This window comes from Pseudoteredinibacter isoporae (assembly GCF_011602085.1).
Classification (GTDB): domain Bacteria; phylum Pseudomonadota; class Gammaproteobacteria; order Pseudomonadales; family Cellvibrionaceae; genus Pseudoteredinibacter; species Pseudoteredinibacter isoporae.
In genome coordinates this window covers 173,015-230,685 of sequence record NZ_JAAONY010000002.1, presented here as the reverse complement: position 1 = coordinate 230,685, position 57,671 = coordinate 173,015, and the positions used below count along the sequence as shown (strand labels likewise).

At 49.3% G+C, this 57,671-nt stretch carries 44 protein-coding genes, 2 tRNA genes and 1 riboswitch (2 of these 47 running past the window's edge); of the genes, 31 read left to right on the top strand and 15 right to left on the bottom strand.

The window, feature by feature from the left end; genetic code table 11:
• Positions 1–26, bottom strand: partial view of a DEAD/DEAH box helicase gene (locus G8768_RS09630; RefSeq protein WP_166844775.1) — the 5' portion only. It extends 1,453 nt beyond the left edge of the window; 26 of the gene's 1,479 nt are visible here — the first part of the coding sequence; its start codon is at positions 24–26; its stop codon lies beyond the left edge, outside the window.
• 133 nt (positions 27–159) lie between these two features.
• Between G8768_RS09630 and G8768_RS09625 the strand changes: the two genes are divergently transcribed.
• The 3 genes from G8768_RS09625 to G8768_RS09620 all read left to right on the top strand — a co-directional run bounded on the left by G8768_RS09625 (position 160) and on the right by G8768_RS09620 (position 4,461).
• Positions 160–1,668: a CoA transferase gene (locus G8768_RS09625; protein WP_166844777.1), complete on the top strand. Its 1,509-nt coding sequence runs from the start codon at positions 160–162 to the stop codon at positions 1,666–1,668.
• A 1,827-nt stretch (positions 1,669–3,495) separates the two neighbouring features.
• On the top strand, positions 3,496–3,621 hold the full coding sequence (locus G8768_RS21345) for a DUF6972 family protein (protein ID WP_371315438.1): 126 nt from the start codon (positions 3,496–3,498) through the stop codon (positions 3,619–3,621).
• 210 nt (positions 3,622–3,831) lie between these two features.
• Complete coding sequence (locus G8768_RS09620) at positions 3,832–4,461, top strand: hypothetical protein (protein ID WP_166844781.1); 630 nt, start codon at positions 3,832–3,834, stop codon at positions 4,459–4,461.
• Positions 4,462–4,633: 172 nt separating this feature from the next.
• Here G8768_RS09620 and G8768_RS09615 read toward each other — a convergent pair whose 3' ends face one another.
• From G8768_RS09615 to G8768_RS09595, 5 genes are all read right to left on the bottom strand, one after another.
• Positions 4,634–5,608, bottom strand: a complete 975-nt coding sequence (locus G8768_RS09615) for an alpha/beta hydrolase family protein (RefSeq protein ID WP_166844783.1) — start codon at positions 5,606–5,608, stop codon at positions 4,634–4,636.
• A gap of 226 nt (positions 5,609–5,834) precedes the next feature.
• The gene (locus tag G8768_RS09610) at positions 5,835–6,893 is read right to left on the bottom strand and encodes an efflux RND transporter periplasmic adaptor subunit (protein ID WP_166844785.1); all 1,059 of its coding nucleotides are present in this window, start codon (positions 6,891–6,893) and stop codon (positions 5,835–5,837) included.
• A gap of 71 nt (positions 6,894–6,964) precedes the next feature.
• On the bottom strand, positions 6,965–10,087 hold the full coding sequence (locus tag G8768_RS09605; RefSeq protein WP_166844787.1) for an efflux RND transporter permease subunit: 3,123 nt from the start codon (positions 10,085–10,087) through the stop codon (positions 6,965–6,967).
• 296 nt (positions 10,088–10,383) lie between these two features.
• Positions 10,384–11,181 carry a LytR/AlgR family response regulator transcription factor gene (locus G8768_RS09600; protein ID WP_166844789.1) on the bottom strand — a complete coding sequence of 266 codons (798 nt, stop codon included), beginning with the start codon at positions 11,179–11,181 and terminating at the stop codon, positions 10,384–10,386.
• Between the two features lie 51 nt (positions 11,182–11,232).
• Positions 11,233–12,339, bottom strand: coding sequence for a sensor histidine kinase (locus tag G8768_RS09595; protein WP_166844792.1), 1,107 nt, complete (start codon positions 12,337–12,339; stop codon positions 11,233–11,235).
• A gap of 228 nt (positions 12,340–12,567) precedes the next feature.
• Here G8768_RS09595 and G8768_RS09590 point away from each other — a divergent pair, with 228 nt between their 5' ends.
• The 11 genes from G8768_RS09590 to G8768_RS09540 all read left to right on the top strand — a co-directional run bounded on the left by G8768_RS09590 (position 12,568) and on the right by G8768_RS09540 (position 20,278).
• Entirely contained in the window at positions 12,568–13,053 is a 486-nt protein-coding gene (locus tag G8768_RS09590) for a flavin reductase family protein (RefSeq protein ID WP_166844794.1), read from the top strand.
• An 83-nt stretch (positions 13,054–13,136) separates the two neighbouring features.
• Positions 13,137–13,212 (top strand) — tRNA-Val (locus G8768_RS09585).
• 46 nt (positions 13,213–13,258) lie between these two features.
• Positions 13,259–13,335 (top strand) — tRNA-Asp (locus tag G8768_RS09580).
• A gap of 64 nt (positions 13,336–13,399) precedes the next feature.
• Entirely contained in the window at positions 13,400–13,888 is a 489-nt protein-coding gene (locus G8768_RS09575) for a hypothetical protein (RefSeq protein WP_167202757.1), read from the top strand.
• A gap of 422 nt (positions 13,889–14,310) precedes the next feature.
• Positions 14,311–14,601: a BufA1 family periplasmic bufferin-type metallophore gene (locus tag G8768_RS09570; protein WP_166844522.1), complete on the top strand. Its 291-nt coding sequence runs from the start codon at positions 14,311–14,313 to the stop codon at positions 14,599–14,601.
• 5 nt (positions 14,602–14,606) lie between these two features.
• Complete coding sequence (locus tag G8768_RS09565) at positions 14,607–15,461, top strand: MbnB/TglH/ChrH family RiPP precursor modification enzyme (RefSeq protein ID WP_341800995.1); 855 nt, start codon at positions 14,607–14,609, stop codon at positions 15,459–15,461.
• A complete protein-coding gene (locus G8768_RS09560; RefSeq protein ID WP_306667750.1) occupies positions 15,462–16,475 on the top strand; it encodes an HvfC/BufC family peptide modification chaperone in 1,014 nt (337 codons plus the stop codon).
• Positions 16,465–16,962 carry a sigma-70 family RNA polymerase sigma factor gene (locus tag G8768_RS09555; protein WP_166844516.1) on the top strand — a complete coding sequence of 166 codons (498 nt, stop codon included), beginning with the start codon at positions 16,465–16,467 and terminating at the stop codon, positions 16,960–16,962. Before G8768_RS09560 ends, G8768_RS09555 begins: the two co-directional genes overlap by 11 nt.
• A complete protein-coding gene (locus G8768_RS09550) occupies positions 16,955–17,644 on the top strand; it encodes a hypothetical protein (RefSeq protein WP_166844514.1) in 690 nt (229 codons plus the stop codon). The genes G8768_RS09555 and G8768_RS09550 overlap by 8 nt, the downstream gene beginning before the upstream one ends.
• A 252-nt stretch (positions 17,645–17,896) precedes the next feature.
• The gene (locus G8768_RS09545; protein ID WP_166844512.1) at positions 17,897–19,150 is read left to right on the top strand and encodes a hypothetical protein; all 1,254 of its coding nucleotides are present in this window, start codon (positions 17,897–17,899) and stop codon (positions 19,148–19,150) included.
• Between the two features lie 45 nt (positions 19,151–19,195).
• Positions 19,196–20,278, top strand: a complete 1,083-nt coding sequence (locus G8768_RS09540) for a 1-aminocyclopropane-1-carboxylate deaminase/D-cysteine desulfhydrase (RefSeq protein ID WP_166844510.1) — start codon at positions 19,196–19,198, stop codon at positions 20,276–20,278.
• Here G8768_RS09540 and G8768_RS09535 read toward each other — a convergent pair.
• Positions 20,225–21,403: a DUF1853 family protein gene (locus G8768_RS09535; RefSeq protein WP_166844508.1), complete on the bottom strand. Its 1,179-nt coding sequence runs from the start codon at positions 21,401–21,403 to the stop codon at positions 20,225–20,227. The two genes, G8768_RS09540 and G8768_RS09535, sit on opposite strands and share 54 nt — an antisense overlap.
• Before the next feature lie 301 nt (positions 21,404–21,704).
• Here G8768_RS09535 and G8768_RS09530 point away from each other — a divergent pair, with 301 nt between their 5' ends.
• The 4 genes from G8768_RS09530 to pepN all read left to right on the top strand — a co-directional run bounded on the left by G8768_RS09530 (position 21,705) and on the right by pepN (position 27,133).
• Positions 21,705–22,574 carry an NAD(+) kinase gene (locus G8768_RS09530; RefSeq protein ID WP_166844506.1) on the top strand — a complete coding sequence of 290 codons (870 nt, stop codon included), beginning with the start codon at positions 21,705–21,707 and terminating at the stop codon, positions 22,572–22,574.
• A gap of 272 nt (positions 22,575–22,846) precedes the next feature.
• A complete protein-coding gene (locus tag G8768_RS09525; RefSeq protein WP_243749472.1) occupies positions 22,847–23,830 on the top strand; it encodes a metallophosphoesterase in 984 nt (327 codons plus the stop codon).
• A 238-nt stretch (positions 23,831–24,068) separates the two neighbouring features.
• On the top strand, positions 24,069–24,338 hold the full coding sequence (locus G8768_RS09520) for a YeaC family protein (protein ID WP_166844504.1): 270 nt from the start codon (positions 24,069–24,071) through the stop codon (positions 24,336–24,338).
• A gap of 68 nt (positions 24,339–24,406) precedes the next feature.
• On the top strand, positions 24,407–27,133 hold the full coding sequence (gene pepN, locus G8768_RS09515; RefSeq protein ID WP_166844502.1) for an aminopeptidase N: 2,727 nt from the start codon (positions 24,407–24,409) through the stop codon (positions 27,131–27,133).
• Between the two features lie 97 nt (positions 27,134–27,230).
• Here pepN and G8768_RS09510 read toward each other — a convergent pair whose 3' ends face one another.
• Genes G8768_RS09510 through G8768_RS09485 form a run of 6 tightly spaced genes read right to left on the bottom strand, consistent with a single transcriptional unit; the run spans position 27,231 to position 34,592 of the window.
• Positions 27,231–29,027 (bottom strand): BatD family protein, encoded by a 1,797-nt coding sequence (locus G8768_RS09510; RefSeq protein WP_166844500.1) that lies wholly within the window; start codon positions 29,025–29,027, stop codon positions 27,231–27,233.
• Positions 29,028–29,075: 48 nt separating this feature from the next.
• Positions 29,076–31,049 (bottom strand): VWA domain-containing protein, encoded by a 1,974-nt coding sequence (locus G8768_RS09505; RefSeq protein ID WP_166844498.1) that lies wholly within the window; start codon positions 31,047–31,049, stop codon positions 29,076–29,078.
• Positions 31,049–32,074, bottom strand: a complete 1,026-nt coding sequence (locus G8768_RS09500; RefSeq protein WP_166844496.1) for a vWA domain-containing protein — start codon at positions 32,072–32,074, stop codon at positions 31,049–31,051. The genes G8768_RS09505 and G8768_RS09500 overlap by 1 nt, the downstream gene beginning before the upstream one ends.
• Positions 32,067–32,681, bottom strand: coding sequence for a DUF4381 domain-containing protein (locus tag G8768_RS09495; RefSeq protein WP_166844494.1), 615 nt, complete (start codon positions 32,679–32,681; stop codon positions 32,067–32,069). Before G8768_RS09495 ends, G8768_RS09500 begins: the two co-directional genes overlap by 8 nt.
• A 4-nt stretch (positions 32,682–32,685) precedes the next feature.
• Positions 32,686–33,624: a DUF58 domain-containing protein gene (locus tag G8768_RS09490; RefSeq protein WP_166844492.1), complete on the bottom strand. Its 939-nt coding sequence runs from the start codon at positions 33,622–33,624 to the stop codon at positions 32,686–32,688.
• A gap of 8 nt (positions 33,625–33,632) precedes the next feature.
• Positions 33,633–34,592 carry an AAA family ATPase gene (locus G8768_RS09485; RefSeq protein ID WP_166844490.1) on the bottom strand — a complete coding sequence of 320 codons (960 nt, stop codon included), beginning with the start codon at positions 34,590–34,592 and terminating at the stop codon, positions 33,633–33,635.
• Positions 34,593–35,177: 585 nt separating this feature from the next.
• On the opposite strand from G8768_RS09485, the gene G8768_RS09480 reads away from it, so the two are divergent.
• The 3 genes from G8768_RS09480 to G8768_RS09470 all read left to right on the top strand — a co-directional run bounded on the left by G8768_RS09480 (position 35,178) and on the right by G8768_RS09470 (position 41,441).
• Entirely contained in the window at positions 35,178–40,046 is a 4,869-nt protein-coding gene (locus G8768_RS09480) for an NAD-glutamate dehydrogenase (protein WP_166844488.1), read from the top strand.
• Positions 40,047–40,097: 51 nt separating this feature from the next.
• Positions 40,098–40,325 carry a DUF2835 domain-containing protein gene (locus G8768_RS09475; RefSeq protein WP_166844485.1) on the top strand — a complete coding sequence of 76 codons (228 nt, stop codon included), beginning with the start codon at positions 40,098–40,100 and terminating at the stop codon, positions 40,323–40,325.
• 84 nt (positions 40,326–40,409) lie between these two features.
• Positions 40,410–41,441 (top strand): quinone-dependent dihydroorotate dehydrogenase, encoded by a 1,032-nt coding sequence (locus tag G8768_RS09470; protein ID WP_166844483.1) that lies wholly within the window; start codon positions 40,410–40,412, stop codon positions 41,439–41,441.
• Between the two features lie 128 nt (positions 41,442–41,569).
• Here the strand turns inward: G8768_RS09470 and rmf are convergent, their stop codons facing one another.
• On the bottom strand, positions 41,570–41,773 hold the full coding sequence (rmf, locus tag G8768_RS09465) for a ribosome modulation factor (RefSeq protein WP_166844480.1): 204 nt from the start codon (positions 41,771–41,773) through the stop codon (positions 41,570–41,572).
• A gap of 677 nt (positions 41,774–42,450) precedes the next feature.
• On the opposite strand from rmf, the gene rlmKL reads away from it, so the two are divergent.
• The 10 genes from rlmKL (at position 42,451) to G8768_RS09415 (ending at position 56,837) form a co-directional block, all read left to right on the top strand.
• Entirely contained in the window at positions 42,451–44,772 is a 2,322-nt protein-coding gene (rlmKL, locus tag G8768_RS09460; protein WP_166844477.1) for a bifunctional 23S rRNA (guanine(2069)-N(7))-methyltransferase RlmK/23S rRNA (guanine(2445)-N(2))-methyltransferase RlmL, read from the top strand.
• Between the two features lie 38 nt (positions 44,773–44,810).
• Positions 44,811–46,802 (top strand): excinuclease ABC subunit UvrB, encoded by a 1,992-nt coding sequence (gene uvrB / locus G8768_RS09455; RefSeq protein ID WP_166844467.1) that lies wholly within the window; start codon positions 44,811–44,813, stop codon positions 46,800–46,802.
• A gap of 98 nt (positions 46,803–46,900) precedes the next feature.
• Positions 46,901–47,052, top strand: a riboswitch (TPP riboswitch).
• A gap of 85 nt (positions 47,053–47,137) precedes the next feature.
• Positions 47,138–49,195, top strand: coding sequence for a TonB-dependent receptor (locus G8768_RS09450; RefSeq protein WP_166844464.1), 2,058 nt, complete (start codon positions 47,138–47,140; stop codon positions 49,193–49,195).
• A 61-nt stretch (positions 49,196–49,256) separates the two neighbouring features.
• Positions 49,257–49,532, top strand: a complete 276-nt coding sequence (locus G8768_RS09445; protein WP_166844461.1) for a YkoF family thiamine/hydroxymethylpyrimidine-binding protein — start codon at positions 49,257–49,259, stop codon at positions 49,530–49,532.
• A gap of 55 nt (positions 49,533–49,587) precedes the next feature.
• Entirely contained in the window at positions 49,588–50,217 is a 630-nt protein-coding gene (gene pnuC, locus G8768_RS09440) for a nicotinamide riboside transporter PnuC (RefSeq protein ID WP_166844457.1), read from the top strand.
• Positions 50,218–51,135, top strand: coding sequence for a phosphotransferase (locus tag G8768_RS09435; protein WP_166844455.1), 918 nt, complete (start codon positions 50,218–50,220; stop codon positions 51,133–51,135).
• Positions 51,136–51,437: 302 nt separating this feature from the next.
• Complete coding sequence (locus tag G8768_RS09430; RefSeq protein WP_166844453.1) at positions 51,438–52,154, top strand: response regulator transcription factor; 717 nt, start codon at positions 51,438–51,440, stop codon at positions 52,152–52,154.
• A 54-nt stretch (positions 52,155–52,208) separates the two neighbouring features.
• Positions 52,209–53,744, top strand: a complete 1,536-nt coding sequence (locus G8768_RS09425; protein WP_166844451.1) for a sensor histidine kinase — start codon at positions 52,209–52,211, stop codon at positions 53,742–53,744.
• Positions 53,745–53,890: 146 nt separating this feature from the next.
• A complete protein-coding gene (locus G8768_RS09420; protein ID WP_166844449.1) occupies positions 53,891–56,077 on the top strand; it encodes a malate synthase G in 2,187 nt (728 codons plus the stop codon).
• A gap of 328 nt (positions 56,078–56,405) precedes the next feature.
• Complete coding sequence (locus tag G8768_RS09415; protein WP_166844447.1) at positions 56,406–56,837, top strand: MAPEG family protein; 432 nt, start codon at positions 56,406–56,408, stop codon at positions 56,835–56,837.
• A 135-nt stretch (positions 56,838–56,972) separates the two neighbouring features.
• Here G8768_RS09415 and G8768_RS09410 read toward each other — a convergent pair whose 3' ends face one another.
• A protein-coding gene (locus tag G8768_RS09410; protein WP_166844445.1) for a TonB-dependent receptor crosses the window boundary here: on the bottom strand, positions 56,973–57,671 show its final stretch. 2,430 nt of this gene lie beyond the right edge of the window; only the last 699 of its 3,129 coding nucleotides appear in the window; its start codon lies beyond the right edge, outside the window; the stop codon is at positions 56,973–56,975.

Genomic DNA, 57,671 nt, shown 5'->3' with positions numbered 1-57,671 from the left:
CTTAAGCCCAACTGGTCAAAACTCATATAAGGTGAAACTCAATCATTGGTGCCAAATTTGGCAAGCGCGCAGCTTACAGCAAATGAAAGGATGCGACTACGAATAAATTGCCCGAAATCCAGTCGTAAAGCCTATAAAAGAAGGGGAAAGGGAGAGATCATGCCGGTTTTCAGTAAAAGTCGCGGAGGCGGCGGAAAAAACAACCCGGAATGCAGCCAATACGCTAGTTTTCAGGCTCTTGAACGTCTATGGCAGCAATTTGGATTGGAGCCTGATCGCTTACAACAACTCAAGCTGGGCAACGATTCAGCCTTGTTGAACAGCTCATTCAAGGTAAGCAGTGCTGCGCAGGCGAGTATTTCTGCTTGCGCGCTTATGGCTGAAGAGCTGTATTTTCGACGAATACAGGACGGCGCTTATCATTCTCAGGATGAGCGACAGTCGGTCCATGTTCCACTTAATGCGGCTGAGGCGGAATGCACCGCTCTGTTTACCGTTGATGGAGAGACGCCCGAATCCTGGGCCAAGTATTCCGGGGTGTATGCCTGTCGTGATGGCTATATTCGAGTCCATGCCAACTTTGATCACCACCGGGATGCCTTTCTGAGAATGATTCGGTGTAAAGAAGGTGAGGAGCTTTCCAGGGAATATGTGGCACAACGCGTTCTGGAATATTCAGCTTCCGAGTTGGAAGACCGTGCTGTCGAAGCGGGAGCCATCATCGCTCGAATGCGTAGCCCGGAAGAGTGGAAGGCGCATCCCCAAGCCAGGGCGATGAATGAGCAGCCCGTTCTTGAGATCGAAAAAATTAATGATTGTAATCCGATTCCTTTGCCTGCTTTGGAGACAGCTTCCAATACAAGGCCTCTAGATAATATCCGAGTTCTGGATCTTACCCGAATACTGGCCGGGCCCGTATGCACTCGGTCGCTGGCGGCCTACGGCGCGAAAGTACTGACGGTTAACAGCCCGAATCTTCCGAATATTGAGCATATTATTGATACCGGCCGCGGGAAACGTTCATGCCATCTGGATTTTTATCAAGACCACGATCGAAAAGCACTGGCGGGCTTGATCAACGATGCGGATATCTTTGTTCAAAGCTATCGTCCCGGAAGCCTGGCCAAGTTGGGATTAGATGCGGAAACCTTGAGCGAGATGAGGCCTGGATTGATCTACAGCGAACTCTCAGCTTTTGGTCACCTGGGACCCTGGGCAAATAAAAGAGGTTTCGACTCAATAGTGCAGACCGCAAGCGGATTCAATTCTGCGGAAGCTCAGGCGTATGCTGATATCCAGAACGCAAACGGGCAGGATAAAGGCATTCAACTTGTGCCCAAGGCATTTCCCATACAGATCCTGGATTTCGCGACAGGCTTTTTAATGGCCTTCGGAAGTCAGCTGGCCCTATTAAAACGAGCAGAGGAGGGGGGCAGTTGGCGAGTCCGTTGTTCCCTTTTGCAGACCGCCAACTGGCTGCAAGGATTTGGAAGGCAGTTGCCCTTAGCGAATGCGCCTGAGTTTGACACTTCCGCCTGGCTAAAACCGTTCCCCTCAGAATATGGAGAGCTGATGGCGATGCCCCATGCCGCTCAGTTTTCGGATATTCCTGTGATGTTCAAGCAAGCGTCTGTGAAACCTGGTAGAAACAATCCTGAATGGTGGTAAGGGCTCAGAAGCAGGAAGTCTCATCAAGGTCATGGTTTTAATTTCTGGAAAAGTCAAGGAAGCGTGGCGTCAAAGTATGTAAAAGTAAGTAACTCATGCGTAGTGTTACCTTCAGTCTAGCGGTCATTATTTATGGTTGTGTGATCAACTGAGCGTGCAATGTTAAAATCTGGTCATCGAGCCTTAAACAAGGCTAAAAGGGAGTGGGCACAATAGCGATGTATATCTGGAAATTTGATAGCTGTGTTGAAGATGATCAAATAGCTGAATATTCCCGTGATGAAAGTCCTGATAGATTTTTATTTCGGGAAGGAAAGAGATTTGATAGTGATCTAGGAGTTCCTAAGTTTGAATTTGAGAGGTCATCGGCAGAGTTAAGTAAGCTTGACTCAGTCCCTAATACAGCCATGGTACCCTTGGTGTCGTCTAAGTTTGCTATTGCACTTAGGTCGAATTATCCAAAATTTTTGGGAATTGATTAATGCGGAAGTAACATGCAGTGATGTTGTTTCGCATAATTTCTATTTAGTCAATGTTATAGCCGTAGGAAGCGCAATTGATTTATCTTTATCAGACTATAATGCAATTCCTGGCACTACAGTCCCCTTTAGCTTTAATACAATGGTTTTAAGGAAAAATCCTGACAACCTAGATGTTTATAGGGATATAAGCAGCATGGGGGTTGTTTTTGCTTCCAATCGTTTTAGAGAGTTTTGTGTTAATTTGGGTTTTGACTGTGGAATGTTCTCTGCTCCCTAGAGAGGGTATGCGTGTGAGTTCCAGAACAACCAAAATTCTGAGCATATAGGCTTTAGTGGGAAGAGATTAAAAATTATTTAGAAAAATATAAAGGTAATTCAAGTGATTACCGTAATATAGATTCCGCTGAGTCAGTATTAATGCTTTGATGATCACTGGGAAGGCGCGTCTATGTTTCGAAAATATTCAAATATGTAGGTCTGAAGTTGGTGAGTAAAGTAAAAATAAGCCTGCTACAGATAAAGGTAGATAGGGGTGATATTTCTTCGCAATTTATACTCATTATTATGTCCAGGAAATTTAAGTCATTTAGGCAGTGTGATCGGTTTGCTTCGGTTTTGTGTGTGGGTAGGTTGGTGTGCGTGCTCTTGAAAGTACTGTATGTTTTAAGTATTGATACGGATAAGATTGGCCCTATATAAGGTGGTTAGATTTAAAGGCTTGTCAGGTTGAAGTATAATCAAAAGTAACAAGTCGAGATATGAGCCCTAATACTGTATTTGGTTTAGATAACGGAAGGTTGTATGCAGCTTGATTCGAAGGCGTTAGAGTTAGGAATTTCGTTCTGAAATTGGAGGGCTTGCTACAGTGATAAAATTAGACTCGAATAATAAGGATCGTATGCTGGTGTACAAATAATGAGAGATATAAAAACAAAGTACGGTTATATCGTTGGTAGAGATGCATTTCATCTCAAACAAGCATTACATGATGTTGTCGAGGGTAGGTTGGTGCTTACGGGTGAACTGTGTACGTCCATGGCTTCATTGTATGAGGGAGGCGTAGATTTTTTGGCATATAAGATGGAATTTTTCAATGTGAGCCATTTTGAATGTCTAGATCAGGAGAAGCTAAGATTAGATTCGGACTCTAGTTTTCTAGAAGAGGCATTGGGCTGTGGGGTTAAAAAGGTTGTTTTCCTGACATACGACTATGCTTATATTGCTTTGTGTAGAGGATATTCACTAACATTTGGTGATTAGCTTGTATAAGTACCCATGCTCTTTTGGGTTTATTAAGCATGTTGAATGAAAATTCTGACACTGGTATCTGTGAAGATGTCGAGGAATGTTTAAAGAGCCGATTGGCTATAAAGTTGCATCGGATGGTTCTAAAATCCTTTTACACTATGTCGAAATGAAAATTAGAAATAGGTTTTATTACATAATTGCAGGAACCACATCAAGTGAATAGATGTGAAATGGTATGAAGTATGGGCAGATGAAGGCATTGCTGTCGTCAGAGGTGCTGAATTAAAATTTTCTGGATAGTTACGTATCAGTTATTGGTAAGCTTGACTCTAAATCATATTACTTGAATGTAGGCGAAGTTCTTACTACACCATAGGGAGTCAAGCCGGCTAAAATGAAATAGGTGACACAGGGAGTTGGGTGGAATTTTACGATGAATAGACTACTTGTAGGCCTAATACGAAGAGTTCTGAGTTTTATTTTTGTTACCATTGCAATAGGCACAAATGCTAATGAGCTTTGTGATCAACCTAAGTTGGATAATTTTAGTTCAGATAATTATTCAATGCAATTTAACCAGCACATGGAACAAATTGGAAGTCAAGAGTCAAATGACAAAGCTAGATTATGGCTGGAAGCAACTGCATGTTTGGGGTACGAAAAATCAATACAAGAATATCTAGAAAGATATTCAGATAGCGAACAATACCGGGGCCGAGCCACGTCAATCTGGAAAAGGTATTTGTTATCCGAGCAAGGGCAATTAAATGCATATATTGTAATGTCTGGAGTACCGCTTGTTAGGGAGCAGGCGCCCTACGTGGCACTGGATTTATATCAGTACTCATTTGTAAACATAGAGGACGAAGTTTCAAAAAGAGTGGCGTTGTATGGAATTCTCATGGTTTTAGAGCAGCTTGGTTTTCCATGTGGCATGTCACTTTATTGGTATGCCGAATTAAAAAAAGGTCTTGTGGATGGAGGGCCGGTCGCATCATATTATGAAGGTGAAATTCAAGGGTGTGAGTTAAAAATTCAAAATAAAATACGGGAATTACTTTAATCTCCCATGCCGCATAGAGACGAATTGGACTGCAATAGAACAGAACAAAGTTAGATTGGGTACTCACCGTTAGCCAATTTTTGTGCTCTCTAACAGCGGGACGTGCAGCTGATACTGGAGTGATTGTTCAGTTTACTCCGGTAAACAGCGCACGTCGGGCCGGTGCATGCACCTACTGATTCTTCGCAAGAAAGCCCATTATTCTTCCAATACTTCTCGCATGAGTTGAGTCCCGGTTAACACCGCTTTTGTCTTCACAAAGCGGAATGCCATGCACTTTGATGTCTAGCTGACATTTGTCTTGGAAGACGAAGTGGCCTTCATTGCCTTTCAAGGTTTCCAGCTGTGAGCCAGGAATGTGTTCTTGGTAGAAAGCGGCGTGATGTTCAATTGGTAGGAAGTCGCCATTCTCTAAGCCAAATACCAGTACCTTGCTGTCGATGCTTTTTAGACTTTCCGGTTTTGTGATGTGGCCTGCGGCTGGGTCCAATGCAATAAGCTGTGTGATTCGATGGTCTTTAAAGGAACCGTAGGCTTCTTGAGGTAACTCGGGTAAATGACTTTCCTGGGTATAGCGACAGCTTAAATCCGTGCTGGCGTTTTCCTCGCAGTGCTTTTGAGCTAGTTCGTACTGATATTCAGCACCGGCCAATGCGAGAACGGTTGAACCACCGGAAGAAAAACCGACGGCCAGAATGTTCTCCAGATCCAGTGTTTGATCAAAGGGGGATTGTTGAGCCAGCTTATCCAAAGCAATGCTGATATCTTTGGGGCGTTCCCAGAGCTTCAGTGCGGCTGCTGGGTTGATGTTTTCACGGCCATACACCCAGGATTCGCCAAAGTGATTCACGCCAACAACAACGTAACCTTGTGCGGCCAGGGGGTAGGCAAGCCAATTCATGGACTGAACGGAGCCCATGGCTCCGTGGCTCATAACGGCGACCTTTGGTTTTTCCGTTTTGCTGTTAATGCACTTGAGTTCACTATTGCAGTCGGCCTTTGCGGCATACCAGATATTTAATTTGATGGGGCGTTCACGCTCGGAATCGTAAAGATCCATTTCGAATTTTGCGATGGATCTTGCGAATCCCGTGCTGCTGAGGATGACGCCGAGAATCAACAATATGGCTACGGAAAGGTTTTTCATAACAAGGCCTATAACTTCTGATTGATTGGATGGTGTATAGACTAAAGGGAATGAGAGGGTTTGGGAGCTGTGGAATGTCAGCAATCAGGGGTGACAAATGTCAGGAGTTTATTGGGCCTGATTTGGATAGCTGAGGTAGAAAATGGATGTCTTTGGGAAGGGGTAAAAGAAGGCAGCTACAGAGTGAAATGGGGCTGTAGCTGCCTTAGGGGGAATGTGAGGCCGATTAGCCTGCGGATGCCGTCAAGATTTTCAGGGTTTGACCGTCTTTGAGGTTTTCAGCACCGCGCACAATTACGGTGTCACCGGATTGAAGTTCTCCTGTTACGCTGATCTGATTACCTTGTCCGGCACCAGGCTTTACTTCCACGCGCTGGGCTTTTCCGTCCGCATCGACCCGGAACACATAAACCGCTTGCTCACGGAGCACCAGGGCGTCTCGGGGAACACTGAGCTGCTGCTGGCTGGCCGCTTGAGCCAGTTCCACGGTAACCGCTTCACCAATCAGCCATTCCTTATCGTCCAGCTCAAGACGAAGTTCCATCATGCGGGAACGTTCGTCGCCAACGGGAACCGCACCACGAATCTCGGTGCTGATCTCCTGATTATCGCGATGCACGGCGACCATCGTACCGGGCTGGTTAAAACGGGCTACGCGTAAGGGGGCATTAACACTGATTTCCAAGCGTTGGGTGTCAACGAGTCGCAGTAATGGGCTGCCGACTTGGGTGAGTTCGCCCAGATTCATTTCACGGCGGGCAATCACACCGCTGAACGGGGCGATGACCTGACTGCGTTCCAGCTGGTATTGGGCTCGCTCGGCATTAATCTTTGCAATGGCGAGGTCCTGTTGGAGAATGCCGATGCGTGATTCCACTTGATCCAGTTCGTTTTTGGCAACGCTGTTATTTTGCAACAATTTGCTCAAACGCTGCTGCTGGCGGCGTTGATAATCCATATCGGCCTGAATACGCTTAATCTGAGCTTGATCATTACGCAGCTGCAGCTTCAGCAGGTGATCGTCAATCCGGGCGATGGTTTGACCTTTTTCAACGTGCTCACCAACTTCGGCCAGCCATTCCAGGCGTCCACTGATCTCGGCGGAAAGCAGCGCGTCCCTCAGGCTGATAACCGTTCCCGGCAGGCGGGCAAGGTTATCGTTTTGACTGAGAGTCACCTGGGCGGTTTCAACGGCGGGTGTCGGACCCTGGGCGAAACCGCTTTGAACACTCAAGGCGGAACTCAATACCAGACCGGCACAAATTATCTGTTTTAACTGTTTCATCGCACTGTCTCTTGTACGTGTGTTCATAAATCCGTTTCTCTGGCGCTATCGTTGCGCCTTTTGGGCGTCATTTACGAGGCTATTGTTTTGGGTTCTGAGGTTTTCACTTCATTGCTAGTACGGTGCTCAAGCGGAATATCGCTCTGTTGTTTTTTGCCCATGCGTAAAAAGCAGGGCAGGAGTATCAGGGTAAACAGGGTACTCACACACATGCCGCCCACGATGACCGCCGCCAGGCCGCGATAGATCACGCTGCTGGCGCCGGGCATCAAAAGCAATGGCAGCATGCCAAATACGCTGGTGGCTGTACTCATAAAGATGGGGCGCAAGCGTGTCATCAGAGCAGACTTTACAGCCTCGTCTCGGCTCATACCTTCACGCTCGGCGCTGCGGGTCTGGTGAACCAAAAGAATGGCATTGTTAACCACCAGGCCAAGCAGGATGACGAAACCGATCATCGTGAGCAGATCGAGAGGCTGGAAGGTAAATAAGTTTAAAATTTGTAGGGCGAAGATCCCACCGGCCATTGCCAGCGGCATGGCCAATACCACCAGCAAGCTGTCTTTTGCTGAACGGAAGAGGGCCGCCATCAACAGGAACAAGACCAGAAGGGCAATGGCAAAGTTGCTGGCCATGGAGTTCACTGCGCGTTCCAGAGCATTGGCACTGCCGCCATAGAGAATGCTGGCGTCTGCAGGCAGTTCCGCGCGTAATAGAGGTTCAACATCGCTTTTGATCACCTCCATAATATGCTCCAGAGACATGCCTTCCGGTGGGCGAATAAAAATACTGATGGTGCGGCGGCGATCAATACGGCGCAATTGCTGCGGGCCAACGGTACGATCAATGGAGACCAGTTCACCCAGTGGAACGATATTCCCTGCGGGTGTAGCCATTGGTGTGGTGGCCAGGGCTTCGGGGGATGTCCAGGGTTGAGCGCGCAGGATAATATCCAGACGCTTCTCACCATTGAAATGTTCGCCAACGTATAAACCATTACCCATGGAGCGAACAATTTGTGCGACGTCGCTGCGGCTCCAGCCGGCTTCGGCAATTTTACGGTCGTCCGGTTGTAAGCGCAGTTCAGGCTCAGTTTGTTCCAGGCTTGGATTCACGCGAACATCGTCAATCTTCAAGATCTCACGGAGCTTTTTCTGACCCAATGCAGCGGCTTTGGCCAGGGCTTCACGGTCTTTGGCCTGCAAGTGAATGTTGACACTGCGATCACCACCAAAGCCGCCAAAGAGATTTCCCTGTGCCGGGTAGGCACGCAGATCGGGCAGGTCGACGAAGATTTCTTCGCGCATAATCTTTTCGAGTGCTTTGACCTGGGATTGATCTTTAACCCGCGCTCCCATGGTGCCACCAAAGCTACCGAAGGTCAGAATGTAGTAATTTTTCAGTGCGGGTTCGCGCTCACCTTTCATAAAGGGTTTCATGCGCTCATCCAGTACCTGAATGTATTCTTTGGCCACCGTGTCTTTATTAATGCCTGGGGGGAGGCGGAAAAAGGCATCAACTGCATCTCGTTTTACCGGCGGCAGGTAATCCATTTCTGGCAATAACACATAACTGCTGGCGACAGGAACGCAGATTAAGGTTGCTGCAACGATAGCGCGTTTTTTGGCCGTGCTGGTCAATGCCATAATCGCACCGCTGATTTTTTGCCAAAGCCCCAGATTGTGATCGCTAAGTTGTAAATCTTTCAGCCAGTATTTCGCGGCGAGGGGTAAAATACTTACGGCGATAAACAAAGACATAACAACCGCAATGGCGATGGTAATGGCGAGGTCGGAAAATAATTGACCTTCCACTTCCTTCATAAACATCACGGGAAGGAAAATGGCAACGGTAGTTGCGGTTGAAGCGAGCAGGGCGCCCCAAACCTGTCCGGCACCTTCGAGGGAGGCATCGTTATCGCTCAGACCCCGTTCCCTAAGCCGCACAATATTTTCAAGCACAACGATGGCGGCATCCAATACCATGCCAACAGCGAAGGCCAGGCCGGCTAGCGAGATAATATTCAAGCTGCGCCCGGTCAGTTTGAGCATGATAAACGTTGCCAACAGCGATGTTGGAATGGCGATGGCGACAATCAGGGTTGCTCGCAAGCGACGCAAGAACCACCACAAAATACCGACCGCCAACATAATACCCAGCACAATATTGCTGGTAACCAGGGTGATAGCACGGTAGATGAAAACACTCGCATCAAAAGACTGAACCATTACCAGACCTTTTTCAGTCAGGCGTTCCTCATTGAGTTTTTGTACGGTGTCTTTTACGGCGACCAGCGTTTGCAGGGCATTGGCACTGTTCTCTTTGTCGATGCGAATGGAGATTGCCGGATTGCCGTTTTGAGTATTGTGCAGCAGGGTCTCTTCGCGTGTCACACTAACGTCAGCGATGTCGCCCAGTTTAATTGGGCGGCCATCACGCCATTCCAATACCAACTCTTTCAGTTCCCAAGGTTCGTAGCGACCGGTAAAACGCAATGTGTATTGGCGGCGACCAACATCCACAAAACCACCACTGACATCATTTGCTCGGCCTAAACGTGCGGCAGCAGTACTGAGGGGAATACCAAGCTCAGCGGCACGATAAGGGTCGAAGGATATCACCAGTTCTTCCGGGGTTGCGGAAGAGTCCTGGGCGGTTACGCGGGCAACACCGGGCACCGCTTCAATGGCAGGGCGGATGACGTCCTCAGCGAAAGACTGATAATCCTGAATGTTGCCAGCGGTTCCGGGCAGTTGTTGCAAAAAAAAGTAGGTCAATGCCGGCGTATCGCCGCCGCGGCCACGGCCCAGGGTGACAACCGGTTGTGAGGCATCTCGTGGTAATGGATCCAGGCGATTCATGCGCGCAATCACTTCCATCAGGCTGCGCTGCATATCGGTTTCCAGGCCAAATTCCATTTCAATAAAGGCATTGCCTTTGTTTGCGAAGGCTCGCATTTCTTTCATGCCAGGGAGGCCGCGCAGTACGGATTCGATCGGTTCAACAATTTCAGATTCGACTTCCCGTGGTGAGGCTGCTCGCCAACTGGTTTGCACGGTAATGGCCGGGTTTTGAATGTCAGGAAACAGTTGCACCGGCAATTTGCTCAGGCTGTAAATCCCGAAGAGCAAAACCATGGCCAAAATGACGAGGACCGCGGCTGGGTTTTTCAAGGCGTTGGAAGTCAGCTTCACAAGCGTCTCCAGAGAATAAATTGATAAATGCTGCTTTATTAATTGTTACTTTAGCAGCACAAATTACGTGGATTAAGCGTACTTCGGTAAGGCGGTTAGGCCCTGCGGTAATTGACAAAACAGCCGTTTTTTAACGTTTAGAGGTGAGACGAAAGGAAACTTAAAAGCGTTATAAATACTTGCTGTTGGAAAATTGTGGATTTGGAAGTCTGGTTGACTTTATGGGCGGGTTTCTGCAGGTAAGCGACAAAAAAATGGCGCCAGAGGCGCCATAAGTGATTTCCATTGTGGGGTATTCAGTTTCCAAACAACTGTTTTATTTTGTCGCGGTAACTGCGGCTGACTTTCAGTTGGCTGCCATTTTCCAAACTCAACATGTACTCACCGTTATTTAAGGTTTGGGCGCTCTTAATACAGCGAGCGTTTACAATCGTTGAGCGATGGATGCGCAGAAAAATTTCAGGATTGAGTAGGGTCTGCAGGTCCTTCATGGTCTTGCGCATGATATGGGTATTGCCCATGGCGTGTACACACATATAGTCGCCTGCAGCGTCAACCCATTCAATGTCTGAGGTCTTAACACGCTGGATTTCGCTGCCGTCTTTAATATTGATGGTGTCGGGGTAGGTGTTGCCATTGCTTTCGATCAGGGCATCGACATCATTGCTGCCGGTGTATTCCATCAGCAACTTCATCAGCTTCTCTTTGCTGTCAGCATTTTGTTGCTGCTCAATATGTTTTTGTGCGCGCTCGACAGCTTCCTTCAGGCGCTCATCGTCGATGGGTTTTAAGACGTAATCAACGGCGTGCACTTTAAACGCATCGATGGCGTACTGATCGAATGCTGTAACAAAAATAATCAGGGGCAGGTTGTCGCCCTGAAGGCGAGATACCACATCAAAGCCGCTCATGCCGGGCATTTGAATGTCGAGAAATACCACATCGGGTTGTTTGGCCGAGATGGCAGCAATGGCCTCCTGACCATTACTGCATTGCGTGAGAACTTCAATATCAGAGATCTCTTCCAGGCGTAGCTGTAAACCACGGCGTGCCAGTTGCTCGTCGTCTACAATAATCGCGCTGAGTTTGCTCATAAATCCTTCCTTTATGTTTCTTCTTTTGCCCGCCCGAAAGCGCTATCAGGTTTAGCCCTTTTTATCGGCACGTTCCAGAGGAATTCGAATATTAATCGTCAAGCCATGTGGGTCGGTATGGCTGAGGCGGAATGATTGTTCCACGCCATACAGTTCTTGCAGGCGTTCGCGGCTGTTTGCGAGGCCAACACCGCTGCCAGAGCGGCTCTCGGTATTGTGCAGGCTGTCCAAACCCGGGCCGTCGTCGATAACCGCCAATAGCAGATCATTACCAAAGGTTTTGGCTTCGATGGCTATCGTACCGCCATTTACCGCCTGGGCAATCGCGTATTTGATCGCATTTTCTACCAGGGGTTGCAGAAGCAGGCTGGGCATGAGCGCGGTTTTGGCATTATCATCAATATCGAATTTCAATTTCAGGCGTTCATCAAAACGAACTTTTTCGATATCCAGATACAGTCTTAAGGCTTCCACTTCTTCGTCGACAGTCACTTTTTGCATGGGGTCGTTGTCGAGAGAGTAACGCAGGAAGCGGCTCAAACGTGTCACCATGGTATTGGCCAGTTGAGTGTCTTTATCCAGAATCAGAGTGGATATTGCATTCAATGTGTTAAACAGGAAATGGGGATTAAGCTGGTAGCGCAGCATTTTGAGCTGAGCTTCATGGGCCATAGACAGTGCCTTCAAGCCTCGCTGGCGCTCTTCCTGCAGCAGCATATAGTATTTGATCCCGAAGTAGAGGCCGCTCCATACCAGAATTACCCAACTGGCCGTGGTTGCGCCGTCGAAATAAGCAAGGATCCTTTCAATGCCTTCGTAGTCCTCATGTTTAGGATTGCGACGCTCGGGAAACATGTTGTAGAAGATCCATCCACGCGAAGCCATCCAGACACAGCCGGCGACATACGAGGCGATAACCACAGCAATGAGTCGGCGCAGAGCACTCATTTCCCACATATATCGGTAGAGTGCGCGCAGAGGCAAGGTAAGAATCATACCGATAGAGCTTACTATGGGTAGATAGGCCAAGTAGTCATTGGGAACTTTGCCCCAGAATAAAACACCCAAATAGAAAGAGACCCCCCAAGCCGTCCAACCGGCGAATTGCAAGGCCCAAAATAAATAGCGTTTGTCTTGTAAGAGTTTTGAAATTTTCATGGTTTCATTATAACGGCCAGGGGCTAGGGCAGTATTTTCTTTATCGTGGCTTTTGCTCAATTGGGCGCTAAAATGCCTGCCTTGGCGATAGCGATGCTATCTCAGGCTATAGAATTTTACCTGTAAAGTAATGGGTTTTTTCAGTATGGCTTGTTAAGCTATGGACTAAACTATAAGCAAACTATTACAACGAATTTGATGAGTGATCTCACATAAGGCAATTAGCGTATGAATTGTGAACAGGATCTGGGAGCGGCAATGAAGGCGGGTATGCGACGCCTGGCTTCGGGAGTGGCGGTTATCACCTGCCGTGACCAGCAACATGGGCGCCTGGCGATGACGGCTTCCTCGGTGACTTCTGTTTCAGACAGCCCGGCCTCCTTGCTGGTTTGTGTCAACAAAGCCACGACTATGGCCAGTACATTGACCCCGGGAACAGCGTTTGCGGTCAATATCCTGAGTGCAGACCAGCAGGATATTTCCAATGCCTGTGCGGGCGGTGAGCAGGGTGAAGGGCGCTTTCATCTGGGCGACTGGCAGGATAATGCCGAAAAAGTACCCATGTTGAGTGGTTCTCAAGTCTGTTTCAGCTGCAAGGTTGACCAGGTTCACCCTTACGGCACCCACGATATTGTTATCGGCCAGATTGAACAGGTTTGTTTGGACAATGAGCAATTTTCCCCACTGATCTACGGCGACGGAGGCTATTTATAAGCCTTGGGGCCTATTGTAAAAAAATCTATAAAAATCCTTGACTTAGAAAAGCGATTCGGTAGAATGCGCAGCTCTTCAGCAAGGGGTGGTTAGCTCAGCTGGGAGAGCATCGCCCTTACAAGGCGAGGGTCACAGGTTCGATCCCTGTACCACCCACCAATCTCTAGAGCGTGAACTTGAGATTGCACCACTGCTGATATTTTGCGGACCGGTAGTTCAGTTGGTTAGAATACCGGCCTGTCACGCCGGGGGTCGCGGGTTCGAGTCCCGTCCGGTCCGCCACTATTTCAAAAGGCTGCAAGCGATTGCAGCCTTTTTTATTGCCCGAAAGAAACCCATAGACCGGATGGGCGAGAACCCGCGTGGTTCGACAAAATCGCCTGGAGCGATTTTGGATTGCGACGCCAGGAGCAACCCGAAGGGGCATTTGCAGGAGCAAATGATCAGTCCCGTCCGGTCCGCCACTATTCTAAAAGGCTGCAAGCGATTGCAGCCTTTTTTATTGCCCGAAAGAAACCCCATAGACCGGATGGGCGAGAACCCGCGTGGTTCGACAAAATCGCCTGGAGCGATTTTGGATTGCGACGTCAGGAGCGACCCAAAGGGGCATTTGCAGGAGCAAATGATCAGTCCCGTCCGGTCCGCCACTATTCCAAAAGGCTGCAAGCGATTGCAGCCTTTTTTATTGTCAGAAAGAAACCCCATAGACCGGATGGGCGAGAACCCGCGTGGTTCGACAAAATCGCCTGGAGCGATTTTGGATTGCGACGCCAGGAGCAACTCGAAGGGGCATTTGCAGGAGCAAATGATCAGTCCCTCGCCGGTGCTCGCGTAGCCTTGTTTAACCCCCCCCCCTTATGAGTGCTCAAATTTCTTCAGCTCTGTCACCAAATCGCAACAAAAAATTCATCTCCTTGCCATATGTGCAATCTAAGCTTTAACTGTCATATAGCCGCCGATATACAGGCAATAGGAAAAATTATGCAAGATTACTTGGAAGAGTTGCTCGAGTACTTACTCGGCGACGAATACGAAGACGACGAAGTGGATGACTTCTGCGAGTTTTAACAGCTTGCATTTCTGCTTTAAGATTATCGGTCTTTAATTCCCCTTTATAAGATCAAAAGCGGCGATCCTACGTCGCTTTATGCCTCCCTCGACGTCACAAAATATTTGCAATCAAAACTTTGATCTCAGCGTTAAAGAAGATACGAGGCGTTAAACCTTGTTTTCTTAATTGATTGGAGGCTTTGAGGAATGAAACCCAATACATCAAAAACACATCCATTAAATGCGGCTTTGGCCATCTTGAGCGTGGGTGCGGCATCAACTGCGCTGGCGGTACCTGAGCAACCCAAGGTTTGGGAAAAATGTGCTGGTGTTGCGTTGGCGGGAAAAAATGACTGCGGCTCTTTGGATGGCAAGCACGGTTGTGCAGGGCAGGCAACTGAAGATCATTCACCGAATGAATGGGTCTACGTGCCCGAAGGTACCTGCGATAAAATTGGTGGTAAGGTCGCCAAGCTTAAACCTGCCAAAACACCGTAAGAACAGTGTTGCCCCCGTTAGCAAGTATCGCGTTGCGACACCAGTATATGGATGAACTGATTGAGCGCGATATCCAGCTGCCTTGGATGGAGGTTTTAGCGGACAACTTTTTATGTGTTGATAATCTGCATTTTTATCGCGCTGAGCCTTTGTTTGCGTCTTGCCCCCTGAGCTTGCATTGCATTGGGATGAATCTCGGTGCAATGGAACCCTTGGACGAAAGCTATCTGCAATCTGTAAAGCAACTTGCAGATAGGCTCGATGTGCAACAGATTTCTGATCATGCCTGTTTTCATTCACTGGAGGGCGCGCATAGCCATGATTTGTTGCCCGTTGCTTATCACCCGGACAATATACGTTATATAGCTGAGCGTGCTGATTGTGTGCAGACCTTTCTTGGACGGCCATTCTGTGTAGAGAATATTTCTACATATTTGTTTCATCGACAGTCAATACTGTCAGAAGGTCAATTTCTGGCTGGGCTGGCTGAGCTTTCTGGCTGCGGAATCCTTCTGGATGTGAATAATCTGTATGTAAATGGATTGAACGCCCATAACGATGAAGATGCAGCATTGGATTATGCATTGCAACAAATAGCAGAGCTTAAATCTGAACAGGTTTGGCAGATTCATATTGCTGGGCATCAGCGGACACGGTGGGGTGCTATTGATCATCATGGCGCAGCTTTGCATAAAGATGTTTTGTACTTGCTTGCCGAAGCGATTCGTTTGTTGGGTAAAAAGCCGGTATTGCTGGAGTGGGATAATAATATCCCACCGTTGCGTCGGGTGCTGGAAGAACTCAATACGGTAGAGCAAACCCTCACCGACTTCGCTTGCTTGCAAGGTGAGGCACTTTAAATGGCAGAATCCAGCGTGAAAATGTTTGTGAATGAGGAGCGGCAGGCTCAAAAGCGCTTGTTGAACGCTATTGTTTCCTCTGAGTATGTACATCGTCTATCAAGCGACTGGTGTTCATCAAAAACACTAGCGCCCAAACGAATCTGCGAGTTTGAAGCTCGGGGCGTTTATCGAAATAATTATCAAGGAGCTTTGCGTCGCAGCCTTTTGCACAGCTTCCCTGTCGCCAGTCGACATATGCCTGCTGAAGCGTTCGGCGTTCTCGTGAATGAATATTTAGTGTGTTCCCTTGGTAATAAGGCAAATATTGATTTTTTTCCGTCCGATTTTGCCAGCTTTGTGGCCTCGAAAATGGCCTGCATGGAAAATTCATGGGGATTGCCCACGTATTTGGGCGACTTGTTGCGTTTGGAATGGGCTGTTGATTGCGCAACGCGTGGGGCGATTCAAGCTGAACGGCGACTAACGCCGAAAAAGCTTCAGCGCCTCAGTGTGAGTGGAGGTATTCTCAATGCTCGGTTTTCATTTAATAAAAGTTTGCAGATACTCAAATTGCCGGAAGGGCTTATAGAGTTATGGCGGATAATGAAATCGCTTTCGCAACCTGTCGATAGTGTGTTGTTGTCGAGATCTCCACGGCAAGTTTTGCATTCCCTTTACCCGGATGACTATGTCCACGAAGGCGGCCCTGTTGCTCATGAATTAGAGCAGTACTGCTCCATTCAAATTGCCATAGGCGACAGTGGAAAGGGGGCGCCAGGCTCGGAGCGGCTTGCATTGTCTATAGACCCCGTGCACCCATTGCTTTATTCCGTACTGGATTCGCTTCCTCATCGTTTCAGCCTTGAGCAGCTGTCTGTGCTTTGCGAAGATGTTCTTACGAACAGCGAGGCTGTGACGGATGCCGGGGAATTTCTGGTGTCTGTTCTGAGTCAAACAGCTGAGCAAAAGTACTTTTGTGTGGATGCTGACGAAATCGAGCCTTTCAGGAGAAACACGTCAAGTGATCGATGAAAGCCAATTGAATCGCCTGTATCGATATGCGCTTTCGCTGTGCGCAGAGTCGGATGTGGCTTACGACTTGGTTCACGGTGCAATAGGGCGGTTTATTGAGCCACCTGTGCCGGAACTTCAAGATCCCATGCCTTACTTAATGCGCAGTGTTCGCAATGCTTTTATTGATCAGCAGCGCCACCGACAGCGTTATTCTCATCAGGCTTTCGAGGAGGAGCAAGTCCTCCAGGATTTTCATCTCAAGGTGCTCGAATCTCTGGTGATTGATGAACACCTTCTGGAACAATTACTGGAAATGCTCAGTGCTGAAGAGGGTGAAATTCTCTATCTGTGGGCGGTTGAAGGTTACAGTACCCAAGAGGTTGCCGATTTGCTGGAAATGCCAAAGGGGAGCTTGCTGTCCAAAATTCACCGCTTACGTAAACGTTTGCTGGCCAGCGAATGGGTGAGGGAAAGTGCTCAGGGGGAGGGTGGCCGATATGCCTAAATCATTAAAAGCGGGTTTGCAGTCCCATTTCGAATCCTCCAGTTTGTCGGAGGAGCAATTAGCTGCACTGAAAAAGTTGCAGGGCATTCAAAATGGTAACGAAGCCATATTGAGCAAAACAAATAACTTAGCGGCTGAACTTAAGGTAGAGTCTTCAAATGCTCAAAGGAAGTCACCCGCGTCGTTTACATTGTCGTTTCGATCCCTGGCGGCTTTATTCCTGTTGGTAAGCACCCTGAGTTTAAGCTGGTGGTATCAGACTTCTTCCGACGTAAAAGCCTGGCCGAAGGCAGACGCTATTGCCGCCGAAGTGGTTTATAACCACTTGAAGCAACGACCTTTGGATTTTGTTGATCGTGAGTTAGGGGAGTTGAATCGTCGCTTTTCCCAGTTGGATTTTCGTTTGCAGCGTTCCGCCTTAAGTGAAAACTTTCAGTTGGGTGGTGGACGTTATTGTTCATTGCTGTCTATACCGGCTGCGCAGTTGCGCAGTGTTCAGGGAAAGGAGGGCGAGTATGAAACACTCTATCAGGTGGATTATCGCGAAAATATCTTTGGTGACTTGCCGATAATTGCCGATGGGCAGTCTGCAATTGTGCGCTACCACAAAGGTGTAGCTGTTGAAATTTGGGTTGATAAGGGGATACTTTTTGCACGAACCATAAGCGAAGAGAGAATGTGACCCAAGCAAAAGAAAAAGACGAGCTGTGCGCCATCCAAAATGGCGCGCTTTTAGAACAATGTTCCCGTTGTTTCTAATGCTATTTTTCATACCCGCGCTATAGAATTTACATAGGGCTCGGTTTAGACTGGCAGCTCGTTAATTAAAGACATGACATGGATGATGTCTTCTTATTCGATTCACCTGATGAACTATTAGCTCTTGGAGAGCTTTTACGGGGTGATCTCGATGAGAGCCTAGGGAGAGTAATCGATGGGCGAAATCAGACCCGAACAATATCAGCTGGTTTTTTTCTTTGAAGGGACAGATGTCAGCCGACAGATGCTGGTTGAGGAATTTGAATCTGTTCTCGATGGCTTTGTGCCGCTGGTGGATTACAGTGGCAGGAAGTGCCAGTGTGCCTTTCTTTTGGTCAACCCTGACCTGACAGTTGATGCTGTGGTGTTCTTTCATCTCGGTTTTGATATATCCGGTCGCCCGGATCTTCATTGGAACACACCGATTAAACAACTGGCCTGCCAGGCCGACATTACTCCCACCCTGAGTAGGGTTATTCGAATCGCAAGCTATTCCAATTGCAGCATTGCCTGGCATCAACAAAAGTTGTGGGAACCTTTTGTTGAACAAGTGGAAGCGATGGTGCAATGCGTTAAGAGCAATCAGTTGGGACTTGGGCAGTTGGATCGTCAACAGTCTTCCACAAGCGAGATTCCCGCCTTGCAAATTAATGACAGTGCTCAGCCTGTGGTGCTGACGAATTTGGCAGACTATGTTGGTGGTGATGGTTTTGACGAGAGCATGCTGGAGAAACAGCGCAAAAATTACGAGCAGCAGTTAAATTTAAAAAGTCTGGAAATTGGTAAGCTGCGCGATCAGCACAATGAATTGCTGTTGCAGCTGAAGTCTTTGGAAGGGCGCTTTGAGAAAAGTGTCTACGAAAAAGCGCAATCCTATATCGAAAAACGCGACAAGAAGTGGCAGGAGAAATTAGGCCAAGCCAAGCAATACATCCTTCAGCAAAATCGCCTTATCAAGGAGAAAGATGCTGAGCTTGAGTCGCGTACTCAAATGCACACAGGGGATGAATCCCTAAATAACGCTGCCGGTAACCGCTTTGCTCAGAGCGGCTCTTCGCAGCCGGGTTCTTCTCAAAACAGTTCTCCCCAAAATAACAATGCCATGCTCAAGTTGATGCAAGATCAGGGGATAAAGCTACAGGTCAATCATCCGGGGATAGGCAGCCTTCATATTCCTTACGAGGATGTAATCGAGTATCTTGCGGCGCCGATGGTGTACGTTGCAAATCTCAGAGGTGTTCGTCCGGAAGACTATGCTGCCTGGTTGCAGCATCGCAAGAATCCTCGTTGCCAGGGCTTCACTGAGGATGGAAAAGCCTGTTGCGAGAAAATTGACCCGGTCAGCGATCTGGATCAATTTGTGCCGGGTCACAGCGATTTCTGCCAGCATCATCGAATGGAAAAGCCCCAAAACGAGTCCCTTGCCTGATTCCTAAATGCCGTTACACTGGGCCTCCCATGTAACGGCATCATTATGATCAATATTTCATCTCCCCTTGAACTTCCGGCTTTACGACTGAATGACAGGCTTGAGCATTTGCTCAATCAGGCGCGTGCCCAGGAAAGTCGTTTCATTGACCTTGCTCCGTCGAGGGGGCTGGAGCTTTGGCATCTCGATAAAGTCTGTTCATATGCCAGTGGAAACAAGTTCTTCAAACAGGCACTGTATTGGTTAGCGGCGGAGACCCACCCGGAGTTACCTTTGCTCAGTTTTGGTGGCGCCTATTCCAATCACCTGTATGCATTGGCGGCCGAGGCACAAAGAAAGAAGCGCAACTTAATTGCGGTTGTTCGGGGCTTGCATGAAGGCCCGCTCAACCCCTGTTTGCGTGATCTCGAAAATATGGGAGCAAGTATTCAATTCGTAAGTCGCCAGGATTATCGTCGCAAAGATGATCAGGACTACTTGAATGAGCTTGCCCAACAATGGGGGCCGTTTATCCATGTGCCAGAGGGCGGTGGTGGGCTTATGGGAGCCTTTGGTGCGCAGGCCATTGGGCTTGCGGCGGCAGAGAAGGATATTGAAAACATTGTTTTGGCAGTGGGCACTGGCAGCACTGCAGCAGGGGTTTTGGCCGGCCTGGATATCGCTTGTCGTCGCCAACTCCTGCAGGGCTGCAGGCCTTCATTCAAGCGTCTGCTATTGGTTCCCGTTATTAAGCTTCAGCGTCAGCCGGATCAAAAGAATGTCCTGGATGAGATTCAATATTTGAGATCACAGCTGGCGGATGTCAATGCAGAACGTCTGGGCGTTGATGCAAATGTTGAAACTTCCGATTGGGTACAGTGGGAGTGTTGTGAGGGTTTTCAATTCGGTGGTTATGGAAAATTTCCTCCACAGTTGGCTCGGTTTTTATCGTCCTTTGAAAGCAAATTTTCAGTGACCCTGGACCCTGTCTATACCGCCAAAGCAATGGCGATGGCTTGTCGTTTCATTGCGGAAGAACACTATCCTGATTTGCCTGAACTCTCTTCGCGGAATTCCGCCCAACATCAGCGGCTTTTATTTATTCACAGTGGCGGTTTGCAGGGGCGTCGGGGTTTCGGTTTGCTTTAGTGCGATTTCCAACCAGGAATCAGGAACCACAAACAGCCTCAGTTCCGGGGCCTTTGAATACGCCGACGGAATATGATTGGGGCTCATTACCAAGGGCAATGGGCGAGGCATTGTGCTGTGCTTTTTTTGCTTGGCCTTATTTTCCAAGGTCTGTAAATCCCGTGCCTGGCTCGCAAAGTATTCATCAATATAGGCGGCAAACTCCCGTGTGGGGAGGGCGGTTTGCTGATATTGATGGCGAGGCCTGGCCGCCATAAACTCCAGCTTGTGCAGTTGAGTAAACCAGCATTGCCCCCAGCGTTGTTCCACTTCTTTCAGAAACTTTCCGGCTTCACTATGTGAAATCCATAGTCCCTTTAAATGTTCCGGGTCAGCGAGCTCGGGATCAGGCATCGGGGAAAATGCCGGATAAAATAATCTTCCACGCAGCAAATATTGCGCGTCCACCGGACTGATGGCCAGTTCCGCTAAACGTTCCTGCGCAGCGGGGTGCTGGCTGAGAAACAACTGTTGCTCGATGAATTTGACCATCTTGATATCAAGACGATCGTTACAATTTGGTCCCATCCAGTGTTGCCACTGGCTGTTGCCTGTTTTGCTATCCGGATTTTCTATGGGTAAGCCCAGATAAAACTTACAAGCCATTTCGATATGTTGATAGCGTCCCCCTTGGCGTTCCTGGGCCAGGAAATCAAATTCGCCAATGGTGCGACCTTCATTGTGATGCGCACTTTGAATTTGCAGGTTACGAGCGATCAGGATATAGGGATTACCTGGGTTTGAAAAATACGCGCTTAACAAATCTTCTGCGTACAGCCCCAGGCGTCGATGTCCTGAAGCGTAGTGAGCCTCAACAATAAACGTCTTGTCAGGTTTGGGTAAACGCCGAATAGAAAGCTGCTGCTGTGTATGAGTGAGAAGCGGTAAAAGATTCAAAAGTTCTGGCGCTTGAAGCAGCCAGTCCAAATCCCGCTGCACCGGGTTGTGCTCATCATTCAGCGGTTGGGCTTTGCGTCGCTCGTCAGATCGAACTTCCTTCAAAACCGCATCGAGTACGCGATTGGGGTCAAAGCTTGTGTGCTTATCGGAGCTATCTGGAGATTGTGGGGGAGAGGCCTTGCTCATTATTATAATGTTCTGGCCGCTTCCGGAGACTTTTTGTTGACGGTCATGAAGCTGACGATACCTCTTTGTTTCTATGGATATTGGTTTGTTTCTATGAATATTGGGCCTTATGACCAGCTGGCGAATAAATGTTCTGCTTTATTTGCATGGTTCTTGTACGCTAGCTTGTCATATAATAAACCGAGTGTGTACGTTTTGTAGTACTACACAAGTACGGATTTTAGGGGGGTCGAGAGTGAAAAGCGGCCGAAATATCAGTTTAGGCCGGGCCAGAGGCCCAGCGAACAATTAGAATTACACTATGGCTGAATTTAAACGTATTGGCTTAATCGGTCGCTTGGGGAGTGACAGCGTACAATCTTCCCTGAAAAACCTGATTAGCTTTATCAATGCTCGCAACCTCGACGTGGTGCTTGAAAAAGAGACCGCTACCTTGCTGCCAGGCCATGATATGGAAACTTGCAGCTATGAAACCCTTGGCAAGACCTGCGATTTGGCCATTGTGGTCGGTGGTGATGGAAGCATTCTCAGTGCTGGTCGGGCATTGGTGAAATACAAAATTCCAATTCTGGGCGTCAACCGTGGGCGTCTGGGTTTCCTTACTGATATTGCGCCTGAAGACATTGATACCCTGGTGGGCGAAGTTCTGGATGGCAAATATGTCATGGAGGAACGCTTTCTGCTCGAAATGACTGTGCAGCGAAATGGTCAATGGGTGAGTGGTGGTGATGCCATGAACGATGTGGTGATTCACCCGGGGCAGTTTATCCGTATGATCGAGTTTGAACTGTATATCGACGAACACTTTGTTTACCGCCAGCGTTCCGATGGTTTGATCGTTTCGACACCTACCGGATCGACGGCCTATGCACTGAGTGGCGGCGGACCGCTCATGCACCCAAAGCTCGACGCCATTGTGCTGGTGCCCATGCATGCTCATGCCCTCAACAGTCGCCCGATTGTGGTGGATGGCAGCAGTGATTTGAAGATCGTCATCGGCCGCAATAATACCGCGAAGCCCCATGTGACCTGTGATGGTCAAACTCATGTGATCACCGAGCCCGGGGATGAAATTCTGGTTCACAAGAAATCCCGCAAGGTGAAGTTGATGCATCCGCTGAATCAGAATTTCTACGAGACCTGCCGATCCAAACTCGGCTGGAGCAGCTAGGTTCAGGGGCGATTAATCGCAGAACCCATAAGGTTGTAGATAGCGGTATATGAGCAGAGCTTAGTGGAATGCGGGTGGTTTATCAGGGTTAACGCCGAAAATGGTAAACCAATTGTCACAATGGCCGCTAGACTAAGTATAGATGTAATAAAATTGTCGTTAAAAAGTGAAGTCTAGGAACAGGATTTCGAGAACTCTACATTGTTAGCATTGAGCACATGAGATATCGCAATGCTGAATATGATTGAAAGAGTTGGCAAGAAGATAGAGTGATGATGCACAGCAGTATCCCAAACGCTCCCGAGCAGCGGAGCTTTGACATTATTGGTGATATTCATGGTTGCGCCCAAAGCCTGGTGCGCTTGCTGGAGCGGCTTGGCTATGAAAAAAGCCAGGGTATCTATCGTCATCCCAGCCGACAGGCGGTTTTTCTCGGCGATATCATTGATCGCGGTCCTGCCATTCGGCAGTGCATTCATATTATTCGAGACATGGTTGAGCAGGGCAGTGCCCAAATGGTTTTGGGCAATCATGAGCTGCACGCCATCGCCTATGAGCGTTTAAAAGGCATGGGTGCCAGCACCAGCGATCGCTTGATTGAAGAAACCCGATTGCAGTTTGAAGGTCTTGAAGGGGAATGGCAAAGCCATGTGGCCTGGTTCCAGAGCTTGCCGGTATTTCTGGAGCTGCCAGGTTGCCGTATTGTTCATGCCTGCTGGGATGGGCAAATGATCGCCCAGTTCAAGCAAGAGTTCATTGATTTTACTCCCCAAGAGTTCTGGCAGGCCGCGATGACTCGAGGCAGCTTTATTTCCCGTTTTCTGGACCGACTGACTCGGGGCACGGTTCTACCGCTACCCGATGGCCGTAGTCTCAATAGCCGGGATGGTTACGTTCGCCGCTTTTTCCGAACCAAATTCTGGGCCAGCGAACCTGCGACTTATAAAGATGTAGTGTTCCAGCCGGACCCGTTGCCTGAGGATATCGCCAGTCGCGAATTGGATTCCGACGAGAAAAACACCTTACTCAGCTACCAGGATAATGAGCCGCCGATCTTTATTGGCCATTACTGGTTGAGCGGTGACCCGAGGCCTTTACGCCCGAATGTGGCCTGCCTGGATTACAGTGCGGTGAAGGATGGCAAGCTGGTGGCTTATCGCTTTGATGGCGAGACGCAAATCACCCAGGATAAATTTGTTTGGGTAGATGTTGCCAGGGAGATTCTCGACGACGCACGGGAATACAGTCCGCTTTAAGGCATATTGGTCCATCTCTCTGCTTTTTATTCTCTATTCTGCACTCTTTATTCTCTACTCTCCATTCTGCACCACACACGTTCATGTTTCTGCCAGTTGCACTTGTTCACGAGCAGCCGCCGTCTGCTGGGTGTATAATAAGCGTCGATGATCGCTGACGAGGGTTCCGGTCAGTTTGTGATGATACGCCGGGCAAAACTTCCTTCTACAGTGTCGCCTTAACATCTATGGTCCCAGTATGAATTTTGAACAACTTTTAGACAGTATCGATCCGAGCATTTATCAGAATTTAAAGCGCGCTATTGAGTTGGGTAAATGGCCTGACGGTCGTGTGTTAAGCAAAGAGCAACGCGAAATGTGTCTGCAGGCGGTAATTGCCTATGAGCACAAACATTTGTCAGAGGATCAGCGCACCGGTTATATCCCGCCAAAACCGCATCAACATTGTGGTGGCAGCGGAGAAGTGGCCGAGCCCGATGAAGAGCAGCCGTTGAACTGGAAGCATTGATCAAGGTGGCATTGCCTTTTCCTGCCCATCTGTAGCCCTGTAAACCGTCAAAAATAGCGAAACCTTACGTGTCGAATAAAACCATTTATTTAAAAGATTATCGAGCGCCTGCTTATTGGATTGATCGTACCGATCTGTATGTCGATCTTCACGACGGACAAAGCAAGGTGAGTAGCCGCTTGTCCATGCAGGTTAATCCGGATGCCAGTATTGAAGAGCGGCAACAATTGCAATTGCATGGTCGAGAGCTAGTTCTGGAATCAGTCGAACTGGATGGCAAGCCCCTAACGGAAAGCGACTATGAGATCGATGATGAATACCTTACGTTGCCGATCGGGCGCTTGCTGGGGGAGGTTGAAAATGATGAGTTGTGTTTTGACCTGACCATCGTCACCTTGATCGAGCCGGAGAAGAATACTTCTCTCGAAGGCTTATATCGCTCCAGCAGTATGTATTGTACCCAGTGCGAAGCTGAAGGTTTTCGAAAGATTACCTATTATCTGGACCGTCCGGATGTAATGAGTGAGTTTTTTACCAGCATTGAAGCCGATGCTAACCGTTATCCCGTTATGCTGAGTAATGGTAATAAAATCGAAGACAAGCAGCTGGATAACGGTCGCCGTTTGGTGCGTTGGCATGATCCGTTTAAAAAGCCAGCGTACTTGTTTGCGTTGGTTGCTGGTGATTTGGAATGTGTTGAAGATCACTTTGTCACCATGACTGGGCGTGAAATTCTGCTACAGATTTTTGTTGAAGCTAAGGATCTGGATAAATGTCAGCACGCCATGGAATCCCTAAAAAACTCCATGCGCTGGGACGAAGAAGTATACGGCCGTGAATATGATCTCGATATCTTTATGATCGTGGCCGTCGACGATTTCAATATGGGGGCCATGGAAAACAAGGGCCTGAATATTTTTAATACCTCCTGTGTTTTGGCCAAAGCTGAAACCACGACCGATGCCGGCTTTCAACGCGTAGAAGGTGTGGTAGCCCATGAGTATTTCCACAATTGGTCAGGCAATCGGGTGACTTGTCGCGATTGGTTTCAGCTTTCCTTAAAAGAGGGCTTTACCGTATTCCGTGATGCTCAGTTTTCATCGGATATGGGGTCTGAAACCGTAAAACGTGTTGAGGATGTCAGCTTGCTGCGCAGTGCTCAATTTGCGGAAGATGGCGGCCCCTTGGCTCACGCGGTAAGACCAGCATCCTTTATCGAGATTTCAAATTTCTATACCCTGACAATTTACGAGAAGGGTGCTGAAATTGTTCGCATGTTGCATACCTTATTGGGGGCAGAAACCTTCCGTAAAGGGTCTGATCTGTATTTCCATCGCCACGACGGTCAGGCGGTTACGGTAGAAGATTTTGTTGCGGCCATGGCGGACGTATCCGGTCGAGATTTTAGCCAGTTCATGAATTGGTATCGCCAGGCAGGTACTCCGGAACTTACCATCAGCGAAGAATACGATGAGGATGCGCGAGAGTATCGCGTGACGATTGAGCAGTATTGTCGCCCCACACCGGAGAGCAGTGAAAAAGCCCCATACCATATTCCGCTGAATATCAGCCTGTGGGGAGAGGCCGGTGCTCTGGCAATTCGTTTGAAAGGTCAGGAACCTGATTTTGAAACCGAAGACAATACCCAAACGATTATTGAGCTTCATGATCAGCGCACCGAATTGTGTTTTATGGATGTTCCGGAGCGTCCGGTATTCTCGTTTTTACGCGGTTTTTCGGCACCGGTTAAGGTTCATTTTAAGCGCGACAATGATCAATTACTGCGTTTGATGCGGAACGAAAGTGATGGCTTTTCTCGTTGGGACGCCTGCCAGCAGCTTCTGCTGAATGCAATTGCCGAGTTAGAAACCGTCGCAAGCAATGATGTCTCTGAACAGGCACATATTTGTGAGCCAATAGCCGAGGCCTTTTGGGCTTTGCTCCAGGACGAGACGGCGGATCCTGCCATGATCGCTCTAATGTTGAGTCTGCCATCTCTGACGTATTTGATTGAGTTGCGTAATGAGGTTCAACTAGGGAAGCTGGACCGCGCTCGCGAAACACTGCGCCTGGCCATTGCTAATCGTTGTTTCGACGTACTGTGGAATATTTATCAAGACTATGACCACAATATTGAATATAAACCTGAGGCCGAGCAGATCGCAATGCGCAGTCTGAAAAACACGGCACTTGCTTATTTAATGCTGGCCGTTGATCAAGGGATGCGGCAGGGGGAAAGGGGACGTGTCCTGGAGGCGTGCGCAGCCCAGTATGAACAAGCCAATAATATGACCGATCAGCTGGCGGCCCTACAGGCGATGCTGAATGCGGAATATGCCGCTGAGAGGGCCGATACGGCACTGGAAGCGTTTTATGATCAGTGGCAATCCGAAGCCTTGGTAATGAACTTGTGGTTGCAGGTTCAGGCAGTGAGGCGCTCACCGAATGCCTTGTCACAAGTGCGTACCTTAAAGAACCACCCGGCCTTTGATAGCAATAACCCCAATAAGATTCGCTCATTGATCGGCGCATTTTGCGGGCAGAACCTCACAGCCTTTCACGCCAGTGACAGTGAGGGAGTTGCGAGTTCGGAAGCCTACGATTTTCTTGCCAGTGAGGTGCTAAACCTGGATCAACGCAATCCACAGATTGCCGCGCGCTTGCTGGTGCCATTGACACGCTGGCACAAGTTCAGCGGTGAGCGTCAAGCTTTGATGAAGAAGGCGCTGCAAAATATTGCGAACCAGAAAACGTTGTCTAAAGACGTCCGGGAATTGGTTGAGAAAAGTTTATAAACCCTTCTTAAGCTCCATAAAAAAGGCCAGCAAATTGCTGGCCTTTTTTAGGTTTTTCGAAAACTTGCTGTACAAAAACTTGTGCCTGTTCCTGCATTTAATGTGGGTACAGCGGCGGCAGGGTTGACCCATCTGTTTGCTCCTGCTTCAAGCTTTGTTGCAGGCTTTCAATCGCGCGCTGAAGGTCATCGTTGGAAACGCGGTGACGGGATTGGCTGCCACTGCCATACAAATTACTTTCCAAAGACTGCATTAGTTGGGCGAGCTCACTGTCGTTATAGGCGTTTGAGAAACCGGGCTGTGTCAGACGTTGTTCGCTAATGTATTTCTGTAAGGCCTTGTAGCGATCCAAATCGTCGTTATGGTTCAGAATGTCGCTTACAGAGGTTGTTGCTGAGGTAGTAGAAGTTGTGCTTTTCTCCGCCGAGGAGAGTTGAGCGTGTAAGGCTTTCTTTTCTCTCCACAAGCGCAAACAAAGAAAGGCGAGTGCTATGCTTATCGCAGTAACAAACAAGCTGTAAAGTATCCATCCCAGAGGGCGCTGATCATTTCCTGCTGAATTTGCGGCGGGGCTTGAAACTGCGGCCCCACCGGTATCGCCTTTATCGATCAGTGGGCTTTGTTCTGTCGTAGGCAGGGTTGAAGCGTTTTCAGGAGCTGGATTTGGGGCAGGGCCAGTGGCACCAGCCAGAACTTCTACTTTCATTTCGGGCAGTTTGGCCGTTTGCCATTGCTTCTGCAGTGTATTCCACCAACGGATTTCAATTGCTGGCAAGGTCAGTGGGCCTGCCTGGCTTGGAATGATGGCGGTGGAGATGCGCCGTTTGCCAATAATACCGTTATTGTTTTTCTGATCTTCTGTTTGGGGTTGTTCCAGATAAGCTTTGATTTTACCTTGCAGTGTATCATCACTCGCCATTTCAATATTCGGTAACTGGGCGGCGGTAAGCCCCTGAGCCAGAATTTCAATATGGCGAGTAATCGGCTCGCCTGCGCGCATTTTCTCCGGGGCGCTGCTCCAGCTCTGGGTCAGTTCCAATCGACTGGCGGGTAACCAGGGTGTGGCATTCGCTGGACTGGCCTTAATATCAAGCTCAATAGCCTCGCTTCTCAATCGGTGAATACGACCACTGTTGTTTGAGAAGGGATCAAAGACATTTCGGCGGCCACCGCTTACGCCCACATTCCAGCGCAGGGCTGGGATGGTCAGTTTGCCGCTTTGTTGCGGGTAAATGGCGTAGCGGGATTCCACGACGACATAGGGGCGGTTGCCAATGCGGGTTTGATAATCGAATTCGCTGAGAAGCTCTACTCTAGCGCCAGTGATTTGCAAGGCCTCGGGGTCAAAGCTGCTCAGATTCACGGCGCTGTAGAGTTTTTGCGTAAAGATGATCTGTTCTTGTACAAAAGCCTCTTTTTTATCGGCACTGGCTTCCAGAAAAATATCCTGTTGGGCTTTCGTCGGTGCGCTTTGTTTACTGACGTTGATGGGAATGGCGTCAGAATACTGGCCTTCATATTCAAAGCTTGGAATGATCAGCTGACCTTCACGCTTGGGGCCTAGCGTCAGTACCCATTCGGTAACCGAAGTAACCTGGCCATTCATACTCTGATAGCGATTGCTCTTGTGTTGGCGAAGAATGTCGAAGTTTTGCTGAAGCTCCTCAAAAGAAGGGGCGCTGAAGGCTACTTGCTCATCCACGGAGACAGTTAAAGTCAGAGTCTCGCTCATTGCGATACTGTCGCGATCGACTTTTGAGCTAATGCTCAGAGCCATGCTGCTGGAACTGAGTAACATCAGGCCCAGAATGAACAATAGGGTTTTGGCTTTGCTTGTTAGAAGCGCAAGGCCTGGGTTTGGCAATATTTGTTGCATCAATACGATCGTTTTCATAAGGATTCAATTAATTCTTTATCGTTCCGTGTCTTGGTAGACCCGAATTCAGTAGCGCTTGTGGGCATCGTTGTCGGGCAATTCAAGCTGGCCATTGCGATAGGCAATCTGCTTTTGACGTTGCTCATAGAGAAACTTTCGGCGTAAAAGTCCAGATGGATCATCAGGAACCTGTTTCAGCCATTGTTCCAGCGCTTGCTTTTCTTCATCGCTGAGATCATCCGGATTAATGTCAGCTTGAGCCTGTTGCTCAGCCTCTTGTTGGTTCTCATTTTCTTCGCCTTCTTGTTGCTCGGCCTGCTGCTCCTGCTGTTCGGATTGATCCGTTTCCTGTTCTTCCTGGCTCTGCTGATTCTGGCTTTGTGGCTCCTGGGATTGAGAATCCTGCTCTTCGTTTTGCTGATTCTCTTGCTGGGTGTCGCTTTCTTGCTGATCCTGATTCTCTTGTTGCCCGGATTGGTCTTGCTTTTGCTGTTGTTCTGAACCGTCTTGTTCCTGATTGTCCTGGGACTCCTGGTTCTGATCGCTTTGTTGCTGTTCTTGTTCTTGTTGTTCCTGCTCCAGCTTCAATTTTTCCATCAGCTCTTTATTGAACTTGGCATCTTCAAAATCGGGCTTTTGTTTCAGGGCTTCATCGTAGGCCTTAATGGCGCCGTCGAAATCGCCGGATTGGGCAAGGGCATTACCCAAGTTGTATTGGCCCTCGGCGCTTTCCTCTTTGGCAAACGCTTTTGCAGCGGCGTCAAAGTTGCCATTTTCATAGTCCGAGCTTGCTTGCCATTGTGGGTCTTCAAATAATTCCCGAGCGCGCTGGTAGTCTTGTTCCTTGTACGCATCCATGCCACGTTGATTGGGGGTCTGCCATAGACCTTTCCATGCCTCGCCAAATCCCGATGGGGGTTGGCTTGCCTCTGCGGGCTGGGGCTTCGGTGTTGCGGTTTCCTGCGCGGTGGCATGTGATGTTGGCAAGCTGCTCAATGCAGCGCTCAGTATACAGGTGGGCAGTAGAGCGAGCAGGCCTCCACGGCGGAAGGCAAATGGAAAAAACAACAACAGAGCGAGGGCGAACCAATGGCCGTTATCCTGCCACTGATCAAATTCGCGGTCGCCCAGAGTGTCTTCCGGATTATTCATGTCATTTGCCGAAAGATCCTGTTGCCAAAATTGATTCAGGCGTTGAAGGTCTTGCTCGCCCGCTTGCAGTTGTACGAACAAGCCACCATTTTCCCGGGCCAGTTCACGCATGGTGCCAGTGTCGGTTTTTGCGATAACAATATTACCCTGGGAATCTTTCATAAAGCCTTGTCCGCTGGGGATCGGACCTCCATCTTCAGTGCCAACCGACATGACGGAAAGTCGATAACTGCTGCCTGACAGTTGATCTTCGATATTCCCCAAGGCTTGTTCGGCCACACCATCACTGAGCAATAGAATGTCGCCACTTTGCAAACCACTGTCTTTCAGCAGTTGAATAGCCTGGCCGATACCCGCTTCCACATTACTGCCGCGAATAGGCATCAGTCCGGGTTTAAGTACGGGTAGTAAATTGATAATGGTTTCAACGTCATCGGTTAAAGGCGTTACGACGTGGGCTTCTCCAGCATAGGCGACCAAGCCGGTTTGACCTTCTTTGCGTTGTTTCAACAAATCGATCAGTTTGAAACGACTGATGTCCAGGCGGGAAGGCTTTATGTCCTGGCTGTTCATAGACGGAGATAGGTCCAGAATCACGATCAAAGCGTTCTGCTTTTGAATGACTGGCTGGGGCAGCTTTTCCCAGCTTGGGCCTGCCAGTCCAATAGCGCCTGCACTTAGCAACAGTGCTGCCAGCCACCAAGGAAAGCGCCATTGCTTTCCATCGCCATGAACCAGCATCTGAGAAAGCAGTTGTGGGTCTACCCATTGCTTCCAGGCGGATTGCTGGGAAAGTTGGCGCTGGGCAAAATAAACCATGAGGGCCAGCGTTGGAATAAGCATCAATGCCCAAGGGCGTAGAAAATGAAATTCGTTTAAACCGTCCATTAGCGTACCTCCTCTGTGCTGGAGGCATTTGATCGGGCGAAGAGGTTTACAATGATATTGCCAAGCAGAAACAATGCGATTAATGCTAAAGCGATGCCCAGTGGCCAATGTGTAAATGATTTGCGTGGCCGGAAAGTTTCTTCGGCTTGTTCAATCGGCTCCAATTCATCAAGCAGAGCATAGATTTTCTGAAGGTCCTCTGGATTGCGGGCGCGAAAGTAACGGCCTCCGGTAAGCTGGGCGATTTTTTGCAAGCTTTCTTCATCCAGATCAAGCGAAGGATTGATGGTGCGACTGCCAAAGGAGCTGCCGAATATTCCGGGTGTGGTCATCTGATCGGCACCGACACCAATGGTATAAATTTTAACATGGGTTTGCTTTGCAAGCTCTGCGGCTTGCAACGGTGCGACTTCACCGGCGGTGTTGGCGCCATCAGTCAGCAAAATCAGGACCCGTGAATCGGCGGGGCGTTCTCGCAGGCGTTTAATCGCCAGGCCAATAGCATCGCCAATGGCGGTTTTTTCTCCGGCAAAACCTAGCTGGGCTTCATCCAGTAGTTGTTTGACGGTTGCGCGGTCGAAGGTCAGTGGTGCTTGAAGATAGGCTTGGGTACCAAATAAAACCAGGCCGAGACGATCGTGCTTGCGACGTTCAACAAAATCCCCCACAACGGATTTAACGGCCCATAAACGCGGTACTTGTTCACCGTCAATGTTCATGTCCGCAGTTTTCATGGAGCCGGAAATATCAACCGCCAATAACAAATCCCGTCCGCTTGCCGGGAGCTCAACGGGATCTCCAATCCAAATTGGTCGAGCGCAGGCCACCAAAAGACAGAGCCAAATAATGCTCAATAACAGAATTTGCCAAAGTGGAGTGTGTTTGCTTTCCTGGCTTTGGGCCAGTTGCTGATAAAAAGGTACTTTCAATGCGGCACTGCTATCTTGTTTTGCAGGCAGTATTTTTCTCAGCAAAAACGGCAACGGTGCGAGGGCGAAAACCCATGGCCATAGAAACTCAAGCATGGGTCACCTCGTGATGGTGGCTCAGCCAATGTTGGCAGGCTTGGGCTAATGGCTCAGTGCTGATGGCTTGCAGCTTTTCATCGGGCAGGTAGGGGCCTTGCTTTAGGATGTTAAACACCTGACTATCCAGGCTCTCGCAGTGTCGAGTTAAAAACTGAAGCCATTGTTCATCGCTTAACTGTGCAGGGTTCTCGGAGGGATAGTTCGCCATCGCAACGCGTTTCAGCAGAGCATTGCACTGTCGAATATAGTCGGCCTTGTTGTCGCGGGAATAGCGCTTCAATTCCTTCAACGCCCATTGAGACTGTTGTTTGTTCAGATAGACTTTGGATTGTCGGTGCTTTCGCCAATAGAGAATGGCGGCGATGATCAATCCAAGAATCAGCAGGGTCAATAGATACCAGCCGGGCGCTGGCCAGCCGCTGGGCTCGTCAGGCAAGTGAATCGGCCGTAACTCCGCCAGGGGATTTCCGGTTTGCATGGGTAATTGTTGTTGAGAAGGGGGCTGCTGCGGAGACGGAACAGGGGCTTGGGCGAACACTGATACGCTAACGCTTAATGCCACCGCTGTAAGTGCGACAATTATCGTGCGCACGTTTTCACGCATTGTTTTAAGCACCTTTGGCCCTCCGAGTTTTCTGTTTTGCAAAACGTCCTGCAAGCCACGTCAGCGGGTCGTCGGTGGTTTGGCATTGCAATAATTCCACGGCGGATTTGGCACAGGCTTGAGTCAGCAGATCCTGGCTTCTCATTTGTTGTGCAGCAAAACGATCCAGTTCGGGACCCTGTTGCAAGGTACTGCGCAGCTCACCATCACTGATGCTTAAACCTTGTAATTGAGACAGGCGGGCTTCCAGTGGGTCGCTGATACGAATGCAGCTCACATCGATGTGGCGGGCAAGGCAATGTAATTGGTGGTGTGCAGCTTCGTCGAAATCGTGAAAATCGCTGAGAATAAATACCGCACTGCCAGGCCGGGCCACGCGACGACTGTCCAATAAAATATCGGCCATGCTGATATTCTTGGCGGTCGAGATCTGGGCTTCCTGTTCACACAGGGTATTTAACAGCTGCATAACCCGGTGTTTGCTGCGAGCAGGACGAATGTCATGTTGGCTCTGGCCATCGAACACCAAGCCACCAATTCGATCCTTATGGTGAATAGCCGCCCATGCCAGTTGTGCGGCAAGGTTGGCGAGTTGCACAGACTTGAATCGCTTTTGACTGCCAAAAAACATATTCGGGCGCAGATCGCAGATCAGCAATACTGGCCGCTCACGCTCTTCTCGAAACAGTTTTGTGTGTGGCACCTGAGTGCGAGCAGTCACCCGCCAGTCGATGGTGCGGACATCGTCGCCAGCGTGATACTGACGAACTTCTTCAAATTCCATGCCGCGACCGCGTTGAGTGGTCTTTTGCTGACCGAGCAATACGGAACGACTGTATTGCCGGCTGTATATATTCAGCTCCTGGGCCGGGTGGCGCAGTTGCAGCAGGCTGCTCAAGTGGCTCCGGGTTCCCTCAAGCTGTAGGTCCAGTGTTTTACTCATGCGTCAGGCTATGCCACCGGAACCAATTGCAGCAGTCTATCAATGACTTGATTCGGGGTAATACCGTTGGCTTCGGCTTCAAAGCTCAACAGCAGGCGATGTCGAATCACATCGTGAGCGATGGCCTGAACGTTTTGAGGGCTGACGAAATCCTGCCCGTTCAACCAGGCGTGGGCTCGGGCACAACGATCAAGGGCGATGGTGCCACGTGGGCTGATGCCGAACTCGATCCAGTCGGCCAATTGCTGATCGTAGGCTGAAGGTTTGCGGGTCGCCGCTGTGAGTTGAACGATGTAGTCTTCAACGGCATCGGCCATGTGGAGTTCCAGGCAAGCCTGGCGCATCGCGAAAATATCTTCCTGGGAGACCGGCTCAACGCTGGTGCTGGCCACGTGGCTGTCTTCCATGCGAGTCAGCTGCAGGATGCGTTTTTCGGCTTCAGTATCGGGGTAGTTCACTTCGACATGCATCAGAAAGCGATCGAGCTGGGCTTCCGGCAAAGGATAGGTGCCTTCCTGCTCAATCGGGTTCTGGGTGGCCATCACCATAAACAGCTGGGGCAGGGCGTAGGTCTTGCCACCGACACTGATTTGTCCCTCGGCCATGGCTTCCAGCAGAGCGGACTGCACTTTGGCGGGCGCGCGGTTAATTTCATCGGCCAGAACCAGATTGTGGAAAATAGGGCCGGGCTTGAATTCGAACTCGCCGTTTTGAGGGCGATAGATGTCGGTGCCCGTGACGTCCGAGGGCAGCAGGTCAGGGGTGAACTGGATTCTTTGGAAATCCCCTTCAATGCCATTGGACAGGGTTTTAATGGCTTTGGTTTTCGCCAGGCCGGGAGCCCCTTCAACCAATAAATGGCCATTGGCCAGAATGGCGATTAATAATCGTTCGCTGAGTTCGGGCTGACCAATGATCTGTTCATTGAGCCACTGGCTTAAATTGGCCAACTTGGCGCTATCTGTCATAAATTTGCCCTTATCTTCTTGTTTATTGGCTGCTTCTTGCATGTTTTTCAGGCACGACCTCGGGCCAGAGTTAGCCCTGTGGTCCTGCATTGGGTATATCTTTGCAAATGGTGTCGCAGTTCGACTTTTTCAAGCGGCTTGCGAGCCGACATATTCAATAGTTCTTATTGACCCGTTGTTTTTGCGCCAAGTTCCGTTTCCGGGAAAGCGGATTTTATCGATCCCGAAGTTTATGGGATATGGGGGACGAAAAAAACGCAATTTTGGGTGAATTCGACTATCATTGTTCCTGGCGGGACGAGATGTTACTTGTGGTAATAAACTCCTCTTAATTCAGGTGTTTAGAGGATATATTTCATATTTACACTTAATTAACATTATTTCCCTGCGTTAGACCTGGATTTCGATAGAAAATTTGGCTGTATTAGGCGTATGCTGCGCCTTTTTAATCGCCTCTCTGATTAGACTTTTCAGCACGATAAAAACAAAGGTGAAAAGTCTAAGCGCGAGAGCGGCGTTATAGATCATTTCAGGCCTTGCCTGCTGCTCGCAAGGCCTTCCAACACGGCGATGACGGACCCACTGATGAGCGTACTAACGATTCACGATAAAGCGACTTTTATTGATCAGATCACCCAGGCCATTATGGCCCACCACCGAGGCGAGGAAGCCCAGTCACTGATTGACTTTGTGGGCTTGTTTTACGATCAATACCCGGTGACGGAGCTGAACGGTCGTAAGGTCTCGGATGTGTATGGCTCCAGTTTTGCCAACTGGCACTTTGTCCAGGAAAAAGCCGGCCAGGGCCCCAAGGTTCGTGTTTATAACCCAACGCTGGATCAGGATGGCTGGTTGAGTTCCCATACCATCGTATCGGTGCTGCACAACGATATGCCATTCCTGGTGGATTCCATTCGCATGGAGATGAATCGCCGCAATATCGCGATTCACTCAGTAAAAAGCACCATTGCCTTCGTTAAGCGAGACAAGGCTGGCAATATCGAATCTTTCCGCCCGGCCCATGGCGACATTAATGATCAGGAACAGCGTGAAGCGTTGGTCTATCTCGAAGTCAACCGCCTGGTGGACGATGCGGCGCTAAGTGACTTGCAGCACTGCCTGGAAGACATCTTGGGCGATGTTGAAACGGTGGTAAGCGATTACGCCCCATTGACGGCTCAGCTTGAGCATGTCACTGAAGAACTGAAAAAAGCCGACAGCGACTATGACAAGGAAGGCTTGCAGGAAGCGGGGGAATTTCTGGCTTGGTTAAACAGCCATTTCACCTTCCTGGGCTACTCAGAATACGATCTGGTTGGCGAGGGAGAAGAGCGCCGCCTGGAAGAAAACAAGGGCAAGCGTCTGGGGCTGTTCCGCCGCCATGGCAAAATGAACACCAGCCTGGACTGGGATCAATTTAATCCGGGCATGCAGGCCTTCTACACAACGGCACAGCTGATTTCATTCTCCAAATCGTCCATGCGCTCGCGGGTACACCGCAATGCCTATTCCGATTACGTGGTGGTGAAGCGTTTCGATAAAGACGGTCACGCCTGTGGTGAATCGCGCTTTATCGGCCTGTTTACCTCGGAAGTGTATTCCCAGAGTCCTACACGTATTCCACTGATTCGCCAGAAAATTGCAAAGATTGTTGATGGTTCAGGCCTGCTGCGAGGCAGCCACAGTTTCCGCATGTTCAATCTTGTGATTGAGGCGATGCCGCGTGATGAATTGTTCCAGAGCAGCATTGAGGACTTGTCTGAAACCGTAACCGGTGTTGCGCACATTAATGAGCGCCGCATGGTGCGCCTGTTTATGCGTCAGGACGCTTACGGCAAGTTTGTCAGCTGTTTGGTGTATGTGCCTCGGGATATGTTCAGCACCCGTGTGCGACACGCGATTCAAAAAGTGATTTCCAATGCGATTGGTGCGATTGAATATGAATTCACCACGCATTTTTCTGAATCGACATTGGCTCGCGTTCATATGGTCTTTAAAGTGGATCCCGCGACGCCGCTCAATTACGACAAGCGCAGCCTGGAAGAACGAATTGCTGAACTGGCACGTTCCTGGGATGACCATTTGCTGTCTTCTTTGAGTGACACCTACGGGGAAGGCGTGGGTCATCAGTTGTATGAAGAATTCGATCAGGCGTTTTCTCCGGCTTATCAATCGGCGTACGATGCGCGCACTGCGGTTCAGGATATCGATACCCTGAATCAGCTGAAAGACGCTTCTGAAATCGCGATGAGTTTCTACCAGCCCATTGGTTCTGGTAAAAATGATGTGCGCTTTAAGGTTTTCCATCTGGACGAGTTGCTTGAACTTTCTGATGCCATTCCCGTATTGGAGCGCATGGGCCTGCGCGTGATTATGGAGCACCCATATCGTATTACCCGCAGCAATGGCCAGGAAATTTATCTGCACGATTTTAATCTGCATTACGATTTGCCTGTGGAAGCGGAGTTCAATGCCGTTCGCGAGCGTTTCCAGGAAGCTTTTTCGGCCATCTGGAGTGGCGAGGCAGAAAGCGATGCCTTCAATCGTTTGATCATCGGCGCGAACTTAAGCTGGCGGGAAGTTGCTATTTTGCGGGCCTATGCGCGCTATATGAAGCAAACCCGTTTTGCCTCCAGTCAAACCTTTATTGCGAATACGCTGTCCAATCATACGGCCATTGCGAAGCAGTTGGTGGCTTTATTTGAAGCTTATTTCAAACCGCGTAATTCTGAAGACGCCGAGAAAATTGAAACAGCCATTCTTGAATCTCTGGACAATGTGGCCAACTTGAACGAAGACCGCGTGATTCGTCGCTACTTGGATTTGATGCGTGGCACCTTGCGTACCAATTTCTACCAGAACGATGAAACCAGCGGCCAGTACAAGTCTTACATCTCCTTCAAGTTCAGTCCGCGTGATATTGCGGATATTCCTGAACCTCGCCCAATGTTTGAAATTTTTGTTTACTCTCCTCGTGTGGAAGGTGTTCACCTCCGTGGTGGCAAAGTGGCACGAGGCGGATTGCGTTGGTCGGATCGTTTGGAAGATTACCGCACCGAAGTGCTGGGATTGGTAAAAGCCCAGCAGGTGAAGAACTCGGTAATTGTACCGGCGGGTGCCAAGGGCGGTTTCGTGTCCAAGCGCCCACCTGCAGAAGGCGGGCGTGAAGCCTTCCTTGCTGAAGGTGTTGAGTGCTACAAGATTTTTATCCAGGGTTTGTTGGATGTAACCGATAACCTCGTGGAAGGCGAAATTGTTGCGCCGAAAAACGTTGTGCGTCGCGATGAAGATGACCCTTATCTGGTTGTGGCTGCAGACAAAGGAACCGCCACCTTCTCCGATATTGCCAATGAAATTTCCATTCGTTACGGTCATTGGTTGGGTGATGCCTTTGCTTCCGGCGGCAGTCAGGGTTATGACCACAAAGGTATGGGAATTACCGCGAAGGGTGCCTGGGTGAGCGTACAGCGCCACTTTAAAGAGAAGGGCGTAGACGTTCAGAAAGAGGACTTCAGCGTTATCGCAATCGGCGATATGGCCGGTGATGTATTTGGTAACGGTATGCTTCTGTCTGAGCATATCGCTTTACAAGCGGCTTTTAACCACCTCCATATTTTTGTGGATCCAAATCCGGATGTAGCCGCCAGTTTTGTTGAGCGCAAGCGTTTGTTTGAACTGCCGCGTTCGAGCTGGACAGATTACGAAAAGAAATTGATTTCTGAAGGGGGCGGTATTTTTGATCGCTCCGCCAAGTCGATCAAGATTAGCCCGCAAATGAAGCAGGCCTTCGACATTAAAGAAAACTATATGACACCAACGGATTTGATTAACGCTTTGTTGAAAGCGCCCGTTGATCTGATTTGGAATGGGGGCATCGGTACCTATGTCAAAGGCAGTGGTGAAAGCCATGCCGAAGTGGGTGACAAAGCTAACGACAGTCTGCGTGTAAACGGTTCCGAGTTGCGCTGTAAGGTTTTCGGCGAGGGCGGTAATCTGGGCCTTACCCAGTTGGGTCGTATCGAGTACGGCAAAAATGGCGGCGCCTGTAATACAGACTTTATCGACAATGCCGCAGGTGTGGATTGTTCTGACCACGAAGTTAATATCAAAATTCTGTTGGATGATCTGGTTTCCAATGGCGATATGACGGGCAAGCAACGCAATCAGTTGTTGGCCGAGATGACCGACGCGGTCTCTGATCTGGTGTTGAGCAATAACTACCGCCAGACCCAGGCGATCAGTTTGGCTGAATTCCAAACCACCTCTCGCATGGGTGAGTACCGCCGCTTGATTAACCGTCTGGAATCCGAAGGGCGACTGGTTCGTGAGCTGGAAAATTTACCTGCTGAAGACATTTTGCAGGAGCGTCAGAGTCAGGGAGAGGGTTTGACCCGTCCGGAGCTGTCGGTATTAATTTCCTATGTGAAAGTGGCTCTGAAAGAATTGCTGGCCGATTCCGATATTGCCGAAGATGCGTATATGGAAGCGGCGATTGAAAACGCGTTCCCGCAAACCCTGCGTGAAAACTTTAAAGAGCAGATTTATAACCACCGTCTGCGTCGTGAAATCATTGCGACCCAGGTGGCGAACGATATGGTCAATAACATGGGCATCACCTTTACCCATCGTTTGATGGAAGCCACCGGTTCCGATGCCGGTCAGGTGGCCAAGGCCTATGTCGCTGCGCGTGATATTTATCGCTTGCAGGATTACCGTAAGCAAGTTGCGGCACTGGATTTTGTGGTGCCGGCCGAAATGCAATTTGAATTGCTCGACAATATGAACCGTCGGGTTCGTCGTGGAGCACGCTGGTTGTTGCGTCACCGTCGCAGTCGCTTGAATCCGGGGCAGGAGGTTCAGGAGTTCGCTACTGGCTTTAGCGATATCATCAGTGCCTTGCCGGAAATGATGAGCGGCGATGCGTTGAGCGAGTGGCAGGAGCGTCGCTCCGAACTGGAAAGCGCGGGTGTATCTGAGGCTCTGGCAGCCGATGCGGCCGTGCGCGCAAATCTGTATTCTGGCCTGGATCTGGTTGATGCCTTGTCTTCCAGTGGCGCTGCGCCGAAACACCTGGCCGATGTGTATTTCCGTCTGGGTGAGCATTTGGGGCTGCACGATGTGGCACGTCGTATTCAGGAAGTTAAGCCGCGCAATTACTGGCAGGCCATGGCCAGAGAATCTTTCATGGATGATCTGGAGCAGCAAATGCGTAGCCTGGCGGTGTCCTTTATTCGCCTGAGTCCTGATGACATGCCGATTGAAGATGTGCTGCACCTGTGGGATGAGGAACATCGCGTATTGGTTGATCGCTGGAAAGATATGATCAGTGAGCTGCAAAACACGGCCACCGCAGACTTTGCAATGTTTTCTGTAGCGTTGCGCGAGCTTCTGGATCTGGCTCAGGCCAGCGAACACTGTGAAACGCTGGTGAAGTGTGATTTGGAAGAGGCTTAAGTCTTTGGATTGTCGGGGCGGTTCTATCCGCCCCTGAAAACACAAGCAATTATGAGCAACCGTTTTATCATCGTCGATCTATCGATCTCGCCGGAGGAATACCAAAAGCTGTATCGTTTTGCGATCAAGGATGTACACGCTCGAAGCCGTGATGGCCGCAGCGTGCGCTTTCCGGTAAATGCACTGCGGCGCTTTGTCGGCCACAACGGTGTTCAGGGCTCCTTTCGAATTGGCTTTGATCAGGACAATCGCTTATCCAGTGTTGAACGCCTGGATTGAGCCGTTTGGAGCGTTCGGCTTTGCGGGTTTTTAATCCCAGGCTCGGCTGTTAAAATGGCGCCAATTCGAATCAGGACTCTTTCCATGTACTCTTTGTTGCGTAAATGCCTCTTTGCCCTCGACCCGGAATATTCCCATGAGCTAAGCCTCGACAGTCTGGGCGCCGCTCAACGTCTTCATCTTCTCGATAAATTTGTTCAGGCTCCAGCGGATAATCCCGTGGAGTTATTTGGTCTGACCTTTCCCAACCCTGTCGGTTTGGCCGCAGGTCTGGACAAGAATGGGGACTACTTTAACGCACTGGGGCAGCTCGGTTTCGGCTTTGTGGAGATCGGCACGATTACACCTCGACCCCAGGCGGGAAATCCAAAACCTCGTCTTTTCCGTTTGGAAGAAGAACAGGCGGTGATTAACCGCATGGGTTTCAATAACAAAGGCGTAGACTATCTGGTTGAGCAGGTTAAAAAGCGTCAGTTCTCCGGAGTGTTGGGCATTAATATCGGTAAGAACAAGGATACGCCGGAAGAAGAGGCGTTGTCGGATTACCGGATTTGTTTGGAGAAAGCCTACAGTTTGGCGGATTATGTAACGGTGAACATTTCTTCCCCGAATACGCCGGGCCTGAGGGATTTGCAGTTTGGCGATAATCTCAAGCGCCTGCTTGAGGGCTTGAAAGAAAGTCAGAGCCAGTTGAGCGAGGAGCATGGTCGTAAAGTGCCTATCCTGGTAAAGATCGCACCGGATATGGATGATGAAGCGATTCAATCGGTAGCGGGCACCATTAAGTCTGCCGAGATGGAAGGGGTAATTGCGACCAACACGACCATCGGCCGTGAAGGTGTTGAAAACAGCGCCTTTAAAGACGAGGCGGGCGGTTTAAGTGGTTCACCATTAACCGATAAAAGCACGGAAGTGATTGCCAGGTTCTATCAGGAATTGGGTGATGACACACCGATCATTGGTGTCGGGGGCATCGATTCGGCGGCGGCCGCAATCGCGAAGCTGGAAGCAGGTGCCAAGTTATTGCAGATCTATTCAAGCTTTATCTATCAAGGGCCTCAGTTAATTCGTGATGTGGCGGATGCCTACCAAACTCACCAGAGCAATTCCCGGTAAGTCGATATTTATTCTGATTGCAGTTCCCCATAAAAAAGCAAACGCCGGTGGCGTTTGCTAAGTGGGGATGTGTTAGAGAAAAAACGAGAAGAATCCTGGGCCGCCTGTGCTGGAGCGACCCGCCTAACTCACATATTGCTGATTTTTTGTGCTTGTGCCATGCGGTTGAAGCCGCTCCAATGATCTTCGCGGCCTTCACGCCATCCATTTATCCAATGTTGTCGCGCAGCGCCATTTTCATGGGGGCAGCTGCTACGAGATTTTTCTTCAATACCGGCCTGGTAGCCTTTGTTAAACGCTCTGTTAAATGGATCGCGCTTGCTTCGTTTCATTATATTAATCACCTCATGCTCATTTTGAAGTTTGTGTCATTGAAGTCACAAACGTTGATTCGGGATTTAAGGGGGCTCCTGTTTAATAATGAATTGATGATATTGATTGGATTGAATGCTGCCTTATACGTCTACCTTCGCTAATGGAATGCCGCCGGGGCTGTTTTTCAGAGTTTGCTCTAATCTGAGCGTGTGAACAGTCCTGTTCAGCTGATTCTATATGACTTGGTGCTCTTTCATTGGCCATGGATTCAGTTCTAACCATTGGGCTCAACTCAGAGGCTGATGGTGTCAGCAGCCAGTGCCGGTCTGGTCATTTCCAAAGCCGGATCCCCAGTAAAGCAAAAAGTGAATAAGCTGCAAACGGTTAATTTCTTATATGACATAGTGAAAACTGAGCTTTTTGCTATAGGGGATTGGGTGCCTCGCGTATGATCTGCGCTATTTCGGCGATGTTACAGGCATTTTGCATTGTTCTGTTTAAAAAATAGACTGGGCAGGGCGTGTTACTGGATCTGGCCCTGTGTCAAATGGTGACAGTAGTCGATGAAATGCAGGGGCTCAACGTCTGCGCGCGCATAGTATTTGAAAGCCATTCACGGGATAATACGCCGCTTACCCTCGCTAGGGGTTTTGCTTGCCCCGGTTGAGGGCGTATGAAGTGAAAAGGTATTTAAGTGACAGAAAAACGATCCGGGCGTGCCCCCGAAACGCCAAGCGCCGAGAAGCGCAGCCCTAAACCCTCCCCAAGTGAAAGCTATGCATTTTTTGCCACCTGTGCAAAAGGGCTCGAAGAGCTTTTGCAGGCCGAAATTGAAAGCCTCGGGGCAGGGCCAGCCCGACAAACCGTCGCGGGTGTTTATTTTGGTGAGTTGGCCGCTCGAGAGACTTTGGAGGGCGCTTACCGGGTCTGTCTTTGGTCGCGATTGGCGAATAAGGTTTTATTGCCCCTGAAGAGTTTGCCTGCCAACACTGCTGATGCCATGTACCGAGCGGCATCCAGTATTCCATGGGAAGACTATTTAAGCACCACGGGCAGTTTGCTGGTGGACTTTATCGGCACGGATCGTGTCATTAAAAACAGCCAGTTTGGTGCGCTGAAAATTAAAGATGCGGTGGTTGATCGCCTGCGTGATCGATTTGGTTCTCGTCCTTCGGTCAGCAAGCAATACCCGGATCTTCGCATCAATGCCCGTTTGCATCGTGGCAAAGTGGCATTGAGTCTGGATATGTCGGGCGACAGTCTGCATCGACGCGGCTACCGTCAACAGCAGGGGCTGGCACCGCTGAAAGAAAATCTCGCTGCGGCTATTCTTTTGCGTTCCGGTTGGCCGGAAATGGTCGCTAAGGCACGCGATGAAAATACTGTAGAACGCCTGGCTTTGCTTGACCCTATGTGTGGTTCGGGGACCATTTTGATTGAAGGTGCCATGATCGCAGCGGATATTGCACCAGGCCTGGCGCGACCCAGTTTTGGTTTTGAAAGCTGGCTGAACCACCAGAGCGATGTCTGGTTGGGCATTCGTGAAGAGGCGCTCAAGCGTCGGCAGCAGGGCATGGCGCAGGCTATGCCGCGCTTTATGGGGTTTGATCAGGATGCCAAGGTGCTGCGTGCCGCCAAATTTAACGCCCAGCGTGCCAAACTGGATCGGTATATAGATTTCGCCCTGCAAAGTGTCGAGCAACTGGCGGGTCAGCAGCTCAGCGACATTGATCATGGTTTGGTTTTGAGTAATCCGCCTTACGGTGAACGCCTGGGAGAGATTGATACGCTCGGTGAATTGTATCGCGGCCTGGGTGATCGCCTGAAGGCGTGTTGTGAGGGTTGGCAATGCGGAATTTTTACGGGTAACCCGGACCTCGGCAAGACGATGGGCCTGCGTGCCCACAAGCGTTACAAAATGTTTAATGGCCCTTTGGCTAGTGAATTGTTGCTCATCAATGTGGAAAGCAGCCAGTTCGTCAATGCGCCCCCTAAAGCGATCGCCCCTAAAGCGACAGAACTGCAGGATGGTGTTCTGTATCGTGCCCAAGACGAATCGGAACTGAGCGATGGTGCTGTGATGGTGTTGAATCGCCTGCGCAAAAACCTCAAGCCGCTACGCAAATGGGCGAAAACCAGCGAAGTGAATTGCTATCGCGTATACGATGCAGACATTCCGGAATACGCGGCGGCCATTGACCTGTATGGCGATCATTGGCATGTGCAGGAATACCAAGCTCCGCGCTCAATTGACGAAGCGAAAGCCAAATCCCGCTTTCAGGAGATCGTTGATGCTGTTGTGAGTGGCTTCCAGCTTGGCGAAGATCAGATTTTTGTTAAACAGCGTCGCCGTCAAAGTGGTAAAAAACAATACGAGAGCCAGCGGGACCGTGATGAGGTCGCGCGCCGTAAAATTATTGTGCAGGAAGGGCGAGCCAAGCTGGCTGTTAATCTTTGGGATTACCTCGACAGTGGTGTGTTTCTGGATCATCGTTTGGTCAGAAAAAAAGTTGCCGAACTCAGTGCAGGCAAGCGCCTGCTGAATTTATTTTGCTACACCGGCACGGTTACCGTTCAGGCGGCGATGTCGGGTGCCCAGTCTTCAGTCAGTGTCGATATGTCACGTACCTATATTGATTGGGCGAGAGAAAACCTCGAACTGAACAATATATCCGAATCCCGTCACGAGTTGGTGCAGGAAGATTGTTTTGCCTATTTGAATAATTGTCGTGAAGCGTTTGATGTGATCATGCTGGATCCGCCCAGTTTCTCGAATTCCAAACGCATGAGCAAGGTGCTGGATATCCAGCAGGACCATGTTGCACTGATTAAACGCTGTATGGATTTATTAAAGCCGGGTGGTGTATTGGTGTTTTCCAATAATCTGCGCAGCTTTAAGCTGGATGTTGAGGCCCTTGAAAAATTCGCCGTTGAAGATTTTACCTCAGCCTCCATCGATAAGGATTTTCAGCGCAATGCCAAGATTCATCAATGCTGGTTGATACGAGCGAAGTAGTTCAGGATCAGTAATACAGATTAAGTAGAACCTTTTATATGGCAAAAGAGTTTCAGATTGAATCCGATTATGAGCCGGCTGGCGATCAGCCTACCGCCATTGCGGGTCTGGTGCAGGGCGTAGAAGATGGCCTATCACACCAGACTCTATTAGGTGTTACCGGTTCGGGTAAAACCTTTACCATCGCAAATGTGATTGAGCGCCTGGGTAAGCCGACCATGATCATGGCGCACAATAAGACTCTGGCTGCCCAGCTGTATGGTGAATTGAAGGAGTTCTTTCCGAACAATGCGGTTGAGTATTTTGTTTCCTATTACGATTACTATCAGCCTGAAGCTTATGTCCCGTCCTCGGATACCTTTATTGAGAAAGACGCTTCGGTTAACGAACACATTGAACAAATGCGTTTGTCGGCAACGAAAGCTTTAATGGAACGCAGTGATGCGGTTATTGTCGCGACTGTATCGGCCATTTATGGTTTGGGTGATCCTGATGCTTATTTGAAAATGGTTCTGCATCTGACCCGTGGTGCAGAAATCGATCAGCGCGAAGTTTTACGCAAATTGGCTGAACTGCAATACACTCGCAACGACGCAGACTTTCGCCGGGCAACTTATCGAGTTCGTGGTGACGTCATTGATATCTATCCTGCGGATTCGGATCGCGAAGCCCTGCGTGTAGAGCTTTTTGATTCTGAAGTTGAACAACTGTCTTTGTTTGATCCTTTGACTGGCGAAATTCTTTCTAAAGTACCTCGCTTCACTGTGTATCCGAAGTCTCACTATGTGACACCGCGCCAGCGGATTTTGGATGCGGTAGAGTCAATCAAGGTGGAATCGGCTGAGCGATTAAGCCAGTTGCGCGAAAATGGCAAGTTGGTTGAAGCCCAACGGTTGGAGCAACGCGTAAAGTACGATGTGGAAATGATGCAGGAGTTAGGTTACTGCACCGGTATTGAAAACTACTCACGTTACCTTTCTGGTCGCCCACCGGGCGAGCCACCGCCAACACTGTTTGATTATCTTCCTGACGATGCCTTGTTGGTGATTGATGAATCCCATGTAACGGTTCCTCAGATTGGTGCCATGTACAAGGGCGACCGATCAAGAAAAGAAACATTGGTGGAGTATGGTTTCCGTTTGCCTTCGGCGCTGGATAATCGTCCAATGCGATTTGAAGAGTGGGAAAGCGCTTCGCCGCAAACCATTTTTGTATCGGCAACCCCCGGTAAGTATGAAGAGGAATATGCCGGGCAGGTGGTCGAACAGGTGGTACGTCCAACCGGCTTGCTGGACCCCATTCTGGAAGTGCGCCCGGCGCTGAATCAAGTGGACGACGTGCTGGGTGAGATCAAGCGGGTAACCCAGGGTGATGAGCGCGTGCTGATCACCACGTTGACCAAGCGCATGGCGGAAGATCTCACCGAGTATTTGGAAGAGCACGATGTTCGCGTACGCTATCTGCATTCTGACATCGATACGGTCGAACGGGTAGAAATTATTCGCGACCTCCGTTTGGGCGAATTTGATGTACTGGTCGGCATCAATCTGTTGCGGGAAGGCCTGGATATGCCCGAGGTGTCTCTGGTTGCCATACTTGATGCAGATAAGGAAGGTTTTTTGCGTTCCGACCGTTCGCTGATCCAAACCATTGGCCGTGCGGCTCGAAATGTGAATGGTAAGGCGATTCTGTATGCCGATCGCATTACCGGTTCCATGCAGCGTGCAATGGATGAGACTGAGCGCCGTCGTGACAAACAGATTGCTCACAATGAAAAGCTGGGCATTCAACCTAAAGGTATCGTCAAGAACATCGCCGATATTCTTGAAGGTGCCCATGTGCCGGGACGTGCCAAGAAGCGTGATCGGGTTGCTGAAAAATCCAGTCGCTATCAGTTGGAAAAAGGTGAAGATCCTTGGCAGTTGATTAAAGAGCTGGAAGAGAAGATGATGCAGCACGCGAAAGATCTTGAGTTTGAAGATGCCGCGAGATTGCGAGACGATATTCAGCGTCTGAAAGCACAGCTGTAAATTTCACCGGAGCCTTCTTCATTTGGCAATGGCAAAATTGGGCAAGGACGTTACAAAAGTGACTTTTTGCCCGAAATTCTTTAAAATACGCCTGCTTTACGCATCCTAAGGGGTGGCTCTGATTATTAAATCCCCAGAGCCTGAGATGTCACTCGCAGCCAGGATTACTTAAACCTGCATTGTCGAACTGGACAAACCCTTTGAACCTGATCCGGACAATGCCGGCGTAGGAATAGGAAGGCCATACTGGCGCCTGTCAGTTTTTAACCATCGTATTACCCCGCAGCAAACCGGGTCTCCCTTTTACACCGATGTTTCGGTAATGGAGACTTGAAATGGCGCTTAACGCTAAAACCCCAATAAAACCTCTGGTACTTGCTTGCCTGTGTGCAAATTCCTCTTTTCTTTTTGCTGAAAAAGAACTTGAAGAAGTTTTGGTGACTGCCGATTTTCGCGACAGCAAGCTGAGTGAAATGGCGGCCAGTGTTGATGTTATTGGTCATGATCAAATTGAATTGCAGGAAGCGCGTCATATTGAATCCCTGCTCAATTCCATCCCTAATGTAAATTACTCCTCGGGAGCCTCCCGTGGTCGCTTTTTCCAGATTCGTGGTATCGGTGAGCGTTCCCAGTTTGTCGAGCCTGTAAATCCCTCAGTAGGTGTACTGGTTGATGGTGTTGATATGAGTGGCATTGCCGGTGCTGCGACTTTGCTCGATACCGAGCAAGTTGAGGTCTTGCGTGGACCACAGGGAACCCTCTATGGTGCCAATGCTCTGGCAGGTTTGATCAATATTAAAAGCCAGGAGCCGACCGAAGAATTCACCGGTCGCCTGAAAGCCAGTGTGGCGGAATTTAACACTCGCCAATTGGCGGCGGTTATGTCCGGGCCTATTAGCGATACTGTCAGTTATCGCATTGCTGCCCAGGATGAAGAAAGTGATGGTTATATGGAAAACCGCCACCTGGGGCGTGACGACACGGCGGATATCGATGAAAAAACGGTGCGCGCAAAACTGCGCATTACACCAAGCGACGAACTTCGTTTGGATTTGACAGCTCTCTATGTTGATGTGGACAACGGTTACGATCACTTCACCCTCGACAATAGCCGCAATACTCTATCGGATGAGCCTGGCCACGACCGTCAGGAAACCAAGGCGGTCTCCGCTCAGCTAAACTGGCAATTTTCCGAGACGACGGTTCTGGATGGTAGCGTGAGCATTGCCGATTCAGACATGGAATATGGTTATGATGAAGACTGGACCTTTGTGGGCATTCATCCCGAGGGTTATTCTTCTACAGACAATTATATTCGCCAGCGCGACAATAAAACGGCCGATATCCGTCTAATGTCCTCAGAGCAGGGCCGTGTTCTTAATGGCAGCAGCGATTGGCTGATCGGCGTGTATGCCTTTGATCAGGATGAAAGCCTGCGTCGCCAATACACCTATTTGAGCAACGATTTTCTCAGTGATTTTTCAACTGAGCGCCAAGCCATTTATGGTCAACTCGACAGTGATCTCAGCGATGATCTTTACTTGAGTGTTGGCGCCCGTTTTGAAAAGCATCGCAATCGCTACAACGATAGCAATCAAGTGAATGCCAGTTCCGATGAAAATTTATGGGGCGGTAAAGTTTCCTTGAGCTATCACCACAGTGATAACGGCAGCACCTATGCTCTGGTTTCCCGGGGCTATAAATCTGGCGGCTTTAATACGGATGGCACTCTGCCAGCGCAATTCCGGAGTTTTGATACCGAGGTTTTGTGGAACTATGAGTTGGGCTACAAGTTCGCTGGTGAATCCAGCAGTGTGCAACTGGCTTTCTTTTATCAAGATCGTGAAGATGTACAAATCAAGAGTTCCAATGCGGTTCCGCGTCCTGATGGCAGTACCGAATTTGTTGACTTTATCGACAACTCTGCAGAGGGTGAAAGCTACGGGCTGGAACTGAGCAGTCAGTGGCAGCTCAATGAATCCCTGAACGCCTTTGCCAATCTCGGTTTATTGGAAACTGAGTTGAACGATACCTCCCTGACGCGCAATGGTGGCGAGGTGGCCCATGCGCCAACGTATCAGGCGGCGCTGGGTTTTAATCTTGATCTGGGGCAGGGCTGGTTTACCAGTGCGGATGTACAGGCCAAGGATGAGTTCTTTTTCTCGGACAGTCACAATGCCCAGTCCGAAGCCTTTGTTCTTCTCAATGCCAAGCTGGGCTATCGCCATATGGATTGGGAACTCAGCCTTTGGGGGAAAAACCTGGGTGATGAAGATGTTCGCACCCGTGGTTTCAGCTTTGGCAATGACCCTCGCAACGGTTATGCTGGAGCCGAATACTTCCAGTTTGCCGCACCTCGCCAAATTGGTGTCAGCGGCGAGTACCGCTTTTAATCGATAAAACTGACACAGTGCCTGCAATTGGGCTGGCGTTGTGTTCAAAAAAGGAGTGGCTATGAAACTCACTGTAGACATCAGCTTGTACCCCCTCAAAGATCAATATATCCCCCCGATCAAAGAAGTGATTGCAGGCTTTGAAAGCCATGCCGGTGTTCGTGTGGAAACCGGTCATACTGCCACCTTGCTGACCGGTGATTTTGATGTGGTCATGGCGGCCGTTCAAGCAGAAATGAAACGTTCTTTTGAAACCTATGGGCAGGTCGTGTTTGTTGCGAAGTTTATTGGTCGTGATGTCAATGAGGCCTGGGACAAGGGCCCGTTCGGCGGTTAGGTAATACTGCTGGCGCTTAAGAATTTGCCGATTGTCGTAAAGAGTTTGAATAACTATGCCTGAACTCATTAACACCTTGTGGTCACAAGTGCAGGGGATGGCTGCCTGGGAATTGCTTGCCGTTGTATGCGCATTGATTTATCTGGCACTCGCCATGTTGGAAAAAATCAGTTGCTGGTATTTTGCCTTTGTCAGTACTGCCATCTATACAGTGATTTTCTGGAAGGTCAGCCTGCTGATGGAATCGGCTTTGCAGATTTACTATCTGTTTATGGCTGTGTTCGGTTGGTGGCAGTGGCGCCGACCGAAAGATGAGTCAGCGGCGCTTGAAATTCATTGCTGGACTTGGCGCCAACACCTTATCGCAGTTGCTCTGATTTTGGTTCTAAGCGTTGCGAGCGGAACCTTACTCCAACAATTCAGTCAAGCGGCCATGCCGTTTCTGGATTCGTTTACAACCTGGGGGGCTGTGATTACCACGTATATGGTGGCCCGAAAGGTTTTGGAAAACTGGATCTATTGGTTTGTAATCGATGGTATTTCCATTTACCTTTATTTAGATCGCGGGCTGGTTTTTACCGCAGCTTTGTTTGTGCTATACGAAATTATGGTCGTGATGGGTTTCTGGCATTGGCGCAGGCAAATGCAGCAGAGCAAGGCTTCTGCTGGTTTGCAGGCGGCTTAGATGAGCAGGGTGCTTTCCTTGGCTGAGCGCCAACGAATGTTGGCTTTATTGCCTGAACCCTGGTGCAATGCGGCTTATGAGTTTTCTGTATTACCCAGTGAAAGTAATGATAATTTTTTGTTGTCGGCTGAGGGAATGGCAAGCTTGGTGTTGCGTATTGCCAAAGCTGATGCGCAAAGCCTGGGGGTAAATAGAAATCTTGAACAGACACTTTATGGATGGGCGGCAAACATAGGCCTATCGCCCGAATTGCTTTGGGTCGATAAGCAGCGGGGCGTAATGCTCAGTAGATATTGTGCAGATGACGTTGCGGCACATGATTCAGATGCGTTCATACGCTCGCTGGCTGAACAGTTGGCCAGGCTTCATTCTGTTCCTCATAAAGAGCTACCTTTCCATGTTCATGGTCGTTGTATTTTCGACCACACATCGACTTATAAAAAATTATTGATGGAAAATTCAGTAGGGCAAAGCCTTCAACTGACGAGTACGATTCACTCCGCCTTGGAATTCGCACAAAAGTGCTGGCCGGGAATGTCGGAAGCGCAATGTCTTTGTCACAGTGATTTGCATCGTGACAATATTTTGTTTCATGAAGGTCGTGTGTTTTTTCTGGATTGGGAGTACACAGCCATAACGCCCGCCATTTTGGATATAGCCAGTCTGGCGCAAAGTTATGCATGGAACGAACAGCAATTGCAGTCCTTTTATTCTTGTTATCTCAGTGCCAAGGCGATTCCGGATAACGCTCATTCGGAACACTTTAGCCGTTTGATTCGCGAGCTTCCCGTTGCCCGTTTTTTGTTGGCTTTGCAATCCTATTACTGGTCTTTGCTGCATTACAGTGAAGGTAAGCAGGCCTGCGAATATTTCGATATTCTGGAACTGGAAGCAGGGCGCTTGCTGGCTATCATGTAGTTCCCGGGACGAGTTCCTTGAACACTCGCCGGCGAATTTCAGAGCTTAGGCGAAATCTCCACAATCCCTCTCTATTAAACCCTCCATTTGCTGGACAAAATGACAGTTTCAGCCCAAAGTTGTGAGAACTCTGTGATAGTTGCTTTGTATTATGCTGGCCGTAAGAGGTGCAGTTGTTTCAAACTGCCCTGAACCAGGGGTAAACACGACGCCGTTCGTGTCTGGGAATGTATTGTGAGTGCCGCTTGCATGGGTAGAAAATGGGCAAACGAGCGCTGAATTGGAAGAAAAGGTAGTAATCGATGGAAAACAAAAAGATTCTCATTGTTGAAGATCAGCAGGATATTGCGGATTTAGTGCGTTTGCATCTTGGCGATTTGGGCGCTGAAGTCACCCATGCCGTCGACGGTCATGAGGGTATGCGCATGGCCTGTGCGATGGACTGGGATCTGATGATTCTGGACATTCAATTGCCGGGACCTTCCGGCCTGGAAATCTGTCGTGCTGTGCGCCGCAATGAAGCCTTTGTCCCCATTTTGTTGCTGACATCGCGCTCCAGCGAGTTGGACCGAGTATTGGGTCTGGACATTGGCGCTGATGACTACATCACTAAACCTTTCAGCGTTATGGAGCTGATTGCCCGGATTAAGGCGGTATTTCGCCGTGTTGAGGCGCTGGAGCCAAAAGAGCAGCAAGTCACCGAGAGTATCGATCTCGGTCGCTTGACCATCAACGATGAGCTGCATCAGGTTCGCCTGGGTGAAGAGTTGGTCGATCTGACAGCGCGTGAATTCGACTTGCTGCGTCATTTTGCGGCTCAGCCGGGGCGTGTCTTCCGGCGTTCGGAACTGCTCGATAGCGTTTGGGGCTATGGCCACGATGGCTACGAACATACCGTGAATTCGCATATTAATCGCCTGCGGGCCAAAATAGAAAAAGACCCCAATAATCCCGAGATCATAGTGACGGTATGGGGTGTGGGCTATAAGTTGGACGCGCAAGCCCTGCAAGCGTCCTGAGCCGTTGTAACCGAGAAAGCAAGCCTCCGGGCTTTGATAAGACATTTAGAGTTTATGAATCAAGAAGAACAATCCGTAAAATTGATGCGTTCCAGCATTTTTAGCACCTTAAGCGCCAAGCTGTCTTTGGCACTGGTGCTTATCGTGGCGACTTTGGGTATCGGGGTATTTGTTGCCAGCCAGGCCTGGATGCGCGTTTACTATGACGAGCTGACACAGAAGCTGAATTTCGATATCGCCAAATACGTGAATGGCGAATACCAATTGATCCAGGACGAATCCAACACCCCGAGCACCGAAGCCATCAAGCAGGTTGCCCACGTGGCCATGGTGGTTAATCCGGTGGTTGAGGTGTACTTGCTGGATGTGCACGGCCATATAATTGGCCATGATTTGCCGCCGGAATCCGTTCTGCTCAAGCAAGTGCCTATTGAACCGATTCAGGCTTTCATTGATGGAACCGAAGAGTTTCCATTACGGGGGCAGGACCCGCGGCAACCTGACGTTGAGAAAGTCTTTTCGGCCGCAGCCATTGAAAATGATGGCCAGTTGCAAGGCTATCTGTACGTGATTCTTGGTGGTCAGGCCTATGACAATATCGGTGACGGCCTGAAAGACAGTTACAGCCGTACTATGGTGTTTACCGCCATTGCTTTGATTACTTTGGTTGCGGTACTGACGGGTTTATTGGTTTTCCGTTTGTTGGTACGTCGACTGAGTGCCTTGAGCCACAAGATGCACAACTTTGCCCGCCATGAGTTGCCCCAGGTGGCGACCGATCCTATTCAGCAGGCGGTGGCCAAAGATGAAATTGAATTGTTACAGCTGACTTTTGAGTCCATGTCAGGGCAGATCAAGCAGCAGTTTGAGCTATTGCGTGAAGCTGACGCCACTCGACGCGAATTGATTTCAAATGTCTCTCACGACCTGCGTACGCCGCTGGCAACCATTCAGGGCTATCTGGAAACCCTGCTGATTAAAAATGGTACCTTGAATGAGGCCGAGCGCCTGGAATACCTGAATACCGCGATGAAAAGCTCACGTCGTCTGGGGCAGTTAATTGGCGATTTGTTTGAGTTATCCAAACTGGAATCCAATCACACCCGTCCTAACTTTGAGCGCTTTTCCCTGGCGGAGCTGGTTTTTGATACGGCACAGGAATTCCGACTGGAGCTGGAAGCCAAGCAAATCAAGCTGGATATCCACAATGAGCAGAACAACGCTCTGGTTTTTGCGGATATCAGCCTGATGCAGCGTGTGTTTGAAAACCTGCTGCGCAATGCGATTGCCTATACCCCGGAAGGTGGTTTGATCGAGCTGGGGATAGTGGCCGATCCCAACAGCGCCCAGAAGATCAAAGTAACAGTGGGCGATACCGGTCGCGGTATCAGTGAAGAGGATCTGCCGTATATCTTTGACCGTTTCTATGCCAATCCGGACCGCAGCCGTGAGGATGTGAGCTCCACAGGGTTGGGTTTGGCGATCGTGAAGCGCATTCTGGATATCCACGAAGCCAATATTCAAGTCAAGTCCAAGATCAATCAAGGCACTCGTTTCGAGTTCGAGCTGCCAAAAGAGCAGGCCGCCTGAGGCCTGCCGTATCCTCTATCCGGGCGCAGACTGCGCCCAGTATTCCTATAAAAAATACCCAATATAAAACCTATAAATTCGCCAAATAAAGCTGGCTTCCATAGAATTTATGTTAATGCATATATAAGACTGTGGAGGCAATAACCGTGAGCGAAAGAATCCAGCAAGGTGGCTTGCAAATTGATGCGGCGCTGTATCGCTTAATCGAGGAGCAGATTGCTCCAGGTACCGGTGTAAATACCCAAGATTTCTGGCAGGCCTTTGAAGCCATCATCACGGATCTGGCCCCAAAAAATAAGGCTCTGCTGGCCAAGCGTGAAGACTTTCAGGCCAAAATCGATAGCTGGCATCAGGAAAACCCCAAAGGTGATTTTGCCAGCTACAAGGAGTTTTTGCTGGATATCGGTTATTTGCTGCCTGAGGGTGACGAATTTGCCGTTACCACAGAGAACGTTGATACCGAGATTGCCGAGCAAGCCGGCCCACAGCTGGTTGTTCCCGTTAAGAATGCCCGTTTTGCTCTGAATGCTTCCAATGCGCGTTGGGGCAGTCTGTACGATGCCCTGTACGGTACCGATGCCATCAGCGAGAGCGGTGGTGCGGAAAAAGGCCGTGGTTACAATCCGATTCGCGGTGCCAAGGTTATTGAATTTGCTCGCAAGCACCTCGATCAAGTGGCGCCTTTGCAGTCGGGTAGCCATCAGGAATCAGCAGGTTACAGCATCGAAAACGGTGCTCTGCAGGTTAAATTGAGCGACGGCAGCGTAACCGGACTGGCTCAGCCGGAAAAGCTGCAAGGCTACCAGGGTGAAGCTTCGAAACCTGACTCTATTTTGTTAAAAAACAATGGCTTGCATGTCGAAATTCAAATTGATTCTAGCCACAATGTTGGCAAAGACGACCCAGCCAATGTAAAAGATCTGCTGGTCGAAGCGGCAGTAACCACGATTATGGATTGTGAGGACTCCGTCGCGGCTGTTGATGCCGAGGACAAGGTTGAGGTTTACTCAAACTGGCTGGGTCTGATGAAGGGTAATCTCGAAGACAGTTTTGAGAAGGGCGGTCAGATGATGACTCGTCGTTTGAATGCGGACCGTTTCTATACCCGCCCGGACGGCGGAGAGCTGCGTTTGCCAGGCCGTAGCCTGTTGTTTGTACGTAATGTTGGTCACCTGATGACTAACGATGCCATTCTTGATCGAGATGGTAATGAGGTTCCAGAAGGCATTATGGATGCCATGGTGACTTCTCTGGCCGCAATGCACGATTTGCAGCGCAACGTTGATGACCGCGAAGCTCGCGGAAACTCACGTACGGGTTCGGTGTACATTGTGAAACCGAAAATGCACGGCCCGGAGGAGGTGGCTTTCGCTTGTGAACTGTTTGCCCGCGTTGAAGACGCATTAGGCTTGCCACGTAATACGCTGAAAGCCGGCATCATGGATGAAGAGCGTCGCACAACAGTGAATTTGAAAGAATGTATCCGTGCGGCATCAGAGCGTGTGGTGTTCATTAATACCGGCTTCCTGGATCGTACGGGCGATGAAATTCACACCAGCATGCTGGCTGGTGCCATGATTCCAAAAGCGAACATGAAGCAGCAGCCCTGGATCAACGCTTACGAAGACTGGAATGTCGACAATGGGCTGGCTTGTGGCTTACAGGGTAAGGCTCAAATTGGTAAGGGTATGTGGGCGATGCCGGATGAAATGGCCGCGATGCTTGAACAGAAAATTGGTCATCCGGAATCAGGCGCCAATACTGCCTGGGTACCTTCACCGAATGGCGCAACCCTGCACAGCACGCACTACCATCAAGTAAATGTTGTGTCCCTGCAGGACGAGCTTAAGCAGCGTCAACGTGCCAGTCTGGACGATATTCTGACGGTTCCGGTTATGGAAGATCCATCCGTTCTGAGCGCTGAGGAAATTCAATCTGAACTTGATAACAATGCTCAGGGCATTCTGGGTTACGTTGTGCGTTGGATTGACCAAGGCGTGGGTTGTTCCAAGGTTCCAGATATTCACAACATCGGTTTGATGGAAGACCGTGCGACTTTGCGTATTTCCAGTCAGCATATTTGTAACTGGCTAGAGCAGGGTGTGTGTAGCAAAGAGCAGGTTATGGAAACTTTGCAGCGTATGGCAAAGGTTGTTGATGAACAAAATGCCAGCGATGCTGAGTACCGTCCAATGGCCGCCAATTTCGATGATAATATCGCCTTCGAAGCGGCTTGTGCATTGATTTTTGAGGGTAAGACTCAGCCTAGTGGTTACACCGAGCCTTTGTTGCACGCGTATCGTAAAAAAGCCAAGGCTAAATACGGCGCCTGATTGTAAGGCCAGCGTTAAAACCAGTTAAAGCAATAACAGTTGGTCCGGTGCTTCGGTCGGCTGTTATTGCTTCTTTATTGCCCCGTATTATTCCTATAGTGTTCCCCCAGCTCGCGTACTGCGCTTTGTTTTTGCTTCCCGGTTAAAACCTCTCACTTATCTGTTCTGTTGCACTTTATTTTTCAGGTCTTGTTGAATTTTTCATTCAGCCTGTTTGTGGGGCTTTGTGTCTGTTTGGCAGAATTTTCCTCAATGCTGGCATTGTTGATGTGTAAATTTTTCTTGTATGCTGCAAGGCAGAATGAAAAACACCCATTAGGAGACTGTTATGGCGAGTGAAAGTGATCTGAATATTTTTATGCCGGTATTGGCAATGATGCTGTTAACCATGCTGGTATGGATAACCTTATTGTATCGTCGCTTATCCACGGCGATGTCAAATGGTATTGCTGCTGATCGACTCAATACCCCTGAGAAAGTAAAAGAGTTGCTTCCAGAAAAAGCAATGGCACCGGCTTATAACCTTGCCAATCTTTTCGAATTGCCAATCCTGTTTTATGTATTGTCTGTTTACCTTTCCATTAGCAATTTGGTGGATTCTTTGTTTATCACCTGTGCTTGGGGGTTCTTTGCATTTCGTTTAGCCCACAGTGTGATTCATTGCAGTTACAACAAGGTCATGCATCGCTTTGCTGCATATTTACTGTCTTCGGCCTTATTATGGTTCATGTTATTGCGAGCGGTTTTTCTAAGTTTGTAAGCTATTTTTTTGAGTGCTAAAACGAAAAAAGCCGGCAATTGCCGGCTTTAATGTTACTTCTTGTTTTGCACTTACTTGTGCCTGATTCCATTTTTCTGGGCTTCCTTGCCCTATACCTATTCCTGGATTCAGTTCTTAGAACTTGTATTCGATACCAACCCACAGCTCCCAGAAGGAAGGACGGGCTACACGAGTTTCACCCGCAGGGCGAATGAACTCTTCGAATACGTACTGGCCATTGTCGTTAATGCTGGCATCAACAATACGTTGTGAACGTGGGAAGCTAGGCTCGTACAATACGCCCCAGTCGTCGTTCAGCAAGTTGCCAACGTTCTTAACGGTCATGTAAACCTTACCTTTGTGATCTTCAGCAAATCCTGGGATTTCCTGGGTCACTTTCAGGTCGAACTTGTTCCACCAGCGACCATTCAGACTGTTACGCTCCATGATCTGACCGCGCTTCAGGCCTTCAGAGTCAACCAAGGCAAAGAATGCGTCGGTGTCGAAGTTTTCACCGAAGACAACATTTGGATCGTCCAGACCGGTTGGGATGTATACCAGGTGGCGAGAGATAAAGCCGGTGGAATCACCGAACATAAAGCCACTGTTAAAGGTATAGCTGTAAGGGCGACCTTCGTTCGCAGTACCGAACAGGTTGAAACGAGTTTTCAGACCATCGAACAACTCCATTTCATAACCCAGCTTCAAAGTGAAACGGTGAGGAATCACGTAGTTTGAAGTTGCTTCATCAGGAGCGTTAGGGTTAGAGCTGGCGGCGTTCACGTAGTTAGAGAAAGCAACGGAGCTGGTCATTGGGCTGATTTCAGTCGCATC

Bases quoted from the DNA above. Each gene is read 5' to 3' on its own strand.
- G8768_RS09430 (WP_166844453.1), top strand. From the start codon at position 51,438: ATGGAAAACAAAAAGATTCTCATTGTTGAAGATCAGCAGGATATTGCG.
- G8768_RS09450 (WP_166844464.1), top strand. From the start codon at position 47,138: ATGGCGCTTAACGCTAAAACCCCAATAAAACCTCTGGTACTTGCTTGC.
- G8768_RS09530 (WP_166844506.1), top strand. From the start codon at position 21,705: ATGGCTGAATTTAAACGTATTGGCTTAATCGGTCGCTTGGGGAGTGAC.
- G8768_RS09535 (WP_166844508.1), bottom strand. From the start codon at position 21,403: ATGAGCAAGGCCTCTCCCCCACAATCTCCAGATAGCTCCGATAAGCAC.
- G8768_RS09545 (WP_166844512.1), top strand. From the start codon at position 17,897: ATGGGCGAAATCAGACCCGAACAATATCAGCTGGTTTTTTTCTTTGAA.
- G8768_RS09495 (WP_166844494.1), bottom strand. From the start codon at position 32,681: ATGCGTGAAAACGTGCGCACGATAATTGTCGCACTTACAGCGGTGGCA.
- G8768_RS09475 (WP_166844485.1), top strand. From the start codon at position 40,098: ATGAGCAACCGTTTTATCATCGTCGATCTATCGATCTCGCCGGAGGAA.
- G8768_RS09595 (WP_166844792.1), bottom strand. From the start codon at position 12,339: ATGAAAATTTCAAAACTCTTACAAGACAAACGCTATTTATTTTGGGCC.
- G8768_RS09415 (WP_166844447.1), top strand. From the start codon at position 56,406: ATGGCGAGTGAAAGTGATCTGAATATTTTTATGCCGGTATTGGCAATG.
- G8768_RS09625 (WP_166844777.1), top strand. From the start codon at position 160: ATGCCGGTTTTCAGTAAAAGTCGCGGAGGCGGCGGAAAAAACAACCCG.
- uvrB (WP_166844467.1), top strand. From the start codon at position 44,811: ATGGCAAAAGAGTTTCAGATTGAATCCGATTATGAGCCGGCTGGCGAT.
- G8768_RS09425 (WP_166844451.1), top strand. From the start codon at position 52,209: ATGAATCAAGAAGAACAATCCGTAAAATTGATGCGTTCCAGCATTTTT.
- G8768_RS09540 (WP_166844510.1), top strand. From the start codon at position 19,196: ATGATCAATATTTCATCTCCCCTTGAACTTCCGGCTTTACGACTGAAT.
- G8768_RS09485 (WP_166844490.1), bottom strand. From the start codon at position 34,592: ATGACAGATAGCGCCAAGTTGGCCAATTTAAGCCAGTGGCTCAATGAA.
- G8768_RS09570 (WP_166844522.1), top strand. From the start codon at position 14,311: ATGAAACCCAATACATCAAAAACACATCCATTAAATGCGGCTTTGGCC.
- rmf (WP_166844480.1), bottom strand. From the start codon at position 41,773: ATGAAACGAAGCAAGCGCGATCCATTTAACAGAGCGTTTAACAAAGGC.
- G8768_RS21345 (WP_371315438.1), top strand. From the start codon at position 3,496: ATGTTTAAAGAGCCGATTGGCTATAAAGTTGCATCGGATGGTTCTAAA.
- G8768_RS09505 (WP_166844498.1), bottom strand. From the start codon at position 31,049: ATGGACGGTTTAAACGAATTTCATTTTCTACGCCCTTGGGCATTGATG.
- G8768_RS09560 (WP_306667750.1), top strand. From the start codon at position 15,462: ATGGCAGAATCCAGCGTGAAAATGTTTGTGAATGAGGAGCGGCAGGCT.
- G8768_RS09590 (WP_166844794.1), top strand. From the start codon at position 12,568: ATGAATTGTGAACAGGATCTGGGAGCGGCAATGAAGGCGGGTATGCGA.
- G8768_RS09610 (WP_166844785.1), bottom strand. From the start codon at position 6,893: ATGAAACAGTTAAAACAGATAATTTGTGCCGGTCTGGTATTGAGTTCC.
- G8768_RS09500 (WP_166844496.1), bottom strand. From the start codon at position 32,074: ATGCTTGAGTTTCTATGGCCATGGGTTTTCGCCCTCGCACCGTTGCCG.
- G8768_RS09470 (WP_166844483.1), top strand. From the start codon at position 40,410: ATGTACTCTTTGTTGCGTAAATGCCTCTTTGCCCTCGACCCGGAATAT.
- G8768_RS09510 (WP_166844500.1), bottom strand. From the start codon at position 29,027: ATGAAAACGATCGTATTGATGCAACAAATATTGCCAAACCCAGGCCTT.
- G8768_RS09575 (WP_167202757.1), top strand. From the start codon at position 13,400: ATGGGCGAGAACCCGCGTGGTTCGACAAAATCGCCTGGAGCGATTTTG.
- G8768_RS09490 (WP_166844492.1), bottom strand. From the start codon at position 33,624: ATGAGTAAAACACTGGACCTACAGCTTGAGGGAACCCGGAGCCACTTG.
- G8768_RS09435 (WP_166844455.1), top strand. From the start codon at position 50,218: ATGAGCAGGGTGCTTTCCTTGGCTGAGCGCCAACGAATGTTGGCTTTA.
- G8768_RS09480 (WP_166844488.1), top strand. From the start codon at position 35,178: ATGAGCGTACTAACGATTCACGATAAAGCGACTTTTATTGATCAGATC.
- G8768_RS09600 (WP_166844789.1), bottom strand. From the start codon at position 11,181: ATGAGCAAACTCAGCGCGATTATTGTAGACGACGAGCAACTGGCACGC.
- G8768_RS09615 (WP_166844783.1), bottom strand. From the start codon at position 5,608: ATGAAAAACCTTTCCGTAGCCATATTGTTGATTCTCGGCGTCATCCTC.
- G8768_RS09525 (WP_243749472.1), top strand. From the start codon at position 22,847: ATGATGCACAGCAGTATCCCAAACGCTCCCGAGCAGCGGAGCTTTGAC.
- pnuC (WP_166844457.1), top strand. From the start codon at position 49,588: ATGCCTGAACTCATTAACACCTTGTGGTCACAAGTGCAGGGGATGGCT.
- G8768_RS09550 (WP_166844514.1), top strand. From the start codon at position 16,955: ATGCCTAAATCATTAAAAGCGGGTTTGCAGTCCCATTTCGAATCCTCC.
- G8768_RS09445 (WP_166844461.1), top strand. From the start codon at position 49,257: ATGAAACTCACTGTAGACATCAGCTTGTACCCCCTCAAAGATCAATAT.
- G8768_RS09520 (WP_166844504.1), top strand. From the start codon at position 24,069: ATGAATTTTGAACAACTTTTAGACAGTATCGATCCGAGCATTTATCAG.
- G8768_RS09620 (WP_166844781.1), top strand. From the start codon at position 3,832: ATGAATAGACTACTTGTAGGCCTAATACGAAGAGTTCTGAGTTTTATT.